The sequence below is a fragment of the Streptomyces sp. NPDC006314 genome (assembly GCF_040613075.1).
GTDB lineage: Bacteria > Actinomycetota > Actinomycetes > Streptomycetales > Streptomycetaceae > Streptomyces.
Genome location: NZ_JBEXRL010000005.1, coordinates 343,660 through 401,330 on the forward strand (window position 1 = coordinate 343,660; position 57,671 = coordinate 401,330).

At 71.5% G+C, this 57,671-nt stretch carries 52 protein-coding genes (1 of these 52 running past the window's edge); 46 read left to right on the forward strand and 6 right to left on the reverse strand.

From position 1 onward, the window contains the following. Nucleotides 1–89: 89 nt before the first annotated feature. Both ABZ079_RS11995 and hisS read left to right on the forward strand, forming a co-directional pair. Nucleotides 90–803, forward strand: coding sequence for an MBL fold metallo-hydrolase (locus ABZ079_RS11995; RefSeq protein WP_356939285.1), 714 nt, complete (start codon nucleotides 90–92; stop codon nucleotides 801–803). Nucleotides 804–816: 13 nt separating this feature from the next. Further along, nucleotides 817–2,079, forward strand: coding sequence for a histidine--tRNA ligase (gene hisS, locus ABZ079_RS12000; protein WP_356939286.1), 1,263 nt, complete (start codon nucleotides 817–819; stop codon nucleotides 2,077–2,079). 492 nt (nucleotides 2,080–2,571) lie between these two features. Here hisS and ABZ079_RS12005 read toward each other — a convergent pair whose 3' ends face one another. Then, complete coding sequence (locus ABZ079_RS12005; RefSeq protein ID WP_356939287.1) at nucleotides 2,572–2,727, reverse strand: hypothetical protein; 156 nt, start codon at nucleotides 2,725–2,727, stop codon at nucleotides 2,572–2,574. A gap of 157 nt (nucleotides 2,728–2,884) precedes the next feature. Between ABZ079_RS12005 and ABZ079_RS12010 the strand changes: the two genes are divergently transcribed. From ABZ079_RS12010 to rpsD, 3 genes are all read left to right on the forward strand, one after another. Continuing rightward, nucleotides 2,885–3,541 (forward strand): vitamin K epoxide reductase family protein, encoded by a 657-nt coding sequence (locus ABZ079_RS12010; protein ID WP_356939288.1) that lies wholly within the window; start codon nucleotides 2,885–2,887, stop codon nucleotides 3,539–3,541. 60 nt (nucleotides 3,542–3,601) lie between these two features. Then, complete coding sequence (locus ABZ079_RS12015; protein ID WP_356939289.1) at nucleotides 3,602–4,957, forward strand: replication-associated recombination protein A; 1,356 nt, start codon at nucleotides 3,602–3,604, stop codon at nucleotides 4,955–4,957. 338 nt (nucleotides 4,958–5,295) lie between these two features. Beyond that, nucleotides 5,296–5,910, forward strand: a complete 615-nt coding sequence (rpsD, locus tag ABZ079_RS12020; RefSeq protein ID WP_356939290.1) for a 30S ribosomal protein S4 — start codon at nucleotides 5,296–5,298, stop codon at nucleotides 5,908–5,910. A gap of 21 nt (nucleotides 5,911–5,931) precedes the next feature. Here rpsD and ABZ079_RS12025 read toward each other — a convergent pair whose 3' ends face one another. Next, nucleotides 5,932–8,112 (reverse strand): regulator, encoded by a 2,181-nt coding sequence (locus tag ABZ079_RS12025; RefSeq protein WP_356939291.1) that lies wholly within the window; start codon nucleotides 8,110–8,112, stop codon nucleotides 5,932–5,934. A 163-nt stretch (nucleotides 8,113–8,275) separates the two neighbouring features. On the opposite strand from ABZ079_RS12025, the gene ABZ079_RS12030 reads away from it, so the two are divergent. The 13 genes from ABZ079_RS12030 (at nucleotide 8,276) to nusB (ending at nucleotide 21,219) form a co-directional block, all read left to right on the forward strand. After that, nucleotides 8,276–8,722: a DUF948 domain-containing protein gene (locus ABZ079_RS12030; protein ID WP_356939413.1), complete on the forward strand. Its 447-nt coding sequence runs from the start codon at nucleotides 8,276–8,278 to the stop codon at nucleotides 8,720–8,722. 14 nt (nucleotides 8,723–8,736) lie between these two features. Beyond that, on the forward strand, nucleotides 8,737–9,084 hold the full coding sequence (locus tag ABZ079_RS12035; protein ID WP_356939292.1) for a hypothetical protein: 348 nt from the start codon (nucleotides 8,737–8,739) through the stop codon (nucleotides 9,082–9,084). Further along, a complete protein-coding gene (gene alaS, locus ABZ079_RS12040) occupies nucleotides 9,084–11,756 on the forward strand; it encodes an alanine--tRNA ligase (RefSeq protein WP_356939293.1) in 2,673 nt (890 codons plus the stop codon). Before ABZ079_RS12035 ends, alaS begins: the two co-directional genes overlap by 1 nt. Before the next feature lie 15 nt (nucleotides 11,757–11,771). Next, on the forward strand, nucleotides 11,772–12,236 hold the full coding sequence (gene ruvX / locus ABZ079_RS12045; protein WP_356939294.1) for a Holliday junction resolvase RuvX: 465 nt from the start codon (nucleotides 11,772–11,774) through the stop codon (nucleotides 12,234–12,236). Nucleotides 12,237–12,358: 122 nt separating this feature from the next. Next, on the forward strand, nucleotides 12,359–14,020 hold the full coding sequence (mltG, locus tag ABZ079_RS12050; RefSeq protein ID WP_356939295.1) for an endolytic transglycosylase MltG: 1,662 nt from the start codon (nucleotides 12,359–12,361) through the stop codon (nucleotides 14,018–14,020). Further along, the gene (locus ABZ079_RS12055; protein WP_356939296.1) at nucleotides 14,020–14,847 is read left to right on the forward strand and encodes a shikimate dehydrogenase; all 828 of its coding nucleotides are present in this window, start codon (nucleotides 14,020–14,022) and stop codon (nucleotides 14,845–14,847) included. The genes mltG and ABZ079_RS12055 overlap by 1 nt, the downstream gene beginning before the upstream one ends. Before the next feature lie 165 nt (nucleotides 14,848–15,012). Further along, entirely contained in the window at nucleotides 15,013–16,197 is a 1,185-nt protein-coding gene (gene aroC, locus ABZ079_RS12060) for a chorismate synthase (RefSeq protein WP_356939297.1), read from the forward strand. 32 nt (nucleotides 16,198–16,229) lie between these two features. Continuing rightward, nucleotides 16,230–16,712: a shikimate kinase gene (locus ABZ079_RS12065; protein ID WP_356939414.1), complete on the forward strand. Its 483-nt coding sequence runs from the start codon at nucleotides 16,230–16,232 to the stop codon at nucleotides 16,710–16,712. Further along, nucleotides 16,709–17,800 (forward strand): 3-dehydroquinate synthase, encoded by a 1,092-nt coding sequence (gene aroB / locus ABZ079_RS12070; protein ID WP_356939298.1) that lies wholly within the window; start codon nucleotides 16,709–16,711, stop codon nucleotides 17,798–17,800. The genes ABZ079_RS12065 and aroB overlap by 4 nt, the downstream gene beginning before the upstream one ends. A 223-nt stretch (nucleotides 17,801–18,023) precedes the next feature. After that, nucleotides 18,024–18,887, forward strand: a complete 864-nt coding sequence (locus ABZ079_RS12075) for a Pro-rich N-terminal domain-containing protein (protein WP_356939299.1) — start codon at nucleotides 18,024–18,026, stop codon at nucleotides 18,885–18,887. 182 nt (nucleotides 18,888–19,069) lie between these two features. Continuing rightward, a complete protein-coding gene (locus ABZ079_RS12080) occupies nucleotides 19,070–20,176 on the forward strand; it encodes an aminopeptidase P family protein (RefSeq protein ID WP_356939300.1) in 1,107 nt (368 codons plus the stop codon). 45 nt (nucleotides 20,177–20,221) lie between these two features. Then, the gene (gene efp / locus ABZ079_RS12085) at nucleotides 20,222–20,788 is read left to right on the forward strand and encodes an elongation factor P (protein WP_356939301.1); all 567 of its coding nucleotides are present in this window, start codon (nucleotides 20,222–20,224) and stop codon (nucleotides 20,786–20,788) included. Nucleotides 20,789–20,790: 2 nt separating this feature from the next. Next, nucleotides 20,791–21,219, forward strand: a complete 429-nt coding sequence (gene nusB / locus ABZ079_RS12090) for a transcription antitermination factor NusB (RefSeq protein WP_123438515.1) — start codon at nucleotides 20,791–20,793, stop codon at nucleotides 21,217–21,219. Nucleotides 21,220–21,426: 207 nt separating this feature from the next. Here nusB and bldD read toward each other — a convergent pair whose 3' ends face one another. After that, a complete protein-coding gene (gene bldD / locus ABZ079_RS12095; protein WP_014671524.1) occupies nucleotides 21,427–21,930 on the reverse strand; it encodes a transcriptional regulator BldD in 504 nt (167 codons plus the stop codon). A gap of 253 nt (nucleotides 21,931–22,183) precedes the next feature. Between bldD and pyrR the strand changes: the two genes are divergently transcribed. The 14 genes from pyrR (at nucleotide 22,184) to ABZ079_RS12165 (ending at nucleotide 38,867) form a co-directional block, all read left to right on the forward strand. Next, the gene (pyrR, locus tag ABZ079_RS12100; protein ID WP_356939302.1) at nucleotides 22,184–22,756 is read left to right on the forward strand and encodes a bifunctional pyr operon transcriptional regulator/uracil phosphoribosyltransferase PyrR; all 573 of its coding nucleotides are present in this window, start codon (nucleotides 22,184–22,186) and stop codon (nucleotides 22,754–22,756) included. Between the two features lie 90 nt (nucleotides 22,757–22,846). Then, nucleotides 22,847–23,827, forward strand: coding sequence for an aspartate carbamoyltransferase catalytic subunit (locus ABZ079_RS12105; protein ID WP_356939303.1), 981 nt, complete (start codon nucleotides 22,847–22,849; stop codon nucleotides 23,825–23,827). A gap of 4 nt (nucleotides 23,828–23,831) precedes the next feature. Beyond that, on the forward strand, nucleotides 23,832–25,118 hold the full coding sequence (locus ABZ079_RS12110) for a dihydroorotase (RefSeq protein ID WP_356939304.1): 1,287 nt from the start codon (nucleotides 23,832–23,834) through the stop codon (nucleotides 25,116–25,118). Next, complete coding sequence (locus tag ABZ079_RS12115) at nucleotides 25,115–25,675, forward strand: hypothetical protein (protein WP_356939305.1); 561 nt, start codon at nucleotides 25,115–25,117, stop codon at nucleotides 25,673–25,675. Before ABZ079_RS12110 ends, ABZ079_RS12115 begins: the two co-directional genes overlap by 4 nt. After that, nucleotides 25,672–26,814 (forward strand): glutamine-hydrolyzing carbamoyl-phosphate synthase small subunit, encoded by a 1,143-nt coding sequence (carA, locus tag ABZ079_RS12120; RefSeq protein ID WP_356939306.1) that lies wholly within the window; start codon nucleotides 25,672–25,674, stop codon nucleotides 26,812–26,814. The genes ABZ079_RS12115 and carA overlap by 4 nt, the downstream gene beginning before the upstream one ends. Further along, nucleotides 26,807–30,115, forward strand: coding sequence for a carbamoyl-phosphate synthase large subunit (gene carB / locus ABZ079_RS12125; protein ID WP_356939307.1), 3,309 nt, complete (start codon nucleotides 26,807–26,809; stop codon nucleotides 30,113–30,115). The genes carA and carB overlap by 8 nt, the downstream gene beginning before the upstream one ends. Before the next feature lie 84 nt (nucleotides 30,116–30,199). Beyond that, a complete protein-coding gene (locus ABZ079_RS12130; protein WP_356939308.1) occupies nucleotides 30,200–31,306 on the forward strand; it encodes a quinone-dependent dihydroorotate dehydrogenase in 1,107 nt (368 codons plus the stop codon). Continuing rightward, on the forward strand, nucleotides 31,303–32,148 hold the full coding sequence (gene pyrF, locus ABZ079_RS12135; RefSeq protein ID WP_356939309.1) for an orotidine-5'-phosphate decarboxylase: 846 nt from the start codon (nucleotides 31,303–31,305) through the stop codon (nucleotides 32,146–32,148). Before ABZ079_RS12130 ends, pyrF begins: the two co-directional genes overlap by 4 nt. 268 nt (nucleotides 32,149–32,416) lie before the next feature. Beyond that, a complete protein-coding gene (locus ABZ079_RS12140; protein WP_003977346.1) occupies nucleotides 32,417–32,740 on the forward strand; it encodes an integration host factor in 324 nt (107 codons plus the stop codon). A 61-nt stretch (nucleotides 32,741–32,801) separates the two neighbouring features. Further along, complete coding sequence (gmk, locus tag ABZ079_RS12145) at nucleotides 32,802–33,359, forward strand: guanylate kinase (protein WP_356939310.1); 558 nt, start codon at nucleotides 32,802–32,804, stop codon at nucleotides 33,357–33,359. Between the two features lie 65 nt (nucleotides 33,360–33,424). Next, a complete protein-coding gene (gene rpoZ, locus ABZ079_RS12150; RefSeq protein ID WP_005319902.1) occupies nucleotides 33,425–33,697 on the forward strand; it encodes a DNA-directed RNA polymerase subunit omega in 273 nt (90 codons plus the stop codon). A gap of 117 nt (nucleotides 33,698–33,814) precedes the next feature. Then, on the forward strand, nucleotides 33,815–35,020 hold the full coding sequence (coaBC, locus tag ABZ079_RS12155) for a bifunctional phosphopantothenoylcysteine decarboxylase/phosphopantothenate--cysteine ligase CoaBC (RefSeq protein WP_356939311.1): 1,206 nt from the start codon (nucleotides 33,815–33,817) through the stop codon (nucleotides 35,018–35,020). 283 nt (nucleotides 35,021–35,303) lie between these two features. Continuing rightward, nucleotides 35,304–36,512: a methionine adenosyltransferase gene (gene metK, locus ABZ079_RS12160; protein ID WP_356939312.1), complete on the forward strand. Its 1,209-nt coding sequence runs from the start codon at nucleotides 35,304–35,306 to the stop codon at nucleotides 36,510–36,512. A gap of 207 nt (nucleotides 36,513–36,719) precedes the next feature. Beyond that, the gene (locus tag ABZ079_RS12165; protein ID WP_356939313.1) at nucleotides 36,720–38,867 is read left to right on the forward strand and encodes a primosomal protein N'; all 2,148 of its coding nucleotides are present in this window, start codon (nucleotides 36,720–36,722) and stop codon (nucleotides 38,865–38,867) included. Between the two features lie 171 nt (nucleotides 38,868–39,038). On the opposite strand, the gene ABZ079_RS12170 is transcribed toward ABZ079_RS12165, so the two are convergent. After that, nucleotides 39,039–39,581 (reverse strand): hypothetical protein, encoded by a 543-nt coding sequence (locus tag ABZ079_RS12170; RefSeq protein ID WP_356939314.1) that lies wholly within the window; start codon nucleotides 39,579–39,581, stop codon nucleotides 39,039–39,041. A gap of 304 nt (nucleotides 39,582–39,885) precedes the next feature. On the opposite strand from ABZ079_RS12170, the gene fmt reads away from it, so the two are divergent. The 12 genes from fmt to ABZ079_RS12230 all read left to right on the forward strand — a co-directional run bounded on the left by fmt (nucleotide 39,886) and on the right by ABZ079_RS12230 (nucleotide 53,416). Continuing rightward, nucleotides 39,886–40,818, forward strand: a complete 933-nt coding sequence (fmt, locus tag ABZ079_RS12175; protein WP_356939315.1) for a methionyl-tRNA formyltransferase — start codon at nucleotides 39,886–39,888, stop codon at nucleotides 40,816–40,818. A 380-nt stretch (nucleotides 40,819–41,198) separates the two neighbouring features. Next, nucleotides 41,199–42,617 carry a transcription antitermination factor NusB gene (locus ABZ079_RS12180; protein ID WP_356939316.1) on the forward strand — a complete coding sequence of 473 codons (1,419 nt, stop codon included), beginning with the start codon at nucleotides 41,199–41,201 and terminating at the stop codon, nucleotides 42,615–42,617. Between the two features lie 150 nt (nucleotides 42,618–42,767). Further along, nucleotides 42,768–43,454, forward strand: a complete 687-nt coding sequence (rpe, locus tag ABZ079_RS12185) for a ribulose-phosphate 3-epimerase (protein WP_356939317.1) — start codon at nucleotides 42,768–42,770, stop codon at nucleotides 43,452–43,454. A gap of 90 nt (nucleotides 43,455–43,544) precedes the next feature. Then, nucleotides 43,545–44,588 carry a sugar-binding domain-containing protein gene (locus tag ABZ079_RS12190; protein ID WP_356939318.1) on the forward strand — a complete coding sequence of 348 codons (1,044 nt, stop codon included), beginning with the start codon at nucleotides 43,545–43,547 and terminating at the stop codon, nucleotides 44,586–44,588. Between the two features lie 60 nt (nucleotides 44,589–44,648). Further along, nucleotides 44,649–45,056 (forward strand): ribonuclease domain-containing protein, encoded by a 408-nt coding sequence (locus tag ABZ079_RS12195; RefSeq protein WP_356939319.1) that lies wholly within the window; start codon nucleotides 44,649–44,651, stop codon nucleotides 45,054–45,056. Beyond that, nucleotides 45,053–45,382, forward strand: a complete 330-nt coding sequence (locus ABZ079_RS12200) for a barstar family protein (RefSeq protein WP_356939320.1) — start codon at nucleotides 45,053–45,055, stop codon at nucleotides 45,380–45,382. The genes ABZ079_RS12195 and ABZ079_RS12200 overlap by 4 nt, the downstream gene beginning before the upstream one ends. A gap of 132 nt (nucleotides 45,383–45,514) precedes the next feature. Then, a complete protein-coding gene (locus ABZ079_RS12205; RefSeq protein ID WP_356939321.1) occupies nucleotides 45,515–46,957 on the forward strand; it encodes a GuaB1 family IMP dehydrogenase-related protein in 1,443 nt (480 codons plus the stop codon). A gap of 366 nt (nucleotides 46,958–47,323) precedes the next feature. Beyond that, the gene (locus ABZ079_RS12210; protein WP_356939322.1) at nucleotides 47,324–48,814 is read left to right on the forward strand and encodes an amino acid permease; all 1,491 of its coding nucleotides are present in this window, start codon (nucleotides 47,324–47,326) and stop codon (nucleotides 48,812–48,814) included. Between the two features lie 27 nt (nucleotides 48,815–48,841). Further along, nucleotides 48,842–49,294, forward strand: coding sequence for an Lrp/AsnC family transcriptional regulator (locus ABZ079_RS12215; RefSeq protein ID WP_356939323.1), 453 nt, complete (start codon nucleotides 48,842–48,844; stop codon nucleotides 49,292–49,294). Between the two features lie 652 nt (nucleotides 49,295–49,946). Then, nucleotides 49,947–52,601 (forward strand): nitrate- and nitrite sensing domain-containing protein, encoded by a 2,655-nt coding sequence (locus ABZ079_RS12220; RefSeq protein WP_356939324.1) that lies wholly within the window; start codon nucleotides 49,947–49,949, stop codon nucleotides 52,599–52,601. Further along, nucleotides 52,591–53,028: a roadblock/LC7 domain-containing protein gene (locus ABZ079_RS12225; protein WP_356939415.1), complete on the forward strand. Its 438-nt coding sequence runs from the start codon at nucleotides 52,591–52,593 to the stop codon at nucleotides 53,026–53,028. The genes ABZ079_RS12220 and ABZ079_RS12225 overlap by 11 nt, the downstream gene beginning before the upstream one ends. A 7-nt stretch (nucleotides 53,029–53,035) precedes the next feature. Next, nucleotides 53,036–53,416 carry a DUF742 domain-containing protein gene (locus tag ABZ079_RS12230; RefSeq protein WP_356939325.1) on the forward strand — a complete coding sequence of 127 codons (381 nt, stop codon included), beginning with the start codon at nucleotides 53,036–53,038 and terminating at the stop codon, nucleotides 53,414–53,416. A 125-nt stretch (nucleotides 53,417–53,541) separates the two neighbouring features. Here ABZ079_RS12230 and ABZ079_RS12235 read toward each other — a convergent pair whose 3' ends face one another. Next, the gene (locus ABZ079_RS12235) at nucleotides 53,542–54,093 is read right to left on the reverse strand and encodes a Repetin (RefSeq protein WP_356939326.1); all 552 of its coding nucleotides are present in this window, start codon (nucleotides 54,091–54,093) and stop codon (nucleotides 53,542–53,544) included. Nucleotides 54,094–54,397: 304 nt separating this feature from the next. On the opposite strand from ABZ079_RS12235, the gene ABZ079_RS12240 reads away from it, so the two are divergent. Continuing rightward, nucleotides 54,398–55,186: a carbon-nitrogen hydrolase family protein gene (locus ABZ079_RS12240; RefSeq protein ID WP_356939327.1), complete on the forward strand. Its 789-nt coding sequence runs from the start codon at nucleotides 54,398–54,400 to the stop codon at nucleotides 55,184–55,186. A 53-nt stretch (nucleotides 55,187–55,239) separates the two neighbouring features. Continuing rightward, on the forward strand, nucleotides 55,240–56,937 hold the full coding sequence (locus tag ABZ079_RS12245; RefSeq protein WP_356939328.1) for an NAD(P)/FAD-dependent oxidoreductase: 1,698 nt from the start codon (nucleotides 55,240–55,242) through the stop codon (nucleotides 56,935–56,937). 34 nt (nucleotides 56,938–56,971) lie between these two features. Here the strand turns inward: ABZ079_RS12245 and ABZ079_RS12250 are convergent, their stop codons facing one another. After that, on the reverse strand, nucleotides 56,972–57,671 hold the 3' portion of the coding sequence (locus ABZ079_RS12250) for an LLM class F420-dependent oxidoreductase (protein ID WP_356939329.1). The gene runs 233 nt beyond the window's last position; the window shows 700 of its 933 coding nt (coding positions 234–933); its start codon lies beyond the right edge, outside the window — the gene reads right to left on this strand; it ends in the stop codon at nucleotides 56,972–56,974.

The window sequence follows — 57,671 nt, forward strand, 5'->3', positions numbered from 1 at the left end:
CCGTATATGGGTTCGCTGAGGAAACGGCAGCGCCGGTAGGCTCTGACTGCTGCTGAAGCCGCCTGTAATCGACACAACGAAGGACGATCGTGCTCATTGCCGGGTTCCCCGCCGGGGCATGGGGGACGAACTGTTATCTCGTCGCCCCCGCCGCCGGTGAGGAGTGCGTGATCATCGACCCCGGCCACCAGGCCGCCGAAGGCGTCGAGGAAGCACTGAGGAAACATCGGCTCAAGCCCGTCGCCGTCGTCCTCACCCACGGCCACATCGACCACGTGGCCTCGGTCGTCCCGGTCTGCGGGGCACACGACGTACCGGCCTGGATCCACCCCGAGGACCGGTACATGATGAGCGACCCCGAGAGGGCGCTCGGCCGGTCCATCGGCATGCCGTTGATGGGCGAACTGACCGTGGGCGAGCCGGACGACGTCAAGGAGCTGACGAACGGCGCCACGCTGGAGCTGGCCGGCCTCACGTTCTCCGTCGCGCACGCGCCGGGCCATACCAAGGGGTCGGTGACCTTCCAGATGCCCGGGACCACCGAGATCCCGTCGGTGTTCTTCTCCGGGGATCTGCTGTTCGCCGGCTCCATCGGACGCACCGACCTGCCGGGCGGATCCATGGCGGACATGCTCGAGTCGCTGGCCCGCGTGTGCCTGCCGCTCGACGACTCCACCGTGGTGCTGTCCGGCCACGGCCCCCAGACGACCATCGGGCAGGAGCGCGCCACCAACCCGTATCTGCGGCAGGTGGCCGCCGGCCAGGAAGCGGATGTGCACACCGCTCCCCGACGAGGAATGTGACGAGAGAACTTCCGTGAGCACCTTCAAGGCCCCCAAGGGCACCTACGACCTGATTCCCCCGGACTCGGCCAAGTACCTGGCGGTCCGTGAGGCGATCGCCGCCCCGCTGCGCAACTCCGGCTACGGCTACGTCGAGACCCCCGGCTTCGAGAACGTCGAACTGTTCGCGCGCGGTGTCGGCGAGTCCACCGACATCGTGACCAAGGAGATGTACGCCTTCGAGACGAAGGGCGGCGACAAGCTGGCCCTGCGCCCCGAGGGCACCGCGTCCGTGCTGCGCGCCGCCCTGGAGGCCAACCTGCACAAGGCGGGCAACCTCCCGGTCAAGCTCTGGTACTCCGGCTCGTACTACCGCTACGAGCGCCCCCAGAAGGGCCGTTACCGGCACTTCTCGCAGGTCGGCGCCGAGGCGATCGGGGCGGAGGACCCGGCGCTGGACGCCGAGCTGATCATCCTGGCCGACCAGGCGTACCGCTCGCTGGGCCTGCGCAACTTCCGCATCCTGCTGAACAGCCTGGGCGACAAGGAGTGCCGGCCCGTGTACCGGGCCGCGCTCCAGGACTTCCTGCGCGGCCTGGACCTGGACGAGGACACGCTGCGCCGCGCGGAGATCAACCCGCTCCGCATCCTCGACGACAAGCGCGAGTCGGTCCAGAAGCAGCTCGCCGGCGCCCCGCTGCTCCGTGACTACCTCTGCGACGCCTGCAAGGCGTACCACGAGGAGGTACGCGAGCTGATCACGGCGGCGGGCGTGGCCTTCGAGGACGACCCCAAGCTGGTGCGCGGCCTGGACTACTACACCCGCACCACCTTCGAGTTCGTGCACGACGGCCTGGGTTCCCAGTCCGCGGTGGGCGGCGGCGGCCGCTACGACGGCCTGTCCGAGATGATCGGCGGCCCCGCGCTGCCGTCCGTCGGCTGGGCCCTGGGCGTCGACCGCACGGTGCTGGCGCTGGAGGCCGAGGGTGTCGAGCTGGAGATCCCGGCCGCCACCAGCGTCTTCGCCGTCCCGCTCGGCGAGGAGGCCCGGCGCCTGCTGTTCGCGAAGGTCACCGAGCTGCGCAAGGTCGGCATCGCGGCGGACTTCTCCTACGGCGCCAAGGGTCTGAAGGGCGCCATGAAGAACGCCAACCGCAGTGGCGCCCGCTTCACGGTCGTCGCCGGCGAGCGCGACCTCGCCGAGGGCGTCGTCCAGCTCAAGGACATGGAGTCCGGCGAGCAGACGGCGATCGGCGTGAACGAGATCGTGGCGGAACTGGAGTCCCGGCTCGGCTAGTGGACAGCCGGCCAAGGGCGCCGGGAACCCCGGCGCCCTTCCCACCCGAGAGCGTTGGCGCAGCCGTCGGCCACCAGACAGGACCGCCGTCCTCCCGCTCGGACAGGCGGGGGGCGTTCCGGCTACGTGCGGAACCGGCCGACGAGGCGGGCCGCGGCCCGCAGAGACGGCGTCCGACGGCAGACCGACGTCGCAGAAACAGGATGGCGGACGCCGGCATCGCGGGACCTGGAGCCGCGAGGCGGTGATCCGGTGCCTCCGCCGGCGTCGTTGGATCTCCGGACCGCCCCGCTCCACGCACGCGGAGCCGTCGGGTCCGGCCAAGACGACGATGGCGCCCGTGCCCGCACCGTCTCGCCGGCCGTCGTCAACGTGGCAGGCCCGGGTTCGTCCTGCCAGGCGATGCCCACACGAGATCTCCACGCGTGCCTGCCCGACGCCGGATCCGCGCCGAGGGCCGGCACCCCGCCCGCGTCCGGAGACCTGTCGCCCTCAAGGATCTCCACCGTGCTGGCCGTACCCCGCGCCGACGGGTCCGAGCAGGCCGAACTCCTCATCGCGCCGACCGCGGAGTTCGAGCCCGGCCACCGCGGTCACGTTCCCGCCCCGCTCGCGCGGTTCCCGTACATCCACCGCGACTTCGCTCACGTGTGCTGTCATGCGTCCGGACATCGGCCGGAACCGAACGATCCGTGACCCCTGTGCGTACCTTCTTGTGCCCACCGAACGGTGGACACACATGCCCGTGCGGCACAATGACCCATACCCGTAGATGGTCCAACTCTCAAGCGACGGAATCGGCGTGATGAGCAAGACGACAGTCAAAAACGTCTCCACGGAGCCCGGGCCCGAGCGCGCCGCCGACACACCCTCCACGGCGGGCGGCAGCCGCGCCTTCGCCATCCTGCTGGTGATCACCGGCGCGGCCGGACTGCTCGCCGCCTGGGTCATCACGATCGACAAGTTCAAGATCCTCGAGGCCAAGGTCGCGGGCAAGACCTTCACCCCCGGCTGCAGCCTCAACCCGGTCGTCTCCTGCGGCAGCGTCATGGAGAGCAAGCAGGCCGCCGCGTTCGGCTTCCCCAACCCGATGCTCGGCCTGGTCTGCTACGGCATCGTCATCTGCGTCGGCATGAGCCTGCTGGCCCGCGCCCGCTTCCCGCGCTGGTACTGGCTCATCTTCAACTTCGGCACGCTCTTCGGCGTCGGCTTCTGCACCTGGCTGCAGTTCCAGTCCCTGTACCGCATCAACGCGCTGTGCCTGTGGTGCTCGCTGGCGTGGGTGGCCACGATCATCATGTTCTGGTACGTCACCTCGTTCAACGTCCGCAACGGCTACCTGCCGGCCCCGCGCCCGCTGAAGTCCTTCTTCGGCGAGTTCACCTGGGTGCTGCCGGTCCTGCACGTGGGCATCATCGGCATGCTGGTGCTGACCCGCTGGTGGGACTTCTGGACCAGCTGACGGCAGAACGTCGCCGGCAGCCCGGACCGGATTGTCAGAGCGGTGTTCTAGGGTTTCAGCGTGGAACCCGACCTCTTCACCGCCGCAGCAGAAGAACGCCAGGAGAAGGACCCGGCGGCCAGCCCCCTGGCGGTGCGGATGCGCCCGCGCACGCTTGACGAGGTCGTGGGCCAGCAGCACCTGCTCAAGCCCGGCTCGCCGCTGCGCCGGCTGGTCGGCGAGGGCTCCGGTGGCCCCGCCGGACCGTCCTCGGTGATCCTCTGGGGCCCGCCCGGCACCGGCAAGACGACCCTCGCGTACGTCGTCTCCAAGGCCACCGACAAGCGGTTCGTGGAGCTGTCCGCGATCACCGCGGGCGTCAAGGAGGTCCGCGCGGTCATCGACGGCGCCCGCCGTGCCACCGGCGGCTTCGGCAAGGAGACCGTCCTCTTCCTCGACGAGATCCACCGCTTCAGCAAGGCACAGCAGGACTCCCTCCTCCCGGCCGTCGAGAACCGCTGGGTGACCCTGATCGCGGCCACCACGGAGAACCCGTACTTCTCGGTGATCTCCCCGCTGCTCTCCCGCTCCCTCCTGCTCACCCTCGAACCGCTCACCGACGACGACATCCGGGGCCTGCTGAGGCGGGCCCTCGGCGACGAGCGAGGCCTGAAGGACGCCGTCGGCCTCCCCGAGGACACCGAGGAGCACCTGCTGCGGATCGCCGGCGGCGACGCCCGCCGCGCCCTGACCGCTCTGGAGGCCGCCGCCGGGGCCGCCCTGGACCAGGGCGAGGCCGAGATCAGCCTCCAGACGCTGGAGCAGACCGTCGACCGGGCGGCGGTGAAGTACGACCGCGACGGCGACCAGCACTACGACGTCGCCAGCGCCCTCATCAAGTCCATCCGCGGCTCCGACGTCGACGCGGCCCTGCACTACCTGGCCCGCATGATCGAGGCCGGCGAGGACCCCCGGTTCATCGCCCGGCGCCTGATGATCTCCGCCAGCGAGGACATCGGCCTGGCCGACCCGAACGCCCTGCCGATCGCGGTCGCCGCCGCCCAGGCCGTCGCCATGATCGGCTTCCCCGAGGCCGCGCTCACCCTCAGCCACGCCACCATCGCCCTGGCCCTCGCCCCCAAGTCGAACTCCGCGACCACCGCGATCGGCGCCGCGATGGAGGACGTACGCAAGGGCCTGGCCGGTCCGGTCCCGCCCCACCTGCGCGACGGCCACTACAAGGGCGCCGCCGAGCTCGGCCACGCGCAGGGTTACGTCTATCCGCACGACCTGGCCGAGGGCATCGCCGAGCAGCAGTACGCCCCGGACGCCCTCAAGAACCGCGAGTACTACACGCCCAGCCGGCACGGCGCCGAGGCCCGGTACGCCGACGCGGTCGAATGGACCCGCAAGCACCTCGGTCGCAAGCGCTCCTGAGCGCCCTGTAGAATGCTGCGAAGTGCTGAGTCCCGTGCCCGGACCTCCGCAAGGAGAACCGGCACCACCAGAGCGGGACATCCAGCCGGAACCTCACGGCCAAGGCCGCGAAGTTCCAGGAGCGTCGCGCACCGTCGAACGGTGTCGCGGGCAGCCCACCACCACCCGCGGTCCCGGGGCAGGTCGGTGGGCCACTCGCGTGCTGCACGTATGTGCCCAGACCAGGGGAGCGGCTGCCCACCAGGACCGTCATGACGGATCCGGCGGGTTTCCCCGGCTGCGGATGCGACCTCCCCTAACCCTGGTGAAGCCGTACATCACGAGAAGAGATAGAGACAGTGGCGAACCAGTCCCGCCCCAAGGTCAAGAAGTCGCGTGCCCTCGGCATCGCGCTCACCCCGAAGGCCGTCAAGTACTTCGAGGCCCGCCCCTACCCGCCGGGTGAGCACGGCCGCGGCCGCAAGCAGAACTCGGACTACAAGGTCCGTCTGCTCGAGAAGCAGCGTCTGCGCGCGCAGTACGACGTGTCCGAGCGCCAGCTCGTGCGCGCCTACGAGCGTGCCTCCAAGGTCCAGGGCAAGACCGGTGAGGCCCTGATCATCGAGCTCGAGCGCCGTCTCGACGCGCTGGTCCTGCGTTCGGGCATCGCCCGCACGATCTACCAGGCCCGCCAGATGGTCGTCCACGGCCACATCCAGGTCAACGGCCAGAAGGTCGACAAGCCGTCCTTCCGTGTCCGCCCGGACGACGTCGTGCAGGTCCGCGACCGCTCCAAGGACAAGACGCTCTTCCAGATCGCCCGTGAGGGTGGTTTCGCCGCCGACGGCGAGACCCCGCGCTACCTGCAGGTGAACCTCAAGGCCCTGGCGTTCCGCCTGGACCGCGAGCCGAACCGCAAGGAGATCCCGGTGATCTGCGACGAGCAGCTCGTCGTCGAGTACTACGCCCGCTGACCCCGGTCACGGCGTAAGCCCTCAGCCCGCCGTCTCCCCGCCCTTCCGGGTGGGCGAGGCGGCGGGTTCGCGTGTGCCGGTCTCCCCAGGGCTCTGCGGCACCCGCCCGCGCGGAGCCGGCAGGGCACCCAGTGGCCGCACGCCGTCCCGCCCCAGCGCCCGCGCCACGGCCGCCGCCCGGTCCAGCCGCGCCCCTTCGCGCAGACACTCCTCGTACCTCGTGTCACCGAGGGCCTGCCGCGCGGTCGCCTCGCACTGCTCGTGCGGGGCGTTGTAGTACGCCGAGCCGAACAGCGGCAGCCCCACCGACGGCCACAGCCGGCCCGCCGCACCCTGCAGCACCGCAGCCTCGGCCGGGTCGCCCCGGGTCACCGTCACCAGCGCCAGCAGCTCGATCGCCAGTACCGAGCCCAGCAGGTCGCGGAAGGCGTGCGCGTCGCCCAGGCAGTCCGCGAGCAACTCCCGCGCCCGCTCCGGGTCGCCGTCCCGCCAGGCCGCGTACGCCAGCACATAGAGCGCGTACGACCGCGCCCAGCGCTCCCCGTGGTCGTCGCAGACCCGGCGCACGTCCTCGCACAGCCGCACCGCGCCCGGCAGGTCCCCCCGGAAGGCCCGCGTCATCGCCAGCTCGACCTGGCCCATCAGGACGTTGCTGTTGAGTTCCCCGATCTCCCGGTAGCGCTCCAGCGCCGACCGCAGCAGCGTTTCCGCGCGGGCCATGTCATCCGTGACCAGGGCCAGACAGCCGGTGCGGTGCTCCGCGTACGCCACCGCCGCCGCATCGGCCGACCGCTCCGCCTGCTCCCGGCACTCGCGCAGCGCCGTCAGCGCGGGCGCGGTGTCGCCCTGCAGGATCGCCACGTAGCCGAACACCCACAGCGCCTTCAGCCGGGACCGCGCGTACGGCGACTCCAGCTCCACGCTGCGCTCCAGCCAGCGCCGCCCCTCCGCCAGCCGCCCGCAGCCGACCCAGCAGAACCACAGCGACCCCGCCAGATACTGGCCGAGGTGTGCTTCCCCCGGACGGGTCAGGCAGAACTCCAGCGCGGCCCGCAGATTCGGCAGCTCCGCCTCGACCCGGGCGGCCACCTCCCGCTGCCGGGGCGAGAACCAGTCCAGCTCGCACCAGGTCGCCAGGCCCAGGTACCAGTCGCGGTGCCGGCTGCGCAGCCGGCCCGCGTCCCCGGTCGCCTCCAGCCAGTCGCCGCCGTAGGCCCGCACGGTGTCCAGCATCCGGTAGCGGGGGCCCGCCGGGCTCTCCTCGCGGGAGACGACCGACTGGGCGAGCAGCTCCGACAGCACGTCCAGGACGTCCTCCGCGGGCAGCCCGTCCCCGCTGCACACGTACTCGGCCGCCTCCAGGTCGAAGGTCTGCGCGAACACCGAGAGCCGTGCCCACAGCAGCCGTTCGGCCGGCGTGCACAGCTCGTGGCTCCAGCCGATCGCCGTGCGCAGCGTCTGATGCCGGGGCAGAACGTCCCGGCCGCCGCCGGTCAGCAGCCGGAACCGGTCGTCGAGACGGTGCAGCAGCTGCGCCGGGGAAAGGGCCCGCAGCCGCCCCGCCGCCAGCTCCAGCGCCAGCGGAATGCCCTCCAGACGACGGCACAGCTCCCGGACCTCGGGGCCGTCGGCCACCCGGAGCCCCTGGCCCACGGCCCGTTCCCTGAACAGCTCCACCGCCTCGTCCTCATCCAGCGGCGTCAGCGGGAACAGCCGCTCGCCGGCCAGCCCCAGCGGCCGCCGGCCCACGGCCAGCACGCGCAGCTCCGGCAGCTTCCGCAGCAGCTCCGCCGTCAACTCCGCACAGGCGTCCACCAGATGCTCGAAGCCGTCCAGCACCAGCAGGGCCCGGCGGCCGGCCAGGTGCTCCAGCAGCATCTCCCGGGGCATGCGGGCGGTGTGGTCGGTCAGCCCCAGCGCCTCCACGACCGCGTACTCCACGAACTGCGGATCGCGCACCGGCGCCAGCTCCACCCGGCCCCAGCTCAGACCGCTCGTCGGGGCACCGGACACCCGGCGCGCCGCCGCGCGCACGGCGATCCGGGACTTGCCCACGCCGCCGACCCCGGTCACGGTCACCAGCCGGGAGCGGTCGAGCGCCGTCGCCAGCTCGGCGAGCTCGGCCGTGCGCCCGACGAAAGCGGTGAGTTCGAGGAGCGGATCGCCGTCCGTCCAGGGGCCGGGGCTCTGAGGACCTCGCATGGGACACGGAGCGTACTGAAGCGTGTTCATTCCGTACAATCGCCCGCCGCGACTCCGTCCCCCGCGCCCGGGTAATCGGGTACGGAGCCTCGGCGTCGGCGCGATAGGCTCGGGGCACGACTTTTTCGATGCTCAGGCACGTTTCAGGGAGCGGGTGCGCACAGTGTCCGGTGGAGAGGTGGCCGGGATCCTGGTGGCCGTCTTCTGGGCGATCCTGGTCTCCTTCCTCGCCGTCGCACTGGCGAGGCTGGCCCAGACGCTCAAGGCGACCACCAAACTCGTGGCGGATGTGACCGATCAGGCGGTGCCGCTGCTCGCCGACGCCTCCACGGCCGTGCGCTCGGCGCAGACCCAGATCGACCGGGTGGACGCGATCGCCACCGACGTCCAGGAGGTCACGTCGAACGCCTCCGCGCTGTCGACCACCGTCGCCTCCACCTTCGGTGGCCCGCTGGTCAAGGTCGCGGCCTTCGGCTACGGCGTGCGCCGGGCGCTGGGCGGTCGCAAGGAGGACGTGCCCGTGAAGTCGCCCCGGCGTACCGTGATCGTGGGCCGGAGGGTACCGGCCGCGCGGCGGAGCAAGCGGGACCGCGGAAACACCGGACAGTAGGAGAGCCAGCCCAGATGTTCCGCCGTACGTTCTGGTTCACCTCTGGTGTCGCCGCCGGTGTGTGGGCCACCACCAAGGTCAACCGCAAGCTCAAGCAGCTGACCCCGGAGAGCCTGGCCGCCACCGCGGCCAACAAGGCCCTGGAGACCGGCCAGCGGCTGAAGGATCGCGCGGTCGGCTTCGCGCTCGACGTCCGCGACAACATGGCCCGGCGGGAGGCCGAGCTGGAGGAGGCCCTGGGCATCCACGACACGCCCGAACTCCCCGCGCCCCGGCGGTTCGCCGCCCTCGAGAACGACCGCAGCAACCCGAAGTACATCGAGAACACGACGTACTCGCACAACCGGAATGAGGACCACTGATGGAGTCGGCCGAGATTCGCCGCCGCTGGCTGAGCTTCTTCGAGGAGCGCGGGCACACCGTCGTCCCTTCGGCGTCGCTCATCGCGGACGACCCGACTCTGCTCCTCGTCCCCGCCGGCATGGTGCCCTTCAAGCCCTACTTCCTGGGTGAGGTCAAGCCCCCCTTCCCGCGCGCCACCAGCGTGCAGAAGTGCGTGCGCACGCCCGACATCGAAGAGGTCGGCAAGACCACGCGCCACGGCACGTTCTTCCAGATGTGCGGCAACTTCTCCTTCGGCGACTACTTCAAGGAAGGCGCCATCAAGCTCGCCTGGGAGCTGCTCACCAGCTCCCAGGACAAGGGTGGTTACGGACTCGACCCCGAGCGCCTGTGGATCACGGTCTACAAGGACGACGACGAGGCCGAGCAGATCTGGCACGAGGTCGTCGGTGTGCCCAAGGAGCGCATCCAGCGCCTGGGCATGAAGGACAACTTCTGGTCCATGGGCGTGCCCGGCCCCTGCGGCCCCTGTTCCGAGATCAACTACGACCGCGGCCCCGAGTTCGGCGTCGAGGGCGGCCCCGCCGTCAACGACGAGCGGTACGTGGAGATCTGGAACCTCGTCTTCATGCAGTACGAGCGCGGCGAGGGCATCGGCAAGGACAACTTTGAGATCCTCGGGGACCTGCCGAGCAAGAACATCGACACGGGCCTCGGCCTGGAGCGGCTCGCCATGATTCTGCAGGGTGTGCAGAACATGTACGAGATCGACACCTCCATGGCCGTCATCGACAAGGCCACCGAGCTGACCGGCGTCCGCTACGGCGACGCCCATGACTCGGACGTGTCCCTCCGTGTGGTCACGGACCACATGCGGACCGCCACCATGCTCATCGGCGACGGCGTCACCCCCGGCAACGAGGGCCGGGGCTACGTCCTGCGCCGCATCATGCGGCGCGCCATCCGCAACATGCGCCTGCTCGGCGCCACCGGTCCGGTCGTCAAGGACCTGATCGACGTCGTGATCGGCATGATGGGCCGGCAGTACCCCGAGCTGATCACCGACCGCGAGCGCATCGAGAAGGTCGCCCTCGCCGAGGAGAACGCCTTCCTCAAGACGCTGAAGGCCGGCACCAACATCCTCGACACCGCCGTCACCGAGACCAAGCAGTCCGGCGGCACCGTCCTCTCCGGCGACAAGGCCTTCCTGCTTCACGACACCTGGGGCTTCCCGATCGACCTCACCCTCGAGATGGCCGCCGAGCAGGGGCTGTCCGTGGACGAGGAGGGCTTCCGCCGCCTGATGAAGGAGCAGCGGGAGCGCGCCAAGGCCGACGCCCAGGCCAAGAAGACCGGTCACGCCGACATGGGTGCCTACCGCGAGATCGCGGACTCCGCCGGTGCCACCGACTTCATCGGCTACACCGACACCGAGGGCGAGACCACGATCGTCGGCATCCTCGTCGACGGCGTCTCCTCCCCGGCCGCCACCGAGGGCGACGAGGTCGAGGTCGTCCTCGACCGCACCCCGTTCTACGCCGAGGGCGGCGGCCAGATCGGCGACACCGGCCGGATCAGGGTCGACACCGGTGCCGTCATCGAGGTCCGCGACTGCCAGAAGCCGGTGCCGGGCGTGTACGTCCACAAGGGCGTCGTCCAGGTCGGCGAGGTGACCGTGGGCGCCAGGGCCCACGCCTCGATCGACGCCCGCCGCCGCACGGCCATCGCCCGCGCCCACTCGGCCACCCACCTGACCCACCAGGCTCTGCGTGACGCCCTCGGCCCGACGGCCGCCCAGGCCGGTTCCGAGAACCAGCCCGGCCGCTTCCGCTTCGACTTCGGCTCGCCGTCCGCCGTGCCGACGGCCGTGATGACCGACGTCGAACAGAAGATCAACGAGGTGCTCGCCCGCGACCTGGACGTGCACGCCGAGGTCATGGGCATCGATGACGCCAAGAAGCAGGGCGCCATCGCCGAGTTCGGCGAGAAGTACGGCGAGCGCGTCCGCGTCGTGACCATCGGTGACTTCTCCAAGGAGCTGTGCGGCGGCACGCACGTGCACAACACCGCCCAGCTGGGTCTGGTGAAGCTGCTCGGCGAGTCCTCCATCGGCTCGGGTGTCCGCCGTATCGAGGCCCTGGTCGGTGTGGACGCCTACAACTTCCTGGCCCGCGAGCACACGGTCGTGGCCCAGCTCCAGGAGTTGATCAAGGGCCGCGCGGAGGAGCTTCCGGAGAAGGTCTCCGCCATGCTCGGCAAGCTGAAGGACGCCGAGAAGGAGATCGAGAAGTTCCGCGCCGAGAAGGTGCTGCAGGCCGCCGCCGGTCTCGCCGAGTCCGCCAAGGACGTCCATGGCGTGGCCGTCGTCACCGGCCAGGTCCCGGACGGCACCACGCCGGACGACCTGCGCAGGCTGGTCCTCGACGTGCGCGGCCGTATCCAGGGCGGCCGGGCCGCCGTGGTCGCCCTGTTCACGGTCAACAACGGCAAGCCGCTGACGGTCATCGCCACCAACGAGGCTGCCCGTGAGCGTGGCCTCAAGGCCGGTGACCTGGTCCGTACCGCCGCCAAGACCCTCGGCGGCGGCGGTGGCGGCAAGCCGGACGTCGCCCAGGGCGGTGGCCAGAACGCGGCCGCCGTCGGCGAGGCCGTCGAGGCCGTCGAGCGTCTCGTCGCCGAGACCGCCAAGTAGAGGACGGTCGGGAACATGCGCAGAGGACGTCGACTCGCGATCGACGTCGGGGACGCCCGGATCGGGGTCGCCTCGTGCGACCCCGACGGGATCCTCGCCACCCCGGTGGAGACCGTCCCCGGCCGGGACATCCCCGCCGCCCACCGCCGGCTCAGGGAGCTGGTGGAGGAGTATGAGCCGATCGAGGTCGTCGTCGGTCTCCCTCGCTCCCTGAAGGGGGGCGAGGGCCCGGCCGCGGTCAAGGTCCGCGCCTTCACCCAGGAGCTGGCCAAGGGCATCAACCCGGTGCCGGTCCGGCTCGTGGACGAGCGGATGACGACCGTGACGGCGAGCCAGGGGCTGCGCGCCTCCGGGGTGAAGTCCAAGAAGGGCCGCTCGGTCATCGACCAGGCGGCGGCCGTCATCATCCTGCAGCAGGCCTTGGAATCCGAACGGGTGTCAGGTAATGCACCCGGCGAGGGCGTCGAAGTGGTCATCTGATCGCGATACGGTAACGTTCCGCGCGATGCGGCGGTGTTCGAACAGCCGCCGCACAGAAAGAGGCGGAACGGAAGCCGGCCCACCGGCCGCGCGACGGTCGGCCTCGCGGCTCTAGGGGATCGATGACTGAGTATGGCCGGGGCCCAGGCTCCGAACCGTGGCATCCGGAGGACCCGGCGTACGGGGACGGCGGATGGGAAGGGCAGCAGGCGCACGTCGGCCGGCAGCCTGCCTACGGCGGCCAGCCGCAGCAGGAGTACCCGCAGCAGCCGCAGCAGCCGCAGTACGGCGAGTGGAGCCAGGAGCAGCAGCCCGGGCACGGCGGACAGCACCCGTACTACGAGGAGCAGGCGCAGTCCGCTTACGAGCAGCAGTTCGCCGGTCAGCAGCGGTTCCCCCAGGGCGCGTGGGACGCGGGCACCCACGGCCATGTGCCGTACGCCGCCGACCCCGGTGATCCGTACAACCAGCAGCCCGTGGCCTACGGCTGCGAGCAGCCGGACTTCTACGGCACCGAGGACGCCTATCCGCCCCCGGTGCCGCCCGGCCGCAGGCGCCCCGAGCCGGAACCGCAGCCGGAGCCCCCGGCCGACGAGGAGGAGCACGCCTCCTTCGCCGGAGGCGGCGGTGACGAGGACGAGGAGCACGAACTCCAGACCCGGCGCGAGAGGCGCGGCAAGGGCCGCAGACCCGTCAAGGGCAGGAAAGGGCGCACCGGCTGCGCCTGCATGGTGGTCGTCCTGGTGTTCGGTGGCGGCCTCGGCGGCGTCGGGTACTTCGGCTACAAGTTCTACCAAAATCGTTTCGGCGCGGCCCCGGACTACGCGGGCAGCGGAAACGGCGAACGCGTCACGGTCACCATCAACAAGGGTGACGGCGGCTGGGCGATCGGTCAGAAGCTGAAGGAGGCGGGCGTCGTCGAGAGCGCGGCCGCGTTCGTCTCCGCGCTGCAGGCGAACCCCGGGGGCAAGTCGCTCCAAGACGGCGTGTACACCCTGGAGAAACAGATGTCCGCCGCGAGCGCGGTGGAACTGATGCTCAGCCCGAAGAGCCGCAGCAACCTGATCATCGCCGAGGGCCGGCGCAACACCGAGGTCTACGGTCTGATCGACAAGCGTCTCGAAGTGGCGGCGGGCACCACCGCGCGCGTCGCCAAGAAGGAGTACAAGCACCTCGGCCTGCCCGCCTGGGCGCTGAACAGGCCGAACCTCAAGGACCCGCTGGAAGGTTTCCTGTACCCCTCCAGCTACGCGGTCGCCAAGGGCCAGAAACCCGAAGCCGTCCTGAAGAGCATGGTGTCCCAGGCCACCGCCAAGTACCAGGAACTGGGCCTGGAGAAGAAGGCCGAGGTCCTCGGCCTCGACGGCCCCTGGCAACTGCTCACGGTGGCGAGCCTGGTGCAGGCCGAGGGTACGAGCCACGACGACTTCCGCAAGATGGCCGAGGTCGTCTACAACCGCCTCGAGCCCGGCAATCCGCAGACCTACGGGCGGCTGGAGTTCGACTCCACGTACAACTACGTGAAGAACCAGAGCAAGATCGACCTGAGCATCGCCGAGCTGCGCAAGTACAACAACCCCTACAACACGTACTTCTCCAGGGGTCTGCCGCCGGGCCCCATCGACAACCCCGGCGAGGAGGCGCTCAGGGGCGCGCTCGACCCGACGGACGACGGCTGGTACTACTTCATCTCGATGGATGGCAAGACCAGCAAGTTCACCAAGACGCTCGAGGAGCACAACAAGCTGGTCGAGGAGTGGAACGCGTCGAGGAAAAAGAACTGATGACAGTGACCCGCCGAGCCGCCGTGCTCGGTTCGCCCATCGCCCACTCCCTCTCCCCGGTACTGCACCGGGCCGCGTACGACGAACTCGGGCTCACGGGCTGGTCGTACGACCACTTCGAGGTCGACGAGGCCGCACTGCCCGGCTTCCTGGACAAACTCGGGCCGGAGTGGGCGGGGCTGTCGCTGACCATGCCGCTCAAGCGGGCGGTCATCCCGCTGCTGGACGAGATCAGCGACACCGCCGCCTCCGTCGACGCGGTCAACACGGTCGTCTTCGCCGAGGACGGCCGTCGCCTCGGTGACAACACCGATATCCCGGGCATGGTGGCCGCCCTGCGCGAGCACGGCATCGACGAGGTCGACTCCGCCGCCATCCTCGGCGCCGGTGCCACCGCCTCGTCCGCGCTCGCCGCGCTGTCCCGGGTCTGCACCGGGGAGGTCGTCGCCTACGTCCGCAGCGAGGCCCGCGCCGCCGAGATGCGCGAGTGGGGCGAGCGGCTGGACATGGACGTGCGTACGGCGGACTGGACCGACGCGGCCGCGGCCCTGCGTGCCCCGCTGGTGATCGCCACCACCCCGGCCGGGACGACCGACGCCCTCGCCGCCGCCGTGCCCGAACGCCCCGCCACCCTCTTCGACGTGCTCTACGACCCCTGGCCCACCGAGCTGGCGGCCCGCTGGTCGATGTTCGGCGGTGCCGTGGTCAGCGGCCTCGACCTGCTGGTCCACCAGGCCGTTCTCCAGGTCGAGCAGATCACCGGCCGCTCCCCGGCCCCGCTGGAGGCCATGCGCCACGCGGGCGAGGAGGCGCTCGCCGCCCGCTGAATCGCCGCCGGCGCGTCCGCCTGCTGGACCGGCTGCCGGACACCGGCCGCGGACGTGGGAGGATCGGAGGTGGCGTACCGGGGTCGCGCACCCGGTGGCGCAGTCGCCGTGCGCGAGGACGTGCGTACGCAGGGCAGTACCGGGCGCGAACACTGAGGAGCACCGTTGAGCAGGCTGCGTTGGCTGACCGCGGGGGAGTCCCACGGTCCGGCACTGGTCGCAACGCTGGAGGGCCTTCCCGCCGGCGTGCCGATCACCACGGAGATGGTGGCGGATCACCTGGCACGGCGGCGGCTCGGTTATGGCCGCGGTGCGCGCATGAAGTTCGAGCGCGACGAGGTCACCTTCCTGGGCGGCGTACGGCACGGACTCACGCTCGGCTCCCCGATCGCCGTCATGGTGGGGAACACCGAGTGGCCCAAGTGGGAGCAGGTCATGGCGGCCGACCCGGTCGACCCCGAGGTGCTGGCCGGGCTCGCCCGCAACGCGCCGCTGACCCGGCCCCGGCCCGGCCATGCCGACCTGGCCGGCATGCAGAAGTACGGCTTCGACGAGGCCCGCCCGGTCCTGGAGCGCGCCTCCGCGCGCGAGACCGCGGCCCGCGTGGCTCTCGGCGCCGTCGCCCGCTCCTACCTGAAGGAGACGGCCGGCATCGAGATCGTCTCGCACGTCGTGGAGCTGGCCTCCGCCAAGGCCCCCTACGGCGTCTACCCGACCCCGGCCGACGTGGCGAAGCTGGACGCGGACCCGGTGCGCTGCCTGGACGCGGACGCCTCGAAGGCGATGGTCGCGGAGATCGACCAGGCCCACAGGGACGGCGACACGCTCGGCGGCGTGGTGGAGGTGCTGGCCTACGGCGTTCCGGTCGGCCTGGGCTCGCATGTGCACTGGGACCGCCGCCTCGACGCCCGCCTGGCCGCCGCCCTGATGGGTATCCAGGCCATCAAGGGCGTGGAGGTCGGCGACGGCTTCGAGCTGGCCCGGGTGCCGGGCTCGAAGGCGCACGACGAGATCCTGACCGGCCCCGAGGGCATCAAGCGGGCCTCCGGCCGCTCCGGCGGCACCGAGGGCGGCCTGACCACGGGCGAGCTGCTGCGCGTCCGCGCCGCCATGAAGCCGATCGCGACCGTCCCGCGGGCGCTGCAGACGGTGGACGTGCAGACGGGCGAGGCCGCGCAGGCCCATCACCAGCGCTCGGACGTCTGCGCGGTCCCGGCCGCCGGGATCGTCGCCGAGGCCATGGTCGCGCTCGTCGTGGCGGACGCGGTCGCGGAGAAGTTCGGCGGCGACTCCGTCCCCGAGACCCGCCGCAACGTCCAGTCGTACCTCGACAACCTGCGGATCCGGTGAGCGCCGTGCCCGCCGTCGTACTCGTCGGCCCGATGGGCGTCGGCAAGTCCACCGTGGGCCGGCTGCTGGCCGAGCGGCTCGGGACCGGCTACCGGGACACCGACGAGGACATCGTCGCCGCCGAGGGCCGCACCATCGCCGATATCTTCGTGGACGAGGGCGAGCCCGCCTTCCGTGCGATCGAGAAGCGCGCGGTGCGCACCGCGCTCGCCGAGCACGAGGGCGTCCTCGCGCTCGGCGGCGGCGCGATCCTGGACCCGGACACACGCGCGCTGCTCGCCGGGCACCGGGTGGTCTACCTCTCCATGGACGTCGAGGAGGCCGTCAGGCGCACCGGCCTCAACGTGGCCCGCCCGCTGCTCGCGGTCAATCCGCGCAAGCAGTGGCGCGAGCTGATGGAGGCCCGGCGGCACCTGTACGAGGAGGTCGCCGGCGCCGTCGTACCGACGGACGGCCGCACGCCCGAAGAGGTCACCCAAGCAGCCCTGGACGCACTGGAGTTGAACGAAGCATGAGCGAGGCAGTCACCCGGATCCAGGTCGCCGGCACCGCGGGCACCGACCCGTACGAGGTGCTGGTCGGGCGGCAGCTCCTGGGCGAGCTGGGCGGGTTGATCGGGCCGAGGACCAAGCGCGTCGCGGTGATCCACCCCGAGGCCCTCGCGGAGACCGGGGACGCGCTGCGCGCCGATCTGGCCGAGCAGGGCTACGAGGCCGTCGCGATCCAGGTGCCCAACGCGGAGGAGGCCAAGACCGCGGAGGTCGCCGCCTACTGCTGGAAGGCGCTCGGGCAGTCCGGCTTCACCCGCACCGACGTCATCGTCGGCGTCGGCGGCGGCGCGACCACGGACCTGGCCGGTTTCGTGGCCGCGACCTGGCTGCGCGGGGTGCGCTGGATCGCCATCCCGACCACCGTGCTCGCCATGGTGGACGCGGCGGTCGGCGGCAAGACCGGCATCAACACGGCCGAGGGCAAGAACCTGGTGGGCGCCTTCCACCCGCCGGCCGGTGTCCTGTGCGACCTGGCCGCGCTGGACTCCCTCCCGGTCAACGACTACGTCTCCGGGCTCGCCGAGGTCATCAAGGCCGGCTTCATCGCCGATCCGGTGATCCTGGACCTCATCGAGTCCGACCCCGAGGCGGCCCGGACCCCGGCGGGTCCGCACACGGCCGAGCTGATCGAGCGGTCTATCCGGGTGAAGGCCGAGGTCGTCTCCTCGGACCTGAAGGAGTCCGGTCTGCGGGAGATCCTCAACTACGGCCACACGCTGGGCCATGCCATCGAGAAGAACGAGCGCTACAAGTGGCGGCACGGCGCCGCCGTCGCGGTCGGCATGCACTTCGCCGCCGAACTGGGCCGTCTGGCGGGCCGTCTGGACGACGCGACGGCGGACCGGCACCGTACGGTCCTCGAATCCGTCGGGCTGCCCCTGCACTACCGCTACGACCAGTGGCCCAAGCTGCTGGAGACGATGAAGGTCGACAAGAAGTCCCGCGGGGACCTGCTGCGCTTCATCGTCCTGGACGGTCTGGCCAAGCCGACCGTCCTGGAAGGCCCCGACCCGGCCGTCCTGCTCGCCGCCTACGGAGAAGTGGGCCAGTAGCCCCAGCACCGCTCCCCGCGTCCGTGTCCCCGCCGCCCGATGTGCTGTGCGCGAACGGGCACTTCGGGCCGCCCCCGGCCGTTTCACCAAACGACGGCCGGGGACGGTACCGTTCGGTAGGGAGCGCGCGGGCCCGAAGGGCTGAGCAGGATCGGGCTGTCGACACCGACTCAGGCGCCCCGGAGGCGAACGAGCCGACGACGACGAGACGGAGTGGCAACGGATGCAGCACGCAGTGGGGTCGCCGCTGCCGCCGCCCCACCAGCCGGGGCAGGGACCGCACGCCGGCTGGGCGCCGGCCGGACACCACCCGGGCCCGCACCCGGGAGCCTCCCAGGCCCCCGTTCCCCCGCCGGGCTTCCCGGCCCCGCCCGTCCCCGTGCCGCCGGCGCCCCCGCAGCCCCCGGCCTCGCAGCACGCCCCCGCCCAGCCGGCCCCCGATACCACCGGCCATGTACCGCTGCCACCCGGCGGCCCCGTCGGAGTTCCCGCGGCGCCGCTCACCGCCGCCACGGTTCCCGACCCGACGGCCACCACCCTGGCGGTCCTGCTGATCGGCCCGGCGGGCGCGGGCAAGACGAGCGTCGCCAAGTACTGGGCGGACCAGCGGCGCGTGCCCACGGCCCACATCAGCCTGGACGACGTCCGCGAATGGGTCCGCTCGGGCTTCGCCGACCCTCAGTCCGGATGGAACGACAACTCCGAGGCCCAGTACCGCCTCGCCCGCCGCACCTGCGGCTTCGCCGCCCGGAACTTCCTGGCCAACGGCATCTCCTGCATCCTGGACGACGCCGTCTTCCCGGACCGCCCGGTCGTGGGCCTCGGCGGCTGGAAGCGCCACGTGGGCCCCGGCCTGCTCCCGGTCGTCCTGCTCCCGGGCCTGGACATCGTCCTGGAGCGCAATGCCGAGCGCACCGGCAACCGCCGCCTCACCGACGAGGAGGTGGCCCGTATCCATGGCCGTATGGCCGGCTGGTACGGCTCGGGCCTCCCGATCATCGACAACTCCCAGCTCGACGTCCCCGGGACGGCGCGGGTTCTGGACGAGGTCCTGGCAAGGGCGATAGCGAGCCCACCGAGCTGGTGAGCACGGGCGGGTGGAGCACGTAGGGGCGGGACCTCATCGATGTGCGGCTCCGCCGCGCGGGCGCGAGCGACCCCCACTCACCCGCGCCGGGCGGTATCACCGCACCGCCTTCCACCTGCCCCGCACCCCACTCGGCCCTCCAAGAATCGGCACAATTCGCCCATAACTCCTAAGCTCATCTCATGTCAGAGGTGTACGCGAACCGCCGATCCCGGCTGAGGGAATACTTCAACGCGGCCGGTACTGCGGCAGCGCTGGTCACCCGCCCCGCCAATGTGCGCTACCTCGCGGCCGCGGTCCCGCAGGGCTCCGTCCTGCTCCTCGGCAGCCGCGAGGACCTGCTCGTCTGCGCCGGCCCGCCCGAAGAACGCCCCTACGAAGGCCGGCCGGACGAGAACCTGCGACTGCACGTCCTGTCCTCCCCCGACGGCGACCCCGCGGTCGCCGCAGCCGGTCTCGCCATGGCCCAGGGTGCCGAGACCCTGGCGGTGGAGGAGCACCACCTCACCGTGGCCCGCCACCGAGCCCTCGCCCTGGTCGCCCCCGGACTCCGCCTCGCCGACCTCGGCGCGGCCGTCGAGCAGCTCAGGGTCGTCAAGGACGAGGAGGAGATCTCCTGCCTGCGCATCGGCGCGGAGATCGCCGACCAGGCCCTCGGCGAGCTGCTGGAGTCCATCCTGGTGGGCCGCACCGAACGGCACCTCGCGCTGGAGCTGGAGCGTCGCCTGGTCGACCACGGCGCCGACGGGCCCGCCTTCCCCACCTCCGTGGCCACCGGGCCGCACTCGGGCCGCCGCGGCCACCGCCCGACCGACCGGCGCGTGGAGGAGGGCGACTTCCTCTCCGTGTGCCTCGGCGCCACCTACCGTGGCTACCGCTGCGAGATCGGCCGTACCTTCGTCATCGGCACCTCGCCCGCGGACTGGCAGATCGAGCTGTACGACCTCGTCTTCGCCGCCCAGCGCGCCGGACGCGAGTCCCTGGCGCCCGGCGCCGCCTACCGTGACGTGGACCGCGCGGCTCGCCAGGTGCTGGACTCCGCGGGGTATGCGGAAGCCCTGCCACCGCTGACCGGACACGGCGTCGGACTCGAATTCGACGAGGACCCGCAGCTGGCCCCCGCGGCCATGGGTAAACTGGACGCTTGCGTGCCGGTCACCGTCGAACCGGGGGTCCACCTCCCGGGCCGGGGCGGTGTCCGGATCGATGACACGCTCGTCGTACGCCCCGAGGCGGACGGCGGACCCGAGCTACTCACCATCACGACCAAGGAGCTGCTCGCGCTGTAGCGCGTGACCCCGGGGTCGTACGTCAGTCCAGGAGATTCCGCAACCGTGGCTTCCACGAACGACCTCAAGAACGGCATGGTGCTCAAGCTCGAAGGCGGCCAGCTCTGGTCCGTCGTCGAGTTCCAGCACGTCAAGCCCGGCAAGGGCCCGGCCTTCGTGCGCACCAAGCTCAAGAACGTGCTCTCCGGCAAGGTCGTCGACAAGACCTTCAACGCCGGTGTCAAGGTCGAGACGGCCACTGTCGACAAGCGCGACATGCAGTTCTCGTACATGGACGGCGACTACTTCGTCTTCATGGACATGGAGACCTACGACCAGCTGCACATCGACCGCAAGGCCGTCGGCGACGCCGCCAACTTCCTCGTCGAGGGCTTCACGGCCACCGTCGCGCAGCACGAGGGCGAGGTCCTCTTCGTCGACCTGCCCGCCGCCGTCGAGCTGACCATCGCCGAGACCGAGCCGGGCGTCCAGGGCGACCGCTCCACCGGTGGCACCAAGCCCGCCACCCTGGAGACCGGCCACCAGATCCAGGTCCCCCTCTTCATCACCACCGGTGAGAAGATCAAGGTCGACACCCGTACGAGCGACTACCTCGGCCGGGTGAACAGCTAACCGTGGCTGCCCGCAACACGGCCCGCAAGCGCGCCTTTCAGATCCTCTTCGAGGGCGACCAGCGCGGCGCCGACGTCCTGACGGTCCTCGCGGACTGGATCCGGCTCTCCCGGTCCGACACCCGACAGCCGCCGGTCAGCGAGTACACCATGCAGCTGGTCGAGGGCTACGCGGAGCACGCGAGGCGGATCGACGAGCTGATCGCGCAGTACGCGGTGGGCTGGACGCTCGACCGGATGCCGGTCGTCGACCGCAACATCCTGCGGCTCGGCGCGTACGAGCTGATCTGGGTCGACGAGACCCCGGACGCCGTCGTCCTGGACGAGATGGTGCAGCTGGCCAAGGAGTTCTCGACCGATGAGTCACCGTCGTTCGTGAACGGTCTTCTCGGCCGGCTGAAAGAACTCAAGCCGACGCTGCGTCGCGCTTAGCCGCAAAAAGAGGGGCGCCGTGGGACTGCGGCAACCGGATGACCTGCGGGTCGTCCATGGTTGCTCGCGGCAGTTCCCCGCGCCCCTTCGGCGTGCCCGTCCTGCGCCGGGAAGCAGCCGGAACGGTCGTACAAACACCGCCGGGGTGGCCGGAACCATGTGGTTCCGGCCACCCCGGCGGCACGTTTCTGCTGAGTCGGCGAGCGGTTACGCCTCTTCGTGCGTGGCCACCGCGCGGCGCGCGTCCGCGTCCAGGACGCCCCAGCTGATCAGCTGCTCGGTGAGGACCGAGGGGGACTGGTCGTAGATGACGGCGAGTGTGCGCAGGTCGTCCTGGCGGATCGACAGCACCTTGCCGTTGTAGTCACCGCGCTGGGACTGGATCGTCGCCGCGTAGCGCTGGAGGGGGCCCGCCTTCTCGGCCGGCACCGTGGCCAGCCGCTCCAGGTCCAGAACAAGCTTCGGCGGCGGCTCGGCGGCGCCGCCCGGCGTGGTGCCCGGCAGCAACTCCTGCACAGGAACGCCATAGAAATCGGCCAGCTCGGCCAGGCGCTGCACGGTCACGGCACGGTCGCCGCGCTCGTACGAACCGACCACCACGGCCTTCCAGCGACCCTGGGACTTCTCCTCGACACCGTGGAGGGAAAGGCCCTGCTGGGTGCGGATGGCCCGGAGCTTGGCCCCGAGCTGTTTGGCGTATTCGCTGGACATATGGCTCCCCGGACACTGTGTCGACGCGGCCGGACTGTCTTCCCGCCGCGCGGCTGGTAACTCACTGTGAGGTTACGCAGCGTGACTCTTGTGCGTCAAGCCGAATGGTCCACCCCGGCTCTTCCGTGGTAGCGGTGGCGGATTACTCCAAGGGGGTGATCGAGGGGCTCCCGGCGACCTGCTACCGTGGATGGCGCAAATCCGACGTCCTTTAAGGTCCGTCCCGTGAGGCGGAGAAGGAGGTCCGTTTCGTATGGACACGCACGCCAATGCGCAGGCAACCGATGCGCGGCCCGTACTCGAGGGCCCCGACATCGCGCGGGTGCTCACCCGCATCGCCCACGAGATCGTCGAGCGCGCCAAGGGTGCCGACGACGTGGTGCTCCTCGGCATTCCGACCCGGGGTGTCTTCCTCGCCCAGCGGCTCGCCGCCAAGCTGGAGCAGATCACCGACCGCAAGATCCCGGTCGGCTCGCTCGACATCACCATGTACCGCGACGACCTGCGCATGCACCCGCCGCGTGCGCTGGCCCGCACCGAGATCCCCGGTGACGGCATCGACGGCAAGCTGGTCGTCCTCGTCGACGACGTGCTCTTCTCCGGTCGCACCATCCGCGCCGCCCTCGACGCCCTGAACGACATCGGACGCCCGCGCGCGGTGCAGCTCGCGGTCCTGGTCGACCGCGGCCACCGTGAACTGCCCATCCGCGCCGACTATGTCGGCAAGAACCTCCCCACGTCGCTGCGGGAGACGGTCAAGGTCCAGCTCGCCGAGGAGGACGGTCGCGACACCGTGCTGCTCGGTGCGAAGCCGGCCGGCCAGTAGCAAGCCAGGCGCGCGGCCGCTTCGGCGTGCCCGCACACGCGCCGGTTTGCCCGAATCCTCCCGAATGAACTGCCTTACGGAGCCTGACAGATGCAGCGTCATCTCATCTCGGCCGCCGACCTCACCCGCGACGACGCCGTCCTGATCCTCGACACCGCCGAGGAGATGGCCCGGGTCGCCGACCGGCCGATCAAGAAACTGCCGACCCTGCGCGGCCGCACGATCGTCAACCTCTTCTTCGAGGACTCCACCCGCACCCGGATCTCCTTCGAGGCCGCCGAGAAGCGGCTGTCCGCGGACGTCATCAACTTCTCCGCCAAGGGGTCGTCGGTGTCCAAGGGCGAGTCCCTGAAGGACACCGCCCAGACGCTGGAGGCGATGGGCGTGGACGCCGTCGTCATCCGGCACGGCGCCTCCGGAGCCCCGTACCGCCTGGCCAACTCGGGCTGGATCGACGCCGCCGTCATCAACGCCGGCGACGGCACCCACCAGCACCCCACCCAGGCCCTGCTGGACGCCTTCACCATGCGCCGCCGGCTGATCGGCCGCGACACCGGCCTCGGCCAGGACCTGTCCGGCAAGCGGATCACCATCGTCGGCGACGTCCTGCACAGCCGCGTCGCCCGCTCCAACGTCGACCTGCTGCACACCCTGGGCGCCGAGGTCACCCTGGTCGCCCCGCCCACCCTCGTTCCGGTCGGCGTCGGCAACTGGCCGTGCGAGGTGTCGTACGACCTCGACAGCACACTGCCCAAGTCCGACGCCGTGATGATGCTCCGCGTCCAGCGCGAACGGATGAACGCCGCCTTCTTCCCGACCGAGCGCGAGTACTCGCGGCGCTACGGCCTCGACGGCGACCGCATGGCGAGGATGCCCGAGCACGCCATCGTGATGCACCCCGGCCCGATGGTCCGCGGCATGGAGATCACCGCCGAGGTCGCCGACTCCGACCGCTGCACCGTCGTGGAGCAGGTCGCCAACGGCGTCTCCATCCGGATGGCCGTGCTGTACCTGCTGCTCGGCGGCAACGAACCCGCCGTCACCCACGCCCGTACCACCGAGGAGAAGTAAGACCATGAGCAAGATCCTGATCCGCGGTGCGAAGGTGCTCGGCGGCGAGCCGCAGGACGTGCTGATCGACGGCGAGAGGATCGCCGAGGTGGGCACCGGTCTGAGCGCGGAGGGCGCCGAGATCGTCGAGGCCGACGGCAAGGTGCTGCTGCCGGGCCTGGTCGACCTGCACACCCATCTGCGCGAGCCCGGCCGCGAGGACTCCGAGACCGTGCTCACCGGTACGCGGGCGGCGGCGAGCGGCGGCTACACCGCCGTGTTCGCCATGGCCAACACCTTCCCGGTCGCCGACACCGCCGGTGTCGTCGAGCAGGTCTACCGGCTCGGCCAGGAGCACGGCTACTGCGACGTCCAGCCCATCGGCGCGGTCACCGTCGGCCTGGAAGGCAGGAAGCTCGCCGAACTGGGTGCCATGCACGAGTCGGCCGCGGGCGTCACCGTCTTCTCGGACGACGGCAAGTGCGTGGACGACGCGGTGATCATGCGTCGCGCGCTGGAGTACGTGAAGGCCTTCGGCGGTGTCGTCGCGCAGCACGCCCAGGAGCCGCGGCTGACCGAGGGCGCCCAGATGAACGAGGGCGTCGTCTCCGCCGAGCTGGGCCTGGGCGGCTGGCCGGCCGTCGCCGAGGAGTCGATCATCGCGCGGGACGTCCTGCTCGCCGAGCACGTCGGCTCCCGGGTCCACATCTGCCACCTGTCGACCGCCGGGTCCGTGGAGATCGTCCGCTGGGCCAAGTCCCGCGGCATCCAGGTCACCGCCGAGGTCACCCCGCACCACCTCCTCCTCACCGACGAGCTGGTGCGCACGTACAACCCCGTCTACAAGGTCAACCCGCCGCTGCGCACCGAGCGGGACGTGCACGCCCTGCGCGAGGCGCTCGCCGACGGCACGATCGACATCGTCGCCACCGACCACGCCCCGCACCCGCACGAGGACAAGGACTGCGAGTGGGCCGCGGCCGCCATGGGCATGGTGGGCCTGGAGACCGCGCTGTCAGTGGTCCAGGAGACCATGGTCGCCACGGGCCTGCTGGACTGGGCCGGCGTAGCCGACCGCATGTCCTTCAAGCCCGCGCAGATCGGACAGGCCACCGGACACGGCCGTCCCGTCTCGGCTGGTGAGCCCGCCAACCTCACCCTCGTCGACACGGAATACCGTGGCCAGGTGGACCCCGCGGGCTTCGCCTCGCGCAGCCGCAACACCCCCTACCAGGGGCGTGAGCTGCCGGGCCGTGTGACGCACACGTGGCTGCGGGGCAAGGCCACGCTCGTCGACGGGAAGCTCAAGTGACACCTCACATCCTGCTGGCCGAGGCCCAGAAGTCGGCCGAGGTCACCGATTGGCCGGCCCGCATCGGCTGGCTCGTCGGACTCGCCCTCTTCATCGCGCTCGTCTACTGGCTGATGCGCGAGGGCTGGAAGTGGCGCGGCACGCTGCAGAACGACCTGCCCGCGCTGCCCAGCGCGCCGGAGGAGACCGGCCCGGCGAAACTGGGCATGAGCGGCCGCTACCACGGCTCCACCACCGCCGGGCAGTGGCTGGACCGCATCGTGGCCCACGGCCTGGGCACCCGCAGCCGGGTCGAGCTGACCCTGACGGACCAGGGCCTGGAGGTCGAACGCCCCGGAGCCACCGACTTCTTCGTCCCCACCGCCGCGCTGCGCGAGGCCCGGCTCGACAAGGGCATCGCAGGCAAGGTCCTCACCGAGGGCGGACTGCTCGTGGTGACCTGGGCGCACGGCGACAAGCTGATCGACTCCGGATTCCGCTCCGACCACTCGGCCGAGCACACCGAATGGGTCGACACCCTGAACAAGATGATCAACGACACGGAAGGCGTGCGATGACGACCTCCACCAGGGGAGCTGCCAGGGTTCCCGCCGTACTCGTCCTGGAGGACGGCCGCATCTTCCGCGGCCGCGCCTACGGGGCCGTGGGGGAGACCTTCGGCGAGGCCGTGTTCTCCACCGGCATGACCGGCTACCAGGAGACCCTGACCGACCCGTCGTACGACCGCCAGATCGTCGTCGCGACCGCCCCGCAGATCGGCAACACCGGCTGGAACGACGAGGACGACGAGTCCAAGCGCATCTGGGTCTCCGGCTACGTCGTGCGCGACCCCGCGCGCGTGCCGTCCAACTGGCGCTCGAAGCGCTCCCTGGACGACGAGCTGGTCGCACAGGGCGTGGTGGGCATCTCCGGGATCGACACCCGGGCCCTCACCCGGCACCTGCGAGAACGCGGCTCGATGCGCGCCGGCATCTTCTCCGGCGCGGCCGTCGCGGCCGAGCCGGAGCTGCTCGCGCGTGTGCAGGCCCAGCCGCAGATGAAGGGCGCGAGCCTCTACGAGGAGGTCGCGACGAAGGAGGCGTACGTCGTCCCGGCGATCGGCGAGAAGCGCTTCACCGTCGCCGCCATCGACCTCGGCATCAAGGGCATGACCCCGCACCGCATGGCCGAGCGCGGCATCGAGGTGCACGTCCTGCCCGCCACGGCCACCGCCGACGAGGTCTACGCCGTCACCCCGGACGGAGTCTTCTTCTCCAACGGGCCCGGTGACCCGGCCACGGCCGACGGCCCGGTCGCGCTCATGAGCGCCGTCCTGGAGCGCAGGACGCCGCTGTTCGGCATCTGCTTCGGCAACCAGATCCTCGGCCGCGCCCTCGGCTTCGGCACGTACAAGCTGAAGTACGGCCACCGGGGCATCAACCAGCCGGTCCAGGACCGTACGACCGGCAAGGTCGAGGTGACCGCGCACAACCACGGCTTCGCCGTGGACGCTCCGCTCGACAAGGTCAGCGAGACCAGGTTCGGCCGCGCCGAGGTCTCGCACGTCTGCCTGAACGACAACGTCGTGGAGGGGCTGCAGCTGCTCGACCAGCCGGCCTTCTCCGTCCAGTACCACCCCGAAGCGGCAGCGGGCCCGCACGACGCCGCCTACCTGTTCGACCGCTTCGTATCCCTGATGGAGGGCCAGCGTGCCTAAGCGCACCGATATCCAGTCCGTCCTGGTCATCGGCTCCGGCCCGATCGTCATCGGCCAGGCCGCCGAGTTCGACTACTCCGGCACCCAGGCGTGCCGCGTGCTCAAGGCCGAGGGCCTGCGCGTGGTCCTCGTCAACTCCAACCCGGCGACGATCATGACCGACCCGGAGATCGCCGACGCCACCTACGTCGAGCCGATCACCCCCGAGTTCGTCGAGAAGATCATCGCCAAGGAGCGCCCCGACGCCCTGCTGCCCACCCTGGGCGGCCAGACGGCCCTGAACACCGCCATCTCGCTGCACGAGAACGGTGTCCTGGAGAAGTACGGCGTCGAGCTGATCGGCGCCAAGCCCGAGGCGATCCACAAGGGTGAGGACCGCGACCAGTTCAAGACCGTCGTGGAGGCCGTCCGCGCGAAGATCGGGCACGGCGAGTCCGCCCGCTCCGTGATCTGCCACTCCATGGACGACGTCCTCGCGGGCGTCGAGACGCTCGGCGGCTACCCGGTCGTCGTGCGCCCCTCCTTCACCATGGGCGGCGCCGGCTCCGGCTTCGCGCACGACGAGGAGGAGCTGCGCCGCATCGCGGGCCAGGGCCTCACGCTCTCCCCGACCACCGAGGTGCTCCTGGAGGAGTCCATCCTCGGCTGGAAGGAGTACGAGCTGGAGCTGATGCGCGACAAGCACGACAACGTCGTGGTCGTCTGCTCCATCGAGAACTTCGACCCGATGGGCGTGCACACCGGTGACTCGATCACCGTCGCGCCCGCGATGACGCTGACCGACCGCGAGTACCAGATCCTGCGTGACGTCGGCATCGCCGTCATCCGCGAGGTCGGCGTGGACACCGGCGGCTGCAACATCCAGTTCGCGGTGAACCCCGAGGACGGCCGGGTGATCGTCATCGAGATGAACCCGCGCGTGTCGCGCTCGTCCGCCCTGGCCTCCAAGGCGACCGGCTTCCCGATCGCCAAGATCGCCGCCAAGCTGGCCGTCGGCTACACGCTCGACGAGATCCCGAACGACATCACGCAGGAGACCCCGGCCTCCTTCGAGCCCACGCTCGACTACGTGGTCGTCAAGGCCCCGCGGTTCGCCTTCGAGAAGTTCCCGCAGGCCGACTCCACGCTGACCACCACCATGAAGTCGGTCGGCGAGGCCATGGCCATCGGCCGCAACTTCCCCGAGGCCTTCCAGAAGGCGCTGCGCTCGCTGGAGAAGAAGGGCAGCCAGTTCACCTTCGTCGGCGAGCCCGGGGACAAGGACGCCTTGCTGCGCGAGGCCGTACGGCCCACCGACGGCCGGATCAACACCGTCATGCAGGCCATCCGCGCGGGCGCCACGCCCGAGGAGGTCTTCGAGTACACGAAGATCGACCCGTGGTTCGTGGACCAGCTGTTCCTGATCAAGGAGATCGCGGACGAGCTGGCCGAGGCGCCCGAGCTGACCGGCGAGCTGCTCGCCGAGGCCAAGCGGCACGGCTTCTCCGACCAGCAGATCGGCGAGATCCGCGGGCTGCGCGAGGACGTCGTACGCGAGGTCCGGCACGCCCTCGGCATCCGGCCGGTCTACAAGACGGTCGACACCTGCGCCGCCGAGTTCGCCGCGAAGACGCCGTACTTCTACTCCTCGTACGACGAGGAGACGGAGGTGGCTCCCCGTGAGAAGCCCGCGGTGATCATCCTGGGCTCCGGCCCGAACCGCATCGGCCAGGGCATCGAGTTCGACTACTCCTGCGTCCACGCCTCCTTCGCGCTGTCCGACGCCGGGTACGAGACGGTGATGGTCAACTGCAACCCGGAGACCGTCTCCACGGACTACGACACCTCCGACCGCCTGTACTTCGAGCCGCTGACGCTCGAGGACGTGCTGGAGATCGTCCACGCGGAGTCCCTCGCCGGCCCGATCGCCGGTGTGGTCGTCCAACTGGGCGGCCAGACCCCGCTGGGCCTCTCGCAGGCCCTGAAGGACAACGGCGTGCCGATCGTGGGCACCTCGCCCGAGGCGATCCACGCAGCCGAGGACCGGGGTGCCTTCGGCCGCGTCCTCGCGGAGGCGGGCCTGCCGGCCCCGAAGCACGGCACGGCCACCACGTTCGAGGAGGCCAAGGCCATCGCCGACGAGATCGGCTACCCGGTCCTGGTCCGGCCCTCCTACGTCCTCGGCGGGCGCGGCATGGAGATCGTCTACGACGAGACCCGCCTCGCCTCCTACATCGCCGAATCGACCGAGATCAGCCCCTCCCGGCCGGTCCTGGTAGACCGCTTCCTGGACGACGCCATCGAGATCGACGTCGACGCGCTCTACGACGGCGAGGAGCTGTACCTCGGCGGCGTCATGGAGCACATCGAGGAGGCCGGCATCCACTCCGGCGACTCGGCGTGCGCCCTGCCCCCGATCACCCTCGGCGGCTTCGACATCAAGCGCCTGCGCGCCTCCACCGAGGCCATCGCCAAGGGCGTCGGCGTACGCGGCCTGATCAACATCCAGTTCGCGATGGCGGGCGACATCCTCTACGTCCTGGAGGCCAACCCGCGCGCCTCCCGCACGGTCCCCTTCACCTCGAAGGCGACCGCGGTACCGCTGGCCAAGGCCGCCGCCCGCATCTCCCTGGGCGCGACCGTCGCCGAGCTGCGCGCGGAGGGCCTGCTGCCCAGGACCGGCGACGGCGGTGAACTGCCGCTGGACGCGCCGATCTCCGTCAAGGAGGCCGTCATGCCGTGGTCGCGCTTCCGCGACATCCACGGCCGCGGCGTCGACACCGTCCTCGGCCCGGAGATGCGCTCCACGGGTGAGGTCATGGGCATCGACTCCGTCTTCGGCACGGCGTACGCCAAGTCGCAGGCGGGTGCCTACGGCCCACTGCCCACCAAGGGCCGCGCGTTCATCTCCGTCGCCAACCGCGACAAGCGCTCGATGATCTTCCCGGCCCGCGAGCTGGTCGCCCACGGCTTCGAACTGCTCGCCACCTCGGGCACGGCCGAGGTCCTCAAGCGCAACGGCATCAACGCCACCGTCGTGCGCAAGCAGTCCGAGGGGACCGGCCCGAACGGCGAGCGGACCATCGTCCAGCTCATCCACGACGGCGAGGTCGACCTCATCGTCAACACCCCGTACGGCACCGGCGGCCGCCTCGACGGCTACGACATCCGCACGGCGGCCGTGGCGCGGTCCGTGCCCTGCCTGACGACCGTCCAGGCGCTCGCCGCGGCCGTCCAGGGCATCGACGCCCTCAACCACGGCGACGTGGGCGTCCGCTCGCTCCAGGAACACGCGGAACACCTGACCGCGGCCCGCGACTAGCAGCCCTGAGGGGGACACCGGAAACGGTGTCCCCCTCTTCATGAGGACCCCTGCGGCTTCATGAGACCCCCGAGGACTTCCGAGATGTACAAGCTCTTCTTCCGCCTGGTTTTCCGACGGATGGACCCGGAACAGGCCCACCACCTGGCCTTCCGCTGGATCCGCCTCGCCGCCCGTATCCCCGTGCTGCGCACGTTCGTCGCGGCCGCGCTCGCGCCCCGCCACAAGGAACTGCGCACCGAGGCCTTCGGACTGCGTATGCACGGCCCCTTCGGGCTCGCCGCGGGCTTCGACAAGAACGCCGTGGCCATCGACGGGATGTCGATGCTGGGCTTCGACCATGTCGAGATCGGCACGGTGACGGGCGAGCCGCAGCCCGGCAACCCGAGGAAGCGGCTGTTCCGGCTCGTCGCGGACCGCGCGCTGATCAACCGCATGGGCTTCAACAACGACGGCTCGCTGGCCGTGGCGGCCCGCCTCGCGACTCGCGAGCCGGTCTTCAGGACCGTCGTCGGCGTCAACATCGGCAAGACCAAGGCCGTCCCGGAGGCGGAGGCCGTCGGCGACTACGTGAAGTCGGCCGAGCGGCTGGCGCCGTACGCCGACTACCTGGTCGTGAACGTCTCCTCGCCGAACACCCCCGGCCTGCGCGATCTCCAGGCCACGGAGGCGCTGCGCCCGCTGCTCGGCGCCGTACGCGAGGCCGCCGACCGTACGGTCGCGGGCCGGCGCGTCCCGCTGCTGGTGAAGATCGCCCCCGACCTCGCCGACGAGGACATCGACGCCGTCGCCGACCTGGCCGTGGAGCTGGGTCTGGACGGCATCATCGCCACCAACACCACCATCGCGCGCGAGGCCCTCGGCCTCAGGTCCGCCCCGTCGCTCGTGAAGGAGACCGGCGGCCTGTCCGGCGCGCCCCTCAAGGAGCGCTCTCTGGAGGTCCTGCGCCGCCTGTACGCGCGCGTGGGCGACCGGATCACGCTCGTGGGCGTCGGCGGCATCGAGACCGCCGAGGACGCCTGGACGCGCATCCTGGCCGGTGCCACGCTGGTGCAGGGGTACAGCGCCTTCATCTACGAGGGCCCGTTCTGGTCCCGCGCGATCCACAAAGGCCTGGCGGCACGCCTGCGCGCCAGCCCGTACGCCACCCTCGCCGACGCGGTCGGCGCCGACGTGAGGAAGACCGCATGACTGTTCTGGAACCCTTCGGCGCCCGGCTGCGCCGAGCCATGGACGAGCGCGGCCCGCTGTGCGTCGGCATCGACCCGCACGCCTCCCTGCTCGCCGAGTGGGGGCTGAACGACGACGTCGCCGGTCTGGAGCGGTTCAGCCGTACGGTCGTCGAGGCGGTGGCCGACCGGGTTGCCGTCATGAAGCACCAGAGCGCCTTCTTCGAGCGGTTCGGTTCGCGCGGCATCGCCGTCCTGGAGAAGTCGGTCCAGGAGGCGCGCTCGGCCGGCACCCTGGTCGTGATGGACGCCAAGCGCGGCGACATCGGCTCGACCATGGCCGGGTACGCCGAGGCCTACCTGCACAAGGACGCCCCGCTGTTCTCCGACGCCCTCACCGTCTCGCCCTACCTGGGCTACGGCTCGCTCAGCCCGGCCGTCGCGCTGGCCCGGGAGAGCGGTGCAGGGCTGTTCGTGCTGGCCCTGACCTCGAACCCGGAGGGCCCCGAGGTCCAGCACGCGGTCCGCGCCGACGGCCGCGGCGTGGGCGCGACCATGCTCGCCCACCTGGCGGCCGAGAACGCCGGGGAGGAGCCGCTGGGCTCCTTCGGGGCGGTCGTCGGCGCCACGGTCGGCGATCTGTCGTCGTACGACCTCGACATCAACGGCCCGCTCCTCGCGCCCGGCGTCGGCGCGCAGGGGGCGACGGCGGCCGACCTCCCCAAGGTCTTCGGTTCGGCGGTGCGCAACGTCGTGCCGAACGTCAGCCGGGGTGTGCTGCGTCACGGTCCCGGCCTCGGGGCGCTGCGTACGGCCACCGAGCGCTTCGCGGAGGAGATCCGGGCCGCCGTCGGCGGTGCCTGAGTCCTCCGACGCGTGCCCGGCGGGGCGACGCCGAGACGCCTTGAGTGTGAATACATCCTCAAATCGAGGGCAGTATGTCTGAAATGCCCGGCCTGGCGGAGGCTGACCAGGACTTTTCCGCTGTTCTCGCTGACTCTGGCGGACTTGCCCGCTAGTCTCCGAGCAGAGTGAACGGGCGAAGCGTGTTGCTCGTAGCTCCCCAGGTGTGGGGCGACTAGGTTCCTCACCGGTCCGTATCCGACAGTTCGACATCCGAGGTGACGTAGGCGTGGCTCTTCCGCCCCTTACCCCTGAACAGCGCGCAGCCGCGCTCGAAAAGGCCGCCGCGGCTCGCCGGGAGCGGGCCGAGGTCAAGAATCGACTCAAGCACTCCGGCGCCTCCCTGCACGAGGTCATCAAGCAGGGCCAGGAGAACGACGTCATCGGCAAGATGAAGGTCTCCGCACTGCTCGAGTCCCTGCCGGGCGTGGGCAAGGTCCGCGCCAAGCAGATCATGGAGCGTCTGGGCATCTCCGAGAGCCGCCGTGTGCGGGGTCTCGGTTCCAACCAGATCGCCTCCCTGGAGCGTGAGTTCGGCAGCACCGGCTCCTGAGTCCGGGTCCCGCCCGAACCGGGAGTCCCGGGCACTCCGGGATTGCTGGAATAATCGCTGCATGAGTGAACGTCCGCGGCTGACCGTGCTCTCCGGCCCCTCGGGGGTCGGCAAGAGCACGGTCGTCGCCCATATGCGCAAGGAACACCCCGAGGTCTGGCTCTCGGTGTCGGCGACCACCCGCAAGCCGCGCCCCGGCGAGCAGCACGGAGTCCACTATTTCTTCGTCACCGACGACGAGATGGACAAGCTGATCGCCAACGGCGAGCTGCTGGAGTGGGCCGAGTTCGCCGGCAACCGCTACGGCACGCCCCGTGCGGCCGTACAGGAGCGGCTGGAGAACGGCGAGCCCGTCCTGCTGGAGATCGACCTCCAGGGTGCCCGGCAGGTCCGCGAGTCCCTGTCCGACGCCCAGCTGGTGTTTCTGGCCCCGCCCTCCTGGGAGGAGCTGGTGCGCAGGCTCACCGGGCGGGGCACCGAACCGCCCGTGGTCATCGAGCGCCGCCTGGAGGCGGCCAGGACCGAGCTGGCGGCCGAGCCGGAGTTCGATGTGACCTTGGTCAACACCTCTGTCGAGGACGTGGCCCGCGAGCTGCTAGCCTTGATGGACGTTGTGTGATCCTGACCGCCGCATGCGCGCCGGTCGCACCGACTGAATCTTTCCCACCCATCGGAAGGTAGAGCGTGTCCTCTTCCATCACCGCGCCCGAGGGCATCATCAACCCGCCGATCGACGAGCTTCTCGAGGCCACCGACTCGAAGTACAGCCTCGTGATCTACGCGGCCAAGCGTGCCCGCCAGATCAACGCGTACTACTCGCAGCTCGGCGAGGGCCTCCTCGAGTACGTCGGTCCGCTCGTCGACACCCACGTGCACGAGAAGCCGCTCTCGATCGCCCTGCGCGAGATCAACGCCGGTCTGCTGACCTCCGAGGCCATCGAAGGCCCGGCGCAGTAGTACGTTCAGATCGCAGTTGCTTAATCCACAGGCCCGGCAGTCACGCTGCCGGGCCTGTGGTGTGTGATGGTCCCGTACGTAGCCTCGTACGTTGGAGCCGGGGAGAGATGGCGAGACATGGCGGACAAGCCGAGGGTTGTTCTGGGGGTCAGCGGCGGGATCGCCGCGTACAAGGCCTGTGAGCTGCTGAGAAGGTTCACGGAGTCGGGCCACGACGTGCGTGTGGTGCCCACCGCCTCCGCGCTGCACTTCGTCGGCGCCGCCACCTGGTCCGCACTGTCCGGCAACCCCGTCTCCACCGGGGTCTGGGACGATGTCCACGAGGTCCCGCACGTCCGCATCGGCCAGCACGCCGACCTGGTCGTCGTCGCCCCGGCGACGGCCGACATGCTCGCCAAGGCGGCCCACGGCCTCGCCGACGACCTGCTGACCAACACGCTCCTCACCGCCCGCTGCCCGGTCGTCTTCGCACCCGCCATGCACACCGAGATGTGGGAGCACCCCGCCACCCAGGAGAACGTGGCCACGCTGCGCCGCCGCGGCGCCGTCGTCATCGAGCCCGCCGTCGGCCGCCTCACCGGTGTCGACACCGGCAAGGGCCGGCTGCCCGACCCGGGGGAGATCTTCGAGGCCTGCCGCCGGGTGCTGGCCCGGGGCGTCGCGGAGCCCGATCTCCGGGGACGCCATGTCGTCGTCTCGGCAGGCGGCACACGTGAGCCCCTCGATCCGGTCCGCTTCCTCGGCAACCGCTCCTCCGGCAAGCAGGGTTACGCCCTGGCCCGCACCGCCGCGGCCCGCGGCGCCCGCGTGACGCTGATCGCGGCCAACACCGCACTGCCCGACCCGGCCGGCGTCGACGTCGTGCACGTCGGCACGGCCGTCCAGCTGCGCGAGGCCGTCCTGAAGGCGGCGGCGGACGCCGACGCGGTGGTCATGGCCGCCGCCGTCGCCGACTTCCGCCCGGCGGCCTACGCGGCCGGGAAGATCAAGAAGAAGGACGGCCAGAACCCCGACCCGATCGTCCTGGTGCGAAATCCGGACATCCTCGCGGAGATCTCGGCCGAGCGCGCCCGTCCGGGCCAGGTGATCGTCGGCTTCGCCGCCGAGACCGACGACGTCCTCGCCAACGGCCGCATCAAGCTCGCCCGCAAGGGCTGCGACCTGCTCGTGGTCAACGAGGTGGGGGAGCGCAGGACCTTCGGCTCCGAGGAGAACGAGGCGGTCGTGCTGGGTGCCGACGGCAGTGAGACCCCCGTTCCGCACGGGCCGAAGGAGGCCCTCGCGGACACCGTCTGGGACCTCACGGCCGCCCGGCTCGGCTGACCCGCTCCGCCGTCCGGGCCCGACACCGTTCGGCCGTCCGGGCCGACTTGTTTCAGCCGTTCGAGGCCTCTTTTCCACCGGACAATGGCGCGTGGCCGCCCTGGCCAAGGCCGCTGGGCATTGTGCAGAATGCCCGTGCCGCAGGTCACAGCGCTCCCGAGAGGCGAGACGGTGGCCCATCGGCCGAGTGCGACCGATAAACTGTTCGCGGTCGACGCCGGGCGCAGCCCTCACGTCGTCCGCAAATGATCAGCCAGCAGCCGCTGCAACCACAGGGAGCGTTGTGTCCCGTCGCCTGTTCACCTCGGAGTCCGTGACCGAGGGTCACCCCGACAAGATCGCTGACCAGATCAGCGACACCATTCTCGACGCGCTTCTGCGCGAGGACCCGACCTCCCGGGTCGCCGTCGAGACGCTGATCACCACCGGCCTGGTGCACGTGGCCGGCGAGGTGACGACGAAGGCCTACGCGGACATCGCGACCCTCGTCCGCAACAAGGTCCTCGAGATCGGCTACGACTCCTCCAAGAAGGGCTTCGACGGCGCCTCCTGTGGCGTGTCGGTGTCCATCGGCGCGCAGTCCCCGGACATCGCGCAGGGCGTCGACGCGGCCTACGAGACCCGGGTCGAGGGCGACGACGACGAGCTGGACCGGCAGGGTGCGGGCGACCAGGGCCTGATGTTCGGCTACGCGACCGACGAGACGCCGACCCTGATGCCGCTGCCGATCTTCCTGGCGCACCGCCTGTCCAAGCGCCTCTCCGAGGTCCGCAAGAACGGCACCATCCCCTACCTGCGCCCGGACGGCAAGACGCAGGTCACCATCGAGTACGACGGCGACAAGGCCGTCCGCCTCGACACGGTGGTCGTCTCCTCCCAGCACGCCTCCGACATCGACCTGGAGTCGCTGCTGGCCCCCGACATCCGCGAGTTCGTCGTGGAGCCGGAGCTGAAGGCGCTCCTGGACGAGGGCATCAAGCTGGACACCGAGGGCTACCGTCTGCTGGTCAACCCGACCGGCCGCTTCGAGATCGGCGGCCCGATGGGCGACGCCGGCCTGACCGGCCGCAAGATCATCATCGACACCTACGGCGGCATGGCCCGCCACGGTGGCGGCGCGTTCTCGGGCAAGGACCCGTCCAAGGTGGACCGCTCGGCCGCCTACGCCATGCGCTGGGTCGCCAAGAACGTCGTCGCGGCGGGCCTGGCCTCCCGCTGCGAGGTCCAGGTCGCCTACGCCATCGGCAAGGCCGAGCCGGTCGGCCTGTTCGTGGAGACCTTCGGCACGGCCCAGGTCGACGCCGAGAGGATCGAGAAGGCGATCGACGAGGTCTTCGACCTCCGTCCGGCCGCCATCATCCGCGACCTCGACCTGCTCCGCCCGATCTACGCCCAGACGGCGGCCTACGGCCACTTCGGCCGCGAGCTGCCCGACTTCACCTGGGAGCGCACCGACCGCGTGGACGCCCTGCGCGCGGCCGTGGGCCTGTAGGCCCCACCCTTCTTCTCGCCGAGGCCCGGCTTCCCTTCGGGATGCTCAGCATCCCCTTCGGGGCCGGGCCTCGGCGTTGTCCGCAGGCCGTCTCCGTGTGTCCGCGGGCTGCTCGAGCGGCGGCCGTGTCGGTCCGGCCATGACCGCGAGGCCAGGTGCGGGCGCCGGCCGGCGTTGTTGTCGGTCCCGTTTGGTAAGAATGCAAGCGTGAGCGGCGAGAACGGAGTGGGGGGCGGCGGGGCCGAAGGCGCGCCGCCGGAGCAGCTCGCGCTCATCCGGGAGAGTGTGCGCAAGGCGAAGGCGCCGCGCGCCAAGCCGCGGACCTGGCGGGGGGCCGCGCTCGCCAAGGAGCTGCCCGTCGCGCGGGTGCTGGTGGACAAGGGCGTGCTGCACCTCGACCGGTACTTCGACTACGCGGTGCCCGAGGAGCTGGACGAGCAGGCGCAGCCCGGAGTGCGGGTACGGGTGCGGTTCGGGGCGGGGCGCGGCCGGGTGCGCGAGGGGCGCCGGGAGGGCGGCGGGCTCATCGACGGCTTCCTCGTCGAGCGGCGCGCCGAGTCCGACTACGCCGGACCGCTGGCCGCACTGGCCCAGGTGGTGTCGCCGGAGCCGGTGCTGAGCGAGGAACTGCTCGGGCTCGCGCGGGCCGTCGCCGATCGGTATGCGGGGAGCCTTGCCGACGTCCTCCAGCTGGCCGTGCCCCCGCGCAGCGCGCGTGCCGAGCAGCGGCCGTCCCCCGCCCCGCTGCCGCCACCGAAGGCCCCGGACGCCGGGTCCTGGGCGCGGTACGAGCGCGGGGGTGCCTTCCTCGAGGCGCTCGCCACCGGAGGAGCCCCCCGGGCCGTGTGGAACGCGCTGCCCGGCCCGCTGTGGAGCGAGGAAGTCGCCCGGGCCGTAGCCGCCGCTCTCGCCTCGGGACGCGGCGCCCTTGTCGTCGTACCCGACGGGCGGGCCGCCGCGCGGGTCGACGCCGCGCTCACCGCGCTGCTCGGTGCGGGCCGGCATGTGCTGCTCACCGCCGACGCCGGGCCCGAGAAGCGGTACGCGCAGTGGCTCGCGGTGCGGCGGGGGGCCGTGGGCGCCGTCGTCGGGACGCGTGCCGCCATGTTCGCTCCCGTGCGCGACCTGGGGTTGGTCGCCATCTGGGACGACGGCGACGACAGCCACAGCGAGCAGCACGCGCCGCAGCCGCACGCGCGGGATGTACTGCTGCTGCGCGCCGCGCTGGACAAGTGCGCCTTCCTGCTGGGCGGGTTCGGCTGCACCGTGGAGGCGGCCCAGCTCGTCGAGAGCGGCTGGGCCCGGCCGCTGGCCGCCGGGCGGGAGCAGGTGCGGCAGGCCGCGCCCCTGGTGCGGACCGTGGGGGACGAGGACCTCGCGCGCGACGAGGCCGCCCGCGCCGCCCGGCTGCCCACGCTCGCCTGGCAGGCGGCCCGCGAGGGGCTGCGGCACGGTCCGGTACTGGTGCAGGTGCCCCGGCGCGGCTACGCGCCGCGTATGGCCTGCGCCCAGTGCCGGGCGCCCGCGCGCTGCCGGCACTGTTCCGGGCCGCTCCAGGGGCAGGACGGGGGCGTCGTGAGGTGCGGCTGGTGCGGTCGCGAGGAGGGCGCCTGGCACTGCCCGGAGTGCGGCGGCTTCCGGCTCCGTGCCCAGGTCGTGGGCGCGCGGCGGACCGCCGAGGAGCTGGGGCGGGCCTTTCCCGCCGTCCCGGTGCGCACCTCGGGGAGGGAACATGTGCTGGACACCGTGCCGGGCACACCCGCGCTGGTCGTGAGCACCCCGGGGGCCGAACCGGTCGCCGAGGGCGGCTACGCGGCGGCCCTGCTGCTGGATGGCTGGGCCATGCTCGTGCGGCCCGACCTGCGCGCCGGTGAGGACGCGCTGCGCCGGTGGATCGCGGCGGGTGCACTCGTACGGCCGCAGGGGCAAGGGGGGACGGTGGTCGTGGTGGCCGAGCCGACTCTGCGTCCCGTGCAGGCACTCGTGCGGTGGGACCCCGTCGGGCACGCGGTGCGGGAGCTGGCCGAGCGGGCCGAGCTGGGCTTCCCACCGGTGTCACGGATGGCGGCCGTGTCCGGCACACCCGCGGCCGTCGCCGAGTTCCTGGCGGCGGTCGAACTTCCGCCGGACGCCGAGGTGCTGGGGCCGGTGCCGGTGTCGCCCACGCTGCCCGGCCGGCCCCGCAGGCCCGGTGCGCCACCGCCGGGCGAACACTGGGAGCGGGCGCTCGTACGCGTACCGCCGGGCAGCGGGGCCGCTCTGGCCTCCGCCCTGAAGACCGCGCAGGCCGCTCGCATGGCGCGGGGCAACGGCGAGGCGGTGCGGGTGCGGATCGATCCGCCGGACATCGGCTGACGCCGATTTCTGCGGAGGCGGGTGCGTTGCGACGGCGGGTGTGTTCCGACGGGGCGTTCCGCCGGTCTCGCGGGGTGCGTGTTCCGTTGGTCTGACCAGGTGCGGCTGCCCTGTCGTGGCCAAGGCGCCCCGCCCTCCCGGGAACCCGCCGGGAGGGCAGGGCCGGGGCCGTCAGCCGTTGCGCGGACCCGGGAAGGCCGTCGGCCGGGCGTCTTCGCGCAGGACCGGGCTGCCCGCGGTCGGCTGGGTGGGCATGGAGCGGGCCGCGGGGACCGTCGGCACCGTGGGCAGCCCGGTGTTCACGTTGATCGTGCGGCTGCCGGACGGCTCCGTCGTCCGCTCCGGCTCGGCGGCCGCCTGGGCCGCGGCGCGGCGGGCGCCGTAACGGCGGTGCACCGCCTGCTTGGTGACTCCGAGCGCCGAGCCCACCGCGTCCCACGAGAAGCCGAGTGAACGGTCGAAGTCCACGGCGGCCGTGACCAGGGTTTCGACACTGTCCCGGAGTTCCTGGGCGAGGCGCACCGTGGGGGCGGGGGCGCGTCCGTAGACGACGAAGCCCGTGGACGGGCCGGAGCGGCGCGGGCGGTAGACGTTGCCCAACTGGGCGGTGAGCGTGCGCAGCGCGTCCACCTGCCGGCGGACCCGCTCGATGTCCCGCACCAGCAAGTGCAGGCTGGCCCGGGCCTGGGCGTCGGGGGTTGCGTGGTCGGCCATGAACAAGCCTCTCGAACCGGCGTGGAAAGGAATTGGGCCGTGATGGCGGCCCGATGTGGTCAACTTTCCCTTGACCAACGCGTCAACGCTCCGCTGGTCACGGGGTGGGGGCGTGCGGGCATGTGCGTACGCCGCCCTCCGGATCGCGCACCACCCGCTGTGAGGCAGGGGCCGGGACCGGGCGGACCGGTGGGCCGGGGGCGGGGAAACGTACAGGGCTGTTCGCCGTCTGCGGCTTTCCGTTCGTGGTCATAGACTGGTGCGCTGCCCGCCCAACCCCCGCCCGAGAGGCCCGATCCCGCCCATGAAGCTCGTCTTCGCCGGTACCCCCGAGGTCGCCGTTCCCGCTCTGGACGCTCTGATCGCCTCCGGGCGGCACGAGGTGGCCGCCGTCGTCACGCGGCCCGACGCGCCGGCCGGGCGCGGGCGCAGGCTGGTCGCGTCGCCCGTGGCCGAGCGGGCGGAGGAGGCCGGGATCGAGGTGCTGAAGCCGGTCAGGCCGCGGGAGCCCGAGTTCCTGGAGCGGCTCAAGGAGATCGCGCCCGACTGCTGCCCCGTCGTCGCCTACGGCGCTCTGCTGCCCAAGGCGGCCCTGGACATCCCGGCCCATGGCTGGGTCAACCTGCACTTCTCGCTACTGCCCGCCTGGCGTGGGGCCGCGCCGGTGCAGCACGCCGTCATGGCGGGCGACGAGATCACCGGTGCCTCCACCTTCCTCATCGAGGAGGGACTCGACTCCGGGCCGGTCTACGGGACCGTCACCGAGGAGATCCGGCCCACCGACACCAGCGGTGACCTGCTCACCCGGCTCGCCTTCGCCGGTGCCGGGCTGCTCGCCGCGACCATGGACGGCATCGAGGACGGCACCCTGAAGGCCGTGCCGCAGCCGTCCGAGGGCATCACCCTCGCGCCGAAGATCACCGTCGAGGACGCCCAGGTGCACTGGTCGGCGCCCGCGCTGCGGGTCGACCGGGTCGTGCGGGGCTGTACTCCGGCGCCCGGCGCCTGGACCGTCTTCCGCGGGGAGCGGCTCAAGCTCATCCAGGTCACGCCCGTGCCCGAGCGGACCGACCTCGCACCGGGACAGCTCGCGGTGGGCAAGAACAGCGTGCACGTGGGCACCGGCTCGTACGCCGTCGAGCTGCTCTGGGTGCAGGCCCAGGGCAAGAAGCCGATGCGCGCGGCCGACTGGGCGCGGGGCGTCCGGATCACGGAGAGCGAGACGCTCGGCGGCTGAGTCCGTGTCCGGGCCGGCCGGTGACGACGGCCGGTCCGGACAGGGGCGACGGCTGAGGCCGCGGACCGCGGGGACGGCGGGGACGGCTGAGGCGATGGCCGGCGGGTGCGCCTCCCTCTCCCACCGACGCGGCCAACCGCGCGGGGCGGGCGCGACGAGGGACACCGGCCCCGGACGACGGGGGCCGGCCTCGGACGGTGAAAGTGGCCGTGACCCCGATGGCGGGGCGGCCGGGTCCCGGTCGGCGCGGGCGGCCGGCCCCGGGCGCGTTGCGGCGGACGAGCCCCGGGCGGCGCGGTGGCCCCGGACGGCCGGGGCCGCGGACTGCCGACGTAGGCTGGAGATCGCACCCCCTTCTTCACATCCGGAGCACCTTTTTCGTGAGCGAGCAGTCCCGGCGGCCCCGTAAGCCCGCCAAGCCCTACCGCCGTCCCCACAAGGACCCCGTCCGCATCCTGGCCTTCGAGGCGCTGCGCGCGGTCGACGAGCGGGACGCGTACGCCAACCTCGTGCTGCCGCCGCTGCTCAGGAAGGCGCGGGAGAAGGGCGACTTCGACGCCCGGGACGCCGCCCTCGCCACCGAGCTGGTGTACGGCACGCTGCGCCGGCAGGGCACCTACGACGCCGTCATCGGCGCCTGTGTCGACCGGCCGCTGCGCGAGGTCGACCCGCCGGTGCTCGATGTGCTGAGCCTGGGTGCGCACCAGCTGCTCGGGACGCGCATCCCGACGCATGCCGCCGTGTCGGCCTCGGTCGAGCTGGCGCGGGTGGTACTCGGGGACGGACGGGCCAAGTTCGTCAACGCGGTGCTGCGCAAGGTCGCGCAGGACGACCTCCAGGGGTGGATCGAGAAGGTCGCGCCGCCCTATGACGACGACCCCGAGGATCACCTCGCGGTCGTGCACTCGCACCCCCGCTGGGTCGTCTCCGCACTCTGGGACTCCCTCGGCGGCGGGCGTGCCGGCATCGAGGACCTGCTGGAGGCCGACAACGAGCGGCCCGAGGTGACGCTCGTCGCTCGGCCGGGCCGGGCCACCACCCAGGAACTGCTGCGTGAGGAGTCCGCCGTACCGGGACGCTGGTCGCCCTACGCCGTGCGGCTCGCCGAGGGTGGTGAGCCGGGCGCGGTCGAGGCCGTGCGCGAGGGGCGCGCCGGAGTGCAGGACGAGGGCAGTCAGCTGGTCGCCCTCGCGCTGGCGAACGCGCCCGTCGACGGACCCGACGAGAAGTGGCTCGACGGGTGCGCCGGGCCCGGAGGCAAGGCCGCGCTGCTGGCCGCCCTCGCCGCCGAGCGCGGGGCCGCGCTGCTCGCCTCGGAGAAGCAGCCGCACCGGGCCGGTCTGGTGGCCAAGGCACTGGCCGGGAACCCCGGGCCGTACCAGGTCATCGCGGCCGACGGGACCCGGCCGCCGTGGCGGCCCGGCACCTTCGACCGCGTGCTGATGGACGTGCCCTGCACCGGGCTCGGCGCGCTGCGCCGGCGGCCCGAGGCCCGCTGGCGGCGGCGCCCCGAGGACCTCGACAACTTCGCGTCGCTCCAGCGTTCCCTGCTGCGCACCGCGCTCGACTCCGTGCGGGTCGGCGGGGTCGTCGGCTACGCCACCTGCTCGCCGCACCTCGCCGAGACCCGGGCGGTCGTCGCCGACGTGCTCAAGCAGCACCCGGGGACCGAGCTGATCGACGCCCGCCCGCTGCTGCCCGGCCTCCCCGCGCTCGGCGAGGGGCCGGACGTGCAGCTGTGGCCGCATCTGCACGGCACCGACGCGATGTACCTGGCGCTCATCCGCCGCACCGGCTGACCTCGGCAGACCTGCTGAGCTTCGCGGCCACGGGCCGGGTAGGCCCACCGCCGTCCACAGGCGGCCATATGCGGTCGTACACGTACGATGAACGGCCTCGCCTGTGGACCGGTGGGAACATCAGTGCCCCGGACATGGCAGGCTTGGGTCATGGCCGTGCAGATCAACCCCAGCATCCTGTCCGCCGACTTCGCCCGCCTCGCGGAGGAGGCCAAGGCGGTCCAGGGCGCCGACTGGCTCCATGTCGACGTCATGGACAACCACTTCGTCCCGAACCTGACGCTCGGTGTGCCGGTCGTGGAGTCCCTGGCCCGTGCGACGGACACCCCGCTGGACTGCCATCTGATGATCGAAGACCCCGACCGCTGGGCTCCCCGGTATGTGGAGGCGGGGGCCTCGTCGGTCACCTTCCACGTGGAGGCCGCCGCCGCCCCCGTGCGGCTCGCCCGGGAGATCCGCGCCAAGGGTGCCCGCGCCTCGATGGCGCTCAAGCCGGCGACGCCGATCGAGCCGTTCGAGGACCTGCTGCCGGAACTCGACATGCTACTGATCATGACGGTCGAGCCGGGCTTCGGCGGCCAGGCGTTCCTCGACATCATGCTGCCGAAGATCCGCCGCACCCGTGAGCTGATCAACAAGCACGGTCTCCAGCTCTGGCTGCAGGTCGACGGCGGTGTCTCGGCCTCGACGATCGAGCGGTGCGCGGACGCGGGAGCGGACGTGTTCGTCGCCGGCTCGGCCGTGTACGGGGCGACGGACCCGGCCGAGGCGGTCCGTGCACTGCGCAGCCAGGCGGAGACGTCCACCGCCAAGGCCTCGTGGGCATGCGACCACTGAGCCACAGCTAGATGAACGGTTAAGTGAACGGCGCCCATCAGGGCAGAGCAGTTGCGCCGAATCTGCAAGGATGAACGGCGAATCCAGAGTGTGAACAGCAGTGAGGAGATCGCCGTGTCGGGTATGTCGGCGGGCCGGTCAGCCATGCGGATGGGACCCGCTGAGCTGGTGCAGGCGGCGGCCATGGCCCGCCGCTTCTACCTCGAGGGCAAGTCCAAGATCCAGATCGCGGAGGAGTTCGGCGTCAGCCGCTTCAAGGTGGCCCGGGTCCTGGAAACGGCCCTCGAACGGGATCTCGTACGCATCGAGATCCGTGTGCCGGCCGAGCTGGACGCCGAGCGCTCAGACGCGCTCCGCGCCCGCTACGGCCTGAGGCACGCCGTCGTGGTCGAGTCCCCGGCCGACGCCGAGGAGACCCCCGACCCCGAGAACCTCGGCGAGGTCGCCGCCGACCTGCTCGGCGAACTCGTCAACGAGGGGGACGTGCTCGGCCTGGCCTGGGGCCGGTCCACCATCCACATGGCGGCGGCGCTCGACCGGCTGCCGCCGTGCACGGTGGTGCAGCTGACGGGCGTGTACGACGCCGGGACCTCGGAGCGTGGCTCGGTCGAGGCCGTGCGCCGTGCCGCCCAGGTGTCGGGCGGTGACGCCCACCCCATCTACGCGCCGATGCTGCTGCCGGACGCGGCCACCGCGGCCGCACTGCGCAACCAGACCGGGATCGCCCGGGCCTTCGAGTACTTCGACAAGGTCACGGTCGCCTGCGTCTCCATCGGTTCCTGGGAGCCGGGCATCTCCACGGTGCACGACATGCTCAGCGACGAGGAGCGCGCGCACTACGCCTCGCTCGGTGTCGCCGCCGAGATGGCCGCGCACCTGTTCGATGCCGAGGGGCGCCGGATCGGCCGGGACCTGGGGGAGCGGTGCATCACGGTCAAGGCCGACCAGCTGCGCCGTATCCCGGAGGTCGTGGCGATCGCCGGCGGGCAGCGCAAGGCGGCCGCGATCGACGCGGTGCTGCGCTCGGGGCTGGTCACCAGCCTGGTGACCGACACCTCCGCCGCGGACTACCTGATGACGGCGGGGCCCACGCCGAAGCCCGCCCTCAGCCGCTCGGACCCGGACGGCTCCTGACAGGGCATCCGGAGGGTCGTGGCGTCGTCCTGACGGGACGGCCGTGGCAGCATCGTCCGCATGCTGCCGCGGTTCGTCCCCCGTGCGCTCGCGGGACTGCTGGTCTGGCTCTGCGTCCTGCTGACCGGATGCTCGTCCCACCCAGGCACCGCCACCGTCCCGAGCGCGTCCACCCCCGCGTGGGCGAAGGGGATGGGCACCGTCGAGGAGTCCCGGCTCCCCGCCGAGGCCCGCAGGACGCTCACCCTCATCGACAAGGGCGGTCCCTACCCCTATGCCAGGGACGGGGCGGTCTTCGGGAACGTCGAGGGGCGTCTGCCCAAGCACCAGCGCGGCTACTACCACGAGTACACCGTGCGGACCCCCCGCTCCCGCGACCGCGGGGCCCGGCGCGTCATCACCGGACGGGGCGGGGAGACCTACTACACCGATGATCACTACGAGTCGTTCCGGGCGGTACTGAGATGAGCGAAGACCTGACGGGCCGCTTCCCGGTCGCGCTGGACCTCGACGGAGTCGGGGACAAGGCCGGACTGATGGACCGCGTCGCCCGGGCCCTCGCGCTCCCCGACTGGTTCGGCCGCAACTGGGACGCGCTGGCCGATTCGCTCTCCGACCAAACCGTCTGGCCCGAGGGCGCCGTCGAGCAGGGGCTGCTGATCGTCGTGCGGGGCTGGCAGGCGTACGCCGAGGCGCGCCCGGAGGAGTGGCGGACGGCGCAGGACGTGTTCACCGAGGCGGCGGACCGCACTCCCTCCCTCGCCGTCGTTCTGGCCCTTGGACGATCCTCCTAGCTGATCGGTGAGCACCCTGGAGGTTCTGTCGGGGCAGGACACCGGCAATGACATGGGAGAATGAAGTACGTGCTCTTTCCCCCTGGCACACCTGTCCGGGGGCCACCTCTGATCAACCGGGATGTGCAGCACGTGCGTTTTCTCAATGACATCCAGCCCGCGTACGACCTGACGTACGACGACGTGTTCATGGTGCCGAGCCGCTCCGCGGTGGGCTCGCGTCAGGGCGTGGACCTCAGCTCGCCGGACGGCACGGGCACCACCATCCCGCTCGTCGTCGCCAACATGACCGCCGTCGCCGGCCGCCGCATGGCCGAGACGATGGCCCGCCGCGGCGGCCTGGTGGTCATCCCGCAGGACATCCCGATCGACGTCGTCACCGAGGTCGTCTCCTGGGTGAAGAGCCGCCACCTGGTGCTGGACACCCCGATCGTGCTGGCCCCGCACCAGACCGTCGCCGACGCCCTGGCGCTGCTGCCCAAGCGCGCCCACAACGCGGGTGTCGTCGTGGACGGGAACCAGCGGCCCGTCGGCGTCGTCACCGACGCGGACCTGACCGGCGTCGACCGCTTCACCCAGCTCGAAGTGGTCATGTCCAAGGACCTGCTGCTCCTCGACGCGGACATCGACCCGCGCGAGGCCTTCAACCGGCTGGACGCGGCCAACCGCCGCTATGCCCCGGCCGTCGACAAGGACGGCAAGCTCGCCGGCATCCTCACCCGCAAGGGCGCCCTGCGCGCCACGCTGTACACCCCGGCCGTCGACGCGCGGGGCAAGCTGCGCATCGCCGCGGCCGTCGGCATCAACGGCGACGTCGCGGGCAAGGCCAAGCAGCTGCTCGACGCGGGCGTGGACACGCTCGTCATCGACACCGCGCACGGCCACCAGGAGTCGATGATCAGTGCCATCAGGGTGGTGCGCGCCCTCGACCCGCAGGTGCCGATCGTCGCCGGCAACATCGTCTCCGCCGAGGGCGTCAAGGACCTCATCGACGCCGGCGCGGACATCATCAAGGTGGGCGTCGGCCCGGGCGGCATGTGCACCACCCGCATGATGACCGGCGTGGGCCGGCCCCAGTTCTCCGCGGTCCTGGAGTGCGCCGCCGAGGCCAAGAAGTACGGCAAGCACGTCTGGGCCGACGGCGGTGTCCGCCACCCGCGCGATGTGGCCATGGCCCTCGCCGCCGGCGCGTCCAACGTGATGGTCGGCTCCTGGTTCGCGGGCACGTACGAGTCGCCGGGTGACCTCCAGCACGACGTCAACGGCCGCGCCTACAAGGAGTCGTTCGGCATGGCCTCCGCGCGTGCCGTGGCCAACCGGACGTCGGACGAGTCCGCGTACGACCGCGCCCGCAAGGCACTGTTCGAGGAGGGCATCTCCACCTCCCGCATGTTCCTCGACCCGGCCCGCCCGGGCGTCGAGGACCTGATCGACTCGATCATCGCGGGCGTCCGCTCCTCCTGCACCTACGCCGGTGCCGGCTCTCTGGAGGAGTTCGCCGAGAAGGCCATCGTCGGCATCCAGAGCGCGGCCGGCTACGCCGAGGGCAAGCCGCTGCACGCCAGCTGGAACTGACCCGCAGGACCCCTTCCTCCGGCCCCCGTTGACCCCGCAGTCGGGAACATCGGGGGCCGTCGGCGTTCCCGGGGTCTCCGGCCTGCCTCCTCCGGGTCATGGGGGGGAGGAAAGGTGAGAAACGGGGCTTGTGGGGCCGCTGTGCAACGGTCGACAGCCCGTGCGCAACAAATAGGCATCCCGGCGCGAGGAACGCAATGATCATGCGGCTGTGTGCAAGGTTGCTGCATTACGCCCGTGAAGGCGTGCCCCGTAGGGTGCTCAGCTGTACGTAGCGTGGTGGGGACCCCGCTCGGATGGTTCCTGCCTCCCAGGGCTGCCACCGGTCCCCGTCCGCAATGACCGGCAGCGATAAGGAGCCAGCGAGTGCTCGACCAAGGCGCACCCCCGCAGAACCAGACAACGGCCGCCCCCGCGTCCCCGGGCGTCGCCGCGCGCCTGATGCGTCGCAAGCCCGTGGAACGCCTGGTCGCAGAGGGCGGGCAGGGCGAGGGAGGGCAGCTTCGCCGGTCCCTCGGGCTGTGGCAGCTGACCATGATCAGCATCGGTGCCACTCTCGGCACCGGTATCTTCGTCGTCCTCGGTGAGGCCGTCCCCAAGGCGGGGCCGGCCGTCACCCTCTCCTTCGTGATCGCCGGTCTCACCGCGCTGTTCTCGGCCCTGTCCTACGCCGAGCTGGCCGGCACCATCCCGGTCGCCGGTTCCTCGTACTCGTACGCATACGCAACGATGGGCGAGCTGATCGCCTGGGTCTGCGGCTGGTGTCTGCTGCTGGAGTACGGCGTCTCGGTCGCCGCCGTGGCCGTCGGCTGGGGCGAGTACCTCAACGAGCTGCTCAGCGGCACCATCGGCGTGACGATCCCGGACGCCCTGACCAACCCGCCCGGCGTCGACGGCGGCGTCTTCAACCTGCCCGCCCTGATCGTCGTGCTCCTCGCGATGGTGTTCCTGCTCGGCGGCGCCAAGGAGTCCGCACGGGCCAACACCATCATGGTGTGCGTGAAGATCGCCGCGCTGGTGCTCTTCTGCGCCATCGGCTTCATGGGCTTCAAGTCGGGCAACTACTCCCACTTCATGCCGCTCGGCATGGCCGGCGTCAGCGCGGCCGGCGCCACCCTGTTCTTCTCGTACATCGGCTTCGACGCCGCCTCCACCGCCGGTGAGGAGGCCAAGGACGCCCAGCGAGACCTGCCCCGCGCGATCATGCTGTCCCTGGTCATCGTGACCGCCCTGTACGTGCTGGTCGCGGCCGTCGCGGTCGGCGCCAAGCCGTGGCGGCAGTTCGAGAACTCCGAGGCCGCCCTCGCCCAGATCATGAAGGACGTCACCGGGCAGAGCTTCTGGGGCACCCTGCTGGCCTTCTGCGCCGTCATCGCCATCGCCAGCGTCGTCCTGACCGTGCTCTACGGCCAGACCCGCATCCTCTTCGCGATGTCCCGCGACGGCCTGGTGCCCAAGGTCTTCGCCAAGGTCCACCCGAAGACCGGCGCGCCGCGCGCCAACACGATCATCGTGTCCCTGTTCTGCGGTGTCCTCGCCGCCGCCATTCCGCTGGGTCAGCTGGCCGACGCCACCAGCATCGGCACGCTGTTCGCCTTCGCGCTGGTCAACGTGGCCGTGGTGGTGCTGCGCCGGACCCGCCCGGACATGAAGCGCACGTTCCGCGTCCCGCTGTCGCCGGTGCTGCCCGCGCTGGGCTTCGCCTTCTGCGTGTGGATGATGGGGAGTCTGTCCACCGTCACCTGGATCGTGTTCGGTGTCTGGATGGCCGTCGGGCTCGTGTTCTACTTCGTATACGGCTATCGCCGTTCCTGTCTCGCGACCGGTGAGGTCCTCGCGGTGACGGCAGAGAAGTGACCGAACCGAAGAAGTGAACGACCCCCTGTGCTGAACGATCTCGACGAACGCATCGTGCACGCCCTCGCCGAGGACGCCCGCCGCTCCTACGCGGACATCGGGCAGCTGGTCGGCCTGTCCGCGCCCGCGGTGAAGCGGCGCGTGGACCGGCTGCGCGCCACCGGAGCCATCACCGGGTTCACCGTCCGGGTGGACCCGGCGGCGCTCGGCTGGGAGACCGAGGGGTTCATCGAGATCCACTGCCGGCGCAACACCTCGCCGGAGACCATCCAGCGGGGTCTGGAGCGCTACCAGGAGGTCGTGGCCGCGTCGACCGTCACCGGCGACGCGGACGCGATCGTCCAGGTCTTCGCCTCCGACATGCGCCACTTCGAGCGAGTGCTGGAGCGCATCGCCGGCGAGCCGTTCGTGGAACGTACCAAGTCGGTGCTGGTGCTGTCGCCGCTGCTGCGGCGGTTCTCTTCCGGCGCGCCGGGTTAGGCCCGCGCCGCGCCCGCCGGCCGATGCTGGTCGGTCGCCGTCGGCCGGACCCCGGCTCGTCCGCCGGCCCTCGGCTCGCCCGGCGGCCGATGGTGGTCGGCATGCGGCGCACGGGGGCCGCCGGGATCCCGTACCGATCACCAGCCGGCGGTAGAGCCGCCCGGCCGGACCGGGGAAGACGGCCCGCGTCTCCGCGGGCACGTGCGTGAGGCCCGGGCCTTCCGGTTCGAGACGGAAGGTCAGGGCGTACGCCGGGAAGCGGTGCCGACCGGTGAGCCCGGGCTCCCGGCCCGGCTCGGCGGCGGACCCCGGAACCCGCGCACCGTGGAACTCACCTTCTGCGGACGCGGCCCCGACGCGGTGCGGTCCGCGCAGCCGGCGAGGCGGCGCCACACGGATCCGGTCGGTGACGGCTCCGTCCAGCACCTCGCCGATCGCCCGCCGGGCGGCGTCCGCGCCGGCCGTGACGACGGCCGTGGGCGTCTCCACGTACGGCAGCGGCACTGTCCTGACGTCCCCCACACGTTCCCCCTTTCCCGTTCCGCTGAGTGTGGTGACCCGGGGTTACCGCAGGTCACCATTGCGGCGGCGGTGGCCATCCCGTAGGTTGTGCCCGCACTTTCTACTGACTGGTAACACCGGCAGGTACTCCATGCGCTGGCCCCTCGGCCGTCCCACCACCGTCCGTGCGCGGATCGTGGCGCTCGCGCTCGCCCCGGCCCTCGCCCTGATGGTCCTGTGGAGCTTCGCCATGGTGTCCGTCACCGCCGAGCTGCGCGCGCTCATCCGGCTCCAGGGGGTGTACGAGGACTTCGGCACGCCCGTGGACACCGCGATCGGGCAGATCCAGATCGAGCGCCGGATGTCCGCCGCCTACCTGGGCGCCCGCCTCGACACCACCACCGCCGGGCAGCTGCTCGGGCAGCAGCGCCGTACCGACCGTGCCGTGGACGCCATGCGGCAGGCGATCCGGGACGGCGACCGGGACCGGCTCACGGTGCGGCAGCGGCAGGCCCTGGACACCATGGTCAGGGCCACCGGCATGCTGGAGGGACTGCGCGAGCGCGTGCTGTCCCGGGACATCAGCTGGGACCGGGCCGTCGACGGGTACGGCGCCCTCGTCGAACCCGGCTTCGACGTGCAGTCCACGCTCACCGCACTGCAGGCCGGACAGCTCGCCCGCGAGGCACAGGTCGTCATCGAGCTGGTCCGGGTACGGGAGTTCGTGTCCCGGGAGGACGCCCTGGTCGCCGGCGCCCGGGCGGCCGGCACGCTCACCGACCGGCAGTACGACAGCCTGACCGCGACCATCGAGGACCGGCGCGTCTTCGAGCGGACGTACGTACCGGACCTGCCCGCCGACTCCCGGGCCCTGTTCGAGCGCTTCCGGCAGGACGACCTGCACCGCTCACTGGTGCGGGGCGAGAACGCGCTGCTGAGGGCCGGCGCCACCGGGGCCGGGAGGGCCGTCGCGGCCGACACCTGGCGTTCGACCACCGACCGGGCCGTCAAGCGGTACATGCGGCTGTGCACCGAGTCCGCCGAGAACTCCGCCGCGCGCGGGCGGGCCTTCGCCTACCGGGAGCTGACCAAGGCGGCCGTCGTCGGCGCGGTCGGGCTGGCCGCCGTTGCCCTGTCCCTGTGGTTCGCGGTGCGCGGTGCACGGCGTGTCTCGCGACGCCTCGAGACCCTGCGGGACGCGGCCGACGTCCTGGCGAAACACCAGCTGCCGGACGTCATGGGCCGCTTGAGCGCCGGGGAGGAGGTGGACGCCGTCACCGAGGCACCGCCGCTCGCCGCCGACGAGGTACGCGACGACGAGATCGGGCAGGTCGGCCGGTCCTTCAACACCGCGCGCCTCGCCGCCGTCGAGGCCGCCGTCAAGCAGGCCACCTTGCGCCGGGGACTGTTCGCGGTCCTGCTCAACATCGCGCGGCGCAACCAGGCGCTGGTGCACCGGCAGCTGAAGCTCGTCGACACGCTGGAACGGCGCACCGAGGATCCGGACGTCCTGCGCGAGCTGTTCCGCATCGACCACCTGACCACGCGCATGCGCCGGCACGCGGAGAGCCTGATCATCCTCTCCGGCGCCGCGCCCGGCCGCCGCTGGCGCCGGCCGGTGCCCGTCGCGGACGTCGTCGCCTCGGCCGTCGGCGAGATCGAGGACTACGCGCGCGTGGTGGTGCCGCCGATGCGGGAGGTCGGCGTCGCGGCGGACGCGGTCGCCGACGTCGTCCACCTCGTCGCCGAACTGCTGGAGAACGCCACGGTGTTCTCGCCGCCGCACACCCAGGTCACCCTGCGCACCGGGCGGGTCGGCAGCGGCTTCGTCCTGGAGATCGACGACCGGGGTCTCGGCCTCGACGCCGACCGGCGCGCAGAGGCCCACCGCACCCTCACCGACCCCGACGCCTTCGACCCCACCCGCCACGACCGGCTCGGCCTGTACGTCGTCGGCCGCCTCGCCGCCCGGCACGGCATCGAGGTGAGCCTGCGCGACTCGCCGTACGGGGGGACGACAGCGGTGGTGCTGCTGCCGGAGAGCGTGCTCGCGGAGGTGGAGCCGGTGGGCGCCGGGACGGGGACACGGCAGGGAGCACGGCACGAGGCCACTGGCGTGCGGGAGCCGGGACGCGGGGTACGGACGGCTGCCGCCGGTGAGCGAGGGGCGGCAACCGGTGAGGGCGAGACGGCAACCGGTGTACGGGAGGCGCGCGAGATGCCTGCGCAGCGGCCCGCCGAAGAGGGCGCAAAAGTGCGGGAGTTGCCGTCGAGGAAGCGGACCGCTCCCGTCTCGGCGAGTCAGGAGCCGGCGCCGGAGTCGCCCCCCGGGGAACGGCCCGCACCCGCCCCCGCCCTGCCCATCCGGACCCGCCAGGCCTCCCTCGCCCGGGAGTTGCGTGATGAACCGGCACCGCGCGGGACCACGCCCGAGCGTGAGGCCGACGCCGAGGAGATGCGCGCGATCTTCGGCGCCTTCCAGCGCGGCCTCGACCGCGGCCGCAAGGGCCTGCCCACGACGGACCATGCGGTCCGCTCCCCGGCCGAAGCGACGGCCGACGCGGACGCTGCGGTCCGCTCCCCGGCCGATGCGACGGCTGACGCGGGGGTTGCGGCGCCCTGCCCGGCCGACACGACGACCCACGCGACCGCTGCGGCCACCCACGCGACCGGCGTGAGCACCCACGCCGACGACGCGACCGCTCCCGCCGACGACGCGACCGCTCCCGCCGACGGCGTGGCCACTCGCGCCGACCACACGATGACCCGCGCCGACGAAGGGACGGACACCGATGATGTCCGGTGACGATCAGACCCCCGAGCAGGCCGAGGCGCTCGACGGAGTACCCGGTACGGATCTCGGCTGGCTGCTGGACGACCTCGTGGCGCGTACCGGCCACGTCCGCCAGGCCGTGCTGCTCACCGCCGACGGCCTGCCGCTCAGCAGCTCGGACGGCATGCGCCGGCGGGACATCGAGCACCTGGCCGCCGTCTGCTCCGGCTTCCACGGTCTGGCCAGGTCGGCGGGGGAGCGGTTCGCCGCGGGCAGGGTGCGGCAGACCATGGTGATGCTGGACGACGCCTACCTCTTCATCACCCCGGCCGGGCACGGCAGCCGGCTCGCCGTGCTCAGCGAGGCCCGGACCGACGTCGGCCAGCTCGCCCACGAGATGGCCCTGCTCGTCCGCCGCCTCGGCCGCCACCTCGACGCCGCCGCCCGCACCAAGCCATGATCCCGCGGTGAGCGACGAGCACTGGTACGAGGACGAGAGCGGGCCGATGGTGCGCCCCTACACGGTGACCCGGGGCCGCACCCGGCCCGAGGGCCGGCACACCATCGACCTGATGTCCCGGGTCACCGCGCTGGAGCCGGACGAGCCGGTGCCCGCGGTCGATCGCGCGCGGGCCACCCTGCTCGATCTGGTCCGCCGTGGCCCCCGCCCCGTGGTCGAGCTGGCCGCGGACGCCGACCTGCCCCTGACCGTCGTCCGCGTCCTCCTCGGCGACCTGGCCGAGGCACGCCTGATCCGCATCGACGAGCCCTGCCGGGTGGTGACCAGCGGCCCGGCCGCCGATCCGGGGCTGCTGCGGGAGATCGTGGAGCGGCTGCGGCAGATCTAGCCCCCTCCGGAGCACTCCACCACTCCCGCTCGCTGCCCCTCGGCATCCACGTCCCGCCTTCGACGGTGCCGGTCCCGCCGTCCCCGTCGTTCCGGGCGTCACCGGCAAGGAGGCGAAGGGACCGCCTACGGCTTCGGTTGCCAGGGCACGACCTTGAAGTCGCCGGTGCCCTGCTTCACCTTCTCGAAGGGGGCCGAGGACAGGCACCGGGGCAAGTCCTTCGGTCCCATGCCGTGTTCCACCGCGGCCCAGCTGTACCCCAGCCGGTCGACGCCGCCGGTGTCGTGCACGGTGATGCCGACCCGGTGGCCCACGAACTCCGGATGGTTCGGTGAGGAGGCGGTGATCACCCCGGACACCACCGCCACCTTGCCGCCGGTCACCAGGCAGTCCACCTTCGCGCGCGACCATGCGCCGTCGCCGGCGCCGTAGTGGCTCCACTCGAAGGTCCCGGTCGCCTTGAGCGGGTCCGCTGCGTCCGCCAGATGCGCGTCGAAGGTGAACGTGATGTCGTCGCCGGCCGACCGGTACAGCTGGGCGGTGCCGGTCAGCGCGGCCCCCTCGCGCTGGGGAGGATGCACCGTGCCCCCCGAGGCCAGCGCCGCGCCGGCCGTACCGGCGGTGATCAGCAGGGCAACGGTGAACGAAACGGCGGCGATCTTCGTACGGCGCTTCATGACGGTCCTTTCCGCAGGTCAAGCGCGTGAAGTGAACGATCACCACTCTCCCGGGACCGCGGGTCTCGCACATCGCCCCGCAGGCGTCACCCCGTCTCCGCCGTCCGGTGGGGAACCCATCCGCGATCTGCGTCCCGGGGAGGAGGGGCACCGCTCCCGTGCGCGCGCAACGAATCGCCGCCGGACCCCCGCCGCACGCAACGATCGACGCACCGGCGCGCAACGGCTCCTTCTTGTCCGGCCGAGCGCGCCGACCGTACCTTTTTCATGGCCCCAAAACCCCCCGTTCCGGTGAGGATCACGCATGCGCACCGCCCTGCTCCAGAGCTCCGGCCGCCCCGGCTCCGTCGTCGAGAACCTCAAGGTCCTCGACGAGGCCGCGGGCCGTGCCGCCGCCGCGGGTGCCGCGCTGCTGGCCGCCCCGGAGATGTTCCTGACCGGGTACGCGATCGGCGACGACATCGCCCGCCTCGCCGAGCCCGCCGACGGCGACTCCGCCGACGCGATCGCCGAGACCGCCACCCGGCACGGGCTCGCCATCGCCTACGGCTACCCGGAGCGTGACGGCGAGACCGTCTACAACTCCGCCCAGCTGATCTCCGCCGACGGCACCCGGCTCGCGAACTACCGCAAGACCCACCTCTTCGGCTGCTTCGAGCGCGACCACTTCACGCCGGGCGAGCAGCCGGTCGTCCAGGCCGAGCTGAACGGTCTGACCGTGGGCCTGATGATCTGCTACGACGTCGAGTTCCCGGAGAACGTCCGGGCCCACGCCCTGGCCGGCACCGACCTCCTCGTCGTCCCGACCGCGCAGATGCACCCCTTCCAGTTCGTCGCCGAGTCGATGATCCCGGTGCGCGCCTTCGAGAACCAGATGTACGTCGCCTACGTCAACCGGGCCGGGCAGGAAGGCGAGTTCGAGTTCGTCGGCCTTTCCACCCTGGCGGGCCCCGACGGCGTCGCCCGCACCCGCGCCGGCCGCGCCCAGCAGCTGGTGATCGCCGACGCCGACCCCGCCTTCCTGGCCGCCTCCCGCGAGACCAACCCGTACCTGCGGGACCGCCGCCCCGGTCTGTACGGGTCCCTCGTCTGAGCCGCCGGCACAGCCTCCCCCCAGTTTCACCACGTGCAAGGAGTCCGTACCCCATGACGTCCACGGTGCCCAACGCCGTCGAGCACACCGACGAGCAGCAGCCGCCGATCACCATGTTCGGCCCGGACTTCCCCTACGCCTACGACGACTTCCTCGCCCACCCGGCGGGCCTCGGCCAGATCCCCGCGACCGAGCACGGCACCGAGGTCGCGGTCATCGGCGGCGGCCTGTCCGGCATCGTGGCGGCCTACGAGCTGATGAAGATGGGACTCAAGCCCGTCGTCTACGAGGCCGACCAGATCGGCGGCCGGCTGCGCACGGTCGGCTTCGAGGGCTGCGACGAGTCGCTGACCGCCGAGATGGGCGCGATGCGCTTCCCGCCGTCCTCCACCGCCCTCCAGCACTACATCGACCTGGTCGGGCTCGAGACGCGTCCCTTCCCGAACCCGCTGGCCGAGGCGACCCCGTCGACCGTCGTGGACCTCAAGGGCGAGTCGCACTACGCCGAGACGATCGACGACCTTCCCCAGGTGTACCGGGACGTCGCCGCCGCCTGGAACAAGTGCCTCGAAGAGGGCGCCGACTTCTCCGACATGAACCGCGCCATGCGTGAGCGGGACGTGCCGCGCATCCGCGAGATCTGGGCGAAGCTCGTCGAGAAGCTCGACAACCAGACCTTCTACGGCTTCCTCTGCGACTCCGAGGCCTTCAAGTCCTTCCGGCACCGCGAGATCTTCGGCCAGGTCGGCTTCGGCACCGGCGGCTGGGACACCGACTTCCCGAACTCCATCCTGGAGATCCTGCGCGTCGTCTACACCGAGGCCGACGACCACCACCGCGGCATCGTCGGCGGCTCCCAGCAGCTGCCGCTGCGCCTGTGGGAGCGCGAGCCGGAGAAGATCGTCCACTGGCCGTACGGGACCTCGCTGAAGTCCCTGCACGTGGACGGCGAGCCCCGCCCGGCCGTGACCCGGCTGCACCGCACCGCGGGCAACCAGATCACCGTGACCGACGCCAACGGTGACATCCGCACCTACAAGGCGGCGATCTTCACCGCCCAGTCCTGGATGCTGCTGTCCAAGATCGCCTGCGACGACTCGCTGTTCCCGATCGACCACTGGACGGCGATCGAGCGCACCCACTACATGGAGTCCTCGAAGCTCTTCGTGCCCGTGGACCGGCCGTTCTGGCTGGACAAGGACGAAGAGACCGGCCGGGACGTCATGTCGATGACGCTCACCGACCGCATGACCCGCGGCACCTACCTGCTGGACGACGGCCCGGACAAGCCCGCCGTCATCTGCCTGTCCTACACCTGGTGCGACGACAGCCTGAAGTGGCTGCCGCTGTCCGCGAACGAGCGGATGGAGGTCATGCTGAAGTCGCTCGGCGAGATCTACCCGAAGGTCGACATCCGCAAGCACATCATCGGCAACCCGGTGACCGTCTCCTGGGAGAACGAGCCCTACTTCATGGGTGCGTTCAAGGCCAACCTGCCGGGCCACTACCGCTATCAGCGGCGCCTGTTCACGCACTTCATGCAGGACCGGCTGCCCGAGGACAAGCGGGGTATCTTCCTCGCCGGCGACGACATCTCCTGGACGGCCGGCTGGGCCGAGGGCGCCGTCCAGACCGCGCTGAACGCGGTCTGGGGCGTCATGCACCACTTCGGCGGCGAGAGCGACGCGTCGAACCCGGGCCCGGGTGACGTCTACGACGAGATCGCGCCGGTGGAGCTTCCCGAGGACTGACCGGGAACAAGGACCGAAGCGCGGGCGGCCGGCCTCAGACTCCGGCCGCCCGCGCTTTCTCCAGCACCTCGGCCGCGATGTCCTTCAGTTCCTCCGCGTCCCGGGCGAGGCTCTGGAGGTCGACCATGATCTCCTCGAAGCCGATCTGCGCATGCGCGACCAGGTCCTCGATGGTCTGGTCCACTCTCGCCTGGAAGAGCCGCCGTCCGTCGCCCTCGTCCGCCCTGGGCAGGCGGTAGCTGTTCACCCGCAGGACCGTCTGGATCGGCTCCGTGCGGCCCCGCTCGTCCGCCAGTTCCCGCAACCGGCGCCACTGGGCGGCGATCAACTCCGGTTTCCCGATGTTCACCGGCAGCCAGCCGTCGGCGTGGTCCACGAGCCGCCGCCGGGCCCGCTCGTTGCCCGCGGCGAGCATGATCGGGATCGGCCGGGCCGGCTTGGGCCCGACGACCGCGGAGGCGATCTTGGTGATCGGCCCGTCGTGGACGACCGGATCCGGACCCCACACCTTCCGGCACACCGCGATGACCTCGTCCAGCACCGCGCCGCGCTTCTCGAAGGGCCGGACGCCCGAGGCCGCGTACTCGTCCAGGGACCAGCCCGTGCCGAAGCCCGCGATCACCCGGCCGCCGCTCGCCGCGTCCAGTGAGCCGAGCGCCTTGGCCAGCTGGAACGGCACGTGCAGCGGCGCCACCAGGACACTGGTGCCCAGCCGGACCCGCTCCGTGGCCGCG

Coding starts and splice junctions, on each gene's coding strand:
- ABZ079_RS12010 (WP_356939288.1), top strand. CDS start 2,885: ATGAGCAAGACGACAGTCAAAAACGTCTCCACGGAGCCCGGGCCCGAG.
- ABZ079_RS12025 (WP_356939291.1), bottom strand. CDS start 8,112: ATGCGAGGTCCTCAGAGCCCCGGCCCCTGGACGGACGGCGATCCGCTC.
- ABZ079_RS12035 (WP_356939292.1), top strand. CDS start 8,737: ATGTTCCGCCGTACGTTCTGGTTCACCTCTGGTGTCGCCGCCGGTGTG.
- alaS (WP_356939293.1), top strand. CDS start 9,084: ATGGAGTCGGCCGAGATTCGCCGCCGCTGGCTGAGCTTCTTCGAGGAG.
- ruvX (WP_356939294.1), top strand. CDS start 11,772: ATGCGCAGAGGACGTCGACTCGCGATCGACGTCGGGGACGCCCGGATC.
- mltG (WP_356939295.1), top strand. CDS start 12,359: ATGACTGAGTATGGCCGGGGCCCAGGCTCCGAACCGTGGCATCCGGAG.
- ABZ079_RS12055 (WP_356939296.1), top strand. CDS start 14,020: ATGACAGTGACCCGCCGAGCCGCCGTGCTCGGTTCGCCCATCGCCCAC.
- ABZ079_RS12065 (WP_356939414.1), top strand. CDS start 16,230: ATGGGCGTCGGCAAGTCCACCGTGGGCCGGCTGCTGGCCGAGCGGCTC.
- aroB (WP_356939298.1), top strand. CDS start 16,709: ATGAGCGAGGCAGTCACCCGGATCCAGGTCGCCGGCACCGCGGGCACC.
- ABZ079_RS12075 (WP_356939299.1), top strand. CDS start 18,024: ATGCAGCACGCAGTGGGGTCGCCGCTGCCGCCGCCCCACCAGCCGGGG.
- ABZ079_RS12080 (WP_356939300.1), top strand. CDS start 19,070: ATGTCAGAGGTGTACGCGAACCGCCGATCCCGGCTGAGGGAATACTTC.
- bldD (WP_014671524.1), bottom strand. CDS start 21,930: ATGTCCAGCGAATACGCCAAACAGCTCGGGGCCAAGCTCCGGGCCATC.
- pyrR (WP_356939302.1), top strand. CDS start 22,184: ATGGACACGCACGCCAATGCGCAGGCAACCGATGCGCGGCCCGTACTC.
- ABZ079_RS12105 (WP_356939303.1), top strand. CDS start 22,847: ATGCAGCGTCATCTCATCTCGGCCGCCGACCTCACCCGCGACGACGCC.
- ABZ079_RS12110 (WP_356939304.1), top strand. CDS start 23,832: ATGAGCAAGATCCTGATCCGCGGTGCGAAGGTGCTCGGCGGCGAGCCG.
- carA (WP_356939306.1), top strand. CDS start 25,672: ATGACGACCTCCACCAGGGGAGCTGCCAGGGTTCCCGCCGTACTCGTC.
- ABZ079_RS12130 (WP_356939308.1), top strand. CDS start 30,200: ATGTACAAGCTCTTCTTCCGCCTGGTTTTCCGACGGATGGACCCGGAA.
- pyrF (WP_356939309.1), top strand. CDS start 31,303: ATGACTGTTCTGGAACCCTTCGGCGCCCGGCTGCGCCGAGCCATGGAC.
- gmk (WP_356939310.1), top strand. CDS start 32,802: ATGAGTGAACGTCCGCGGCTGACCGTGCTCTCCGGCCCCTCGGGGGTC.
- coaBC (WP_356939311.1), top strand. CDS start 33,815: ATGGCGGACAAGCCGAGGGTTGTTCTGGGGGTCAGCGGCGGGATCGCC.
- ABZ079_RS12170 (WP_356939314.1), bottom strand. CDS start 39,581: ATGGCCGACCACGCAACCCCCGACGCCCAGGCCCGGGCCAGCCTGCAC.
- fmt (WP_356939315.1), top strand. CDS start 39,886: ATGAAGCTCGTCTTCGCCGGTACCCCCGAGGTCGCCGTTCCCGCTCTG.
- rpe (WP_356939317.1), top strand. CDS start 42,768: ATGGCCGTGCAGATCAACCCCAGCATCCTGTCCGCCGACTTCGCCCGC.
- ABZ079_RS12195 (WP_356939319.1), top strand. CDS start 44,649: ATGCTGCCGCGGTTCGTCCCCCGTGCGCTCGCGGGACTGCTGGTCTGG.
- ABZ079_RS12200 (WP_356939320.1), top strand. CDS start 45,053: ATGAGCGAAGACCTGACGGGCCGCTTCCCGGTCGCGCTGGACCTCGAC.
- ABZ079_RS12220 (WP_356939324.1), top strand. CDS start 49,947: ATGCGCTGGCCCCTCGGCCGTCCCACCACCGTCCGTGCGCGGATCGTG.
- ABZ079_RS12225 (WP_356939415.1), top strand. CDS start 52,591: ATGTCCGGTGACGATCAGACCCCCGAGCAGGCCGAGGCGCTCGACGGA.
- ABZ079_RS12235 (WP_356939326.1), bottom strand. CDS start 54,093: ATGAAGCGCCGTACGAAGATCGCCGCCGTTTCGTTCACCGTTGCCCTG.
- ABZ079_RS12240 (WP_356939327.1), top strand. CDS start 54,398: ATGCGCACCGCCCTGCTCCAGAGCTCCGGCCGCCCCGGCTCCGTCGTC.
- ABZ079_RS12245 (WP_356939328.1), top strand. CDS start 55,240: ATGACGTCCACGGTGCCCAACGCCGTCGAGCACACCGACGAGCAGCAG.